A 57,671-nucleotide genomic window follows, 5' to 3' on the forward strand; every position below is an offset into this window, starting at 1 on the left:
TACAAGGCCGAACGCAACAGTGCCTACTTCACGTATATGGACTTCCCGGCTCAAGTGCAGAGGTGCATATATACGACCAACTGGATTGAAAGGCTCAACAGGAAGTACAGGAGAACCATCCAAATGAGAACATCCATGCCATCAGAGAAGTCTGTCATCTTCCTCCTGGCAGCCGTGGCGATGGAGGAAACAAAGAAAACATATGAAAGGAGAATATATCAATTCAAAAACTGGAAAGAAAAGAATAAAATAACAGCAGAGAAAGGAAAGTTGAATTACACACTTTTAAGGACACTACCTTCAGTTAATGACGTGTATATGATTGGCGACTACCGCTGCTTCGGGTGTGTAGCGCAGCCCTTCGAGTAGTCTCCCCCGATAGTTTTATTTAGAGAGGGCCCTTTAACCTAAATCGGTCATTAGTAGATTTCGTTTTCTTTTTGCACGAAAAAATCTCTAATGACCGATTTGCTTTTGGGTTAAGGGGACTTGCTTTTTGAAAAAGAAAGCTCGAAGTCCTATTATAAAGGGCTTCGAGCAAGATTAATATGTGATTTTGAGTTTTACCGGGCAGCAATAATATTTTCTTTTCTTCATCTTGCTGCCTTACCAACATTTGTTGTTTTTATTTAAAATCATCTTCAGACCACGCATACTTGTCGTCATCCTCGACGCTATCATCAAAGTCAAATTGTTTGGCGCCTGCAGCATCGTCTTCTCCAGATGCGTTCACTGTCTTCAAGAGATCTTTGGGATTTATGATCAATATATCGATGAGGGGCTGTTGATATTTCTTCTTCATTTGTTTGCTTATTTAATGATTTTCTTTCCGTTCTGAATGTAGATGCCTTTTGGTAAGTCTTGGAGATTTCCCGTTGGGCTAACCATGCGTCCGTCGATGGTGTAGATGGGTGCATGTGATGGTGTGTTATCTTTAACATCGATTTGCTCAATACCCGCTACCGATCCATCCCAAATCTTGAATTCGATACTCTTCGCCCTGCTGCCAGCAGATTGCTTGGAACGCAGGTAGGCGCGGAAAGGCTTAAACGAAGCACCTGTAGACTTCACGTAATTGAATTTCTGTGTATTGAAACCAAAGATGTAGTTCGTGTATTCTCCGTCTTTGGCGTTCAAATTACGATATTGGTAGGTTCCGATGAAGTCACCTGTAGCAATGTTGCTGGCAGGGATTTGCTTGTTGACAAACTCGATAGGCTTTTCATTGGCTGTGGTGATAGCTTCGCTCGGTTCTATCAGATAAGGTGTGTCTGCTATGGTAGAGGTCACCTCCTCGAATGTAGCCGTGTTGTCATTGGCGTTCACGAACTTGTAAGCCTTTGATATGTTGAACTTGGACAGCTCTGTTGCGTTCATTGCGAAAGGTAGGCAGATGGTAGACATGCTATGATAATTGCCGTTAGCATCTTTTCTACGGTCAAAGTTGCGGTCAAACCAAACCTTATCAGCCGTAAAGCCTTCCTTTACACCAAAGGTATAGCCGCTCTTCATGTATTTTTCCTTGTTTTTGTCTATCCATACGCCGGTGTTTGCTTTGAATGAGCCATTGTCGTGTGTCAGCACGCCACGGTCTGTAAGATAAAGCAGCGGCATATTTTTCCCTTCTACTAAGACGTTGCATGGGTGTTCGTGCCCTTTAAGTGCAAAGGTAGTGTTTGCATTAACCTTTACCACACGATTGAGATTGTCTCCTCGGTCAAAGAGGCTGAACTTTTTTTCTGCTGTCAGGTCAATGTAGGATGTATTCATATCGTAATCAACCATTTTATTGGGGTTGTAATTCGCAGATGTTTGGTAGTATCCAGGCTGGTTGGGACGCCACAGCATAAAAATGTCGCTCACTTCAAATTCCTGGTCAGAAGTGAGAATCATGTAGCCTCTCGATTCCATTTCTTGTCCTGGTTTGTTTTCAACCTGTTTCAGTCTAACTGGAAATTCCAATTTCAACCAACCACCATTAGCCTCACGTTTTAGATAGTCTACGCGACCATGTTTATTAACCGTGCCGTATGCAGTATTTTTTGTAAGATCGGGATTGTCGTCAATACCAACACCTGCTACAACAGCACCATCTGTTTCAGCGGATTTGTACACTCGATCTACATAGTCCCAAGCCTTGACACTCATTCTGACCTTAGCACCTTTTGGTGCACGTACAATGGCTTGGAACAGTGAATAGGCTAAACCGTCCTTTTGTTCTTCTACTGTAGCAATAGGTATGAGTGCATTTATGGTAAGACGATATTTTCCATCTGCGCCTTTGGGAGCTACTACAACCTTGTCGCTACCAACTTGTCCTGTCCACCCTAAAGCGTTTTGTTTGTATGTGTTTCTCGCATATTGATTTTTGTTTGCATCAGTGGCTTTGAATTCTTCCCATACAGGATCGAAAAGATATGTACCGTCGCCATTGTTCTTCACATACATCACGCCTTTGTTCATGTGCTGATTAAAACTATTATAGCGATTCAAAAGGTTGGTGCGATAGTGACGCACTAATAGTTTTTGATCAGTGAGCAGTGAGCCTTCGGTGGTACTGTAGCATTTAACTGTATTATCGATGGGGCGAGGGATGCGAACCGTTTCGAGAACTTTACCAGTGTAGTCTTGGAAGAATAATTTAATACTGCTTTGCACATCCATATCCCACCAGCCACCGCCTTGAACTACAAAATCATTAAATTCTACCAAGTCATTCTTATCTTCATTAATATTTGAGTTGTAATAATGAAAGTGACAATAATTTGATAAATTATACCGATTTCCATTGGCATCAGTTCCTACAACTTTAACATATCCAGACGTTTGATATGTTTTGCCATTCTCTTCAACGGTTCCTATGCGCATGTGAAAATCTTTCCAGTTGTCGTTAGCTTCACGATTCACACGCTCGTTGACAAATGAAAATGTAATTTCACCGTAGACGGTATAATTACCATAGGTATAATTTTTTGTCCTGTACGTGTACAACAATTCTTTCGAATTGTTCGGATTTACTGTCCATTCCCTGTTACCAGCCTTGGCTGTGACGGAGGCCAGCAGTGCGATGCACGTAATTAATAATGTGTAAAAATGTTTTCTTGGCATCATTGTTTGTTTGATATAATTTTTGTTTGATATAATTAATGCTGCGTTATGGGAGAAATGGCTGTGTTATGTGGCAATGCAGAGTGCATAGGTGCACCCTTGCTCGGATTGGAAAAGCAATCTGTCAGTATAGTCGTTCCCTCTTTCCTTAATTTAGTGCAAAGGTATGTATAAATCTTTTATAATAATTCACCCCCCCACAATTAACTAATATTAACACTACATAAAAATACCATCTTTGGATATAATAATAGGTTAGTGTCAGAGATTCTGTCTAAATCGGTCATCCGACCGCTCGTGCATAATTTAGATGATGTAAGCTATGCAATGCTGATAGAGAAGGAGCGTTTCGATGCGCTGTGGGACGTTGACGACCGTCGGAATTGGCAGCCTGTTTATCATGAATGAGCAATATTAAGCCCCTCGGAGCGTTATTATGACGTTATGCAATGGACTGATAGAATACGGCAGGTAAAGATTTTCCTCGTAGTGGCAGCAATATTGATTGCTGTTGCCTCCTTGGTGGCATCAAATATCCTCACGAAAGATTTGGCTCAACAGGAGCGCACTCGCATGGAAGTCTGGGCCGAGGCCATGCGGGTGCTAAGTCAGGCTGATGACAACACAGACTTGGCGTTAGTGCTGAAGGTGCTGAACGGGAATAATACGATTCCCGTGGTCGTCATTGACAGCAGCAACTCTGTGACGGATTTCCGCAATGTACGCATCAGAGGCAAGAACTATGAAGACAGCATCCGTCAGGTGACAGCTATGGCCAAGCGGCTGCAAGCCAGTGGACAGAGCATTCGTATTCCGTTGTCAGCCAATGGAAACGATTACATTGATGTCTGTTATGACGACTCGCTGATGCTTCGGCGTCTGGCACTCTATCCTTATGTTCAGTTGGGTGTGGTCATGCTGTTTGTCGTGGTAGCCATTTTTGCTCTGTTGACCTCCAAACGTGCCGAGCAGAATAAAGTCTGGGTGGGGCTGTCGAAGGAAACGGCCCACCAGTTGGGTACGCCCATCTCCTCGTTGATGGCCTGGACGACAATATTGAAAGAGTCGTATCCTGACGACAAGTTGCTGCCAGAGATGGACAAGGACGTCAGGCGTTTGCAACTCATCGCCGACCGTTTTTCCAAAATAGGCTCACTTCCAGAGCCTGTCCCAGCCAGCTTGAACGAGGTGCTCGACCATGTGATTGACTACATGGACCGGCGCACGTCGAAAAAGGTGGTGATGCAGAAGGAATTTCCCGACAACGACGTCATTGTGAAAATGAATGCGTCGCTCTTCGAGTGGGTAATTGAGAACCTTTGCAAGAATGCTGTCGATGCAATGGGCGGCGAGTCGGGACAAATCACTCTTCATGTGGAGGAGACCGACAACAAGGCTATTATAGAGGTGAGCGATACGGGTAAGGGAATCAAGAAGAAAGACATCGGAAACGTGTTCCGTCCCGGCTTCACCACCAAGAAACGCGGTTGGGGGTTGGGGCTAAGCCTCGCCAAACGCATAGTGGAGGAGTATCATCGTGGACGCATATTCGTGAAGTCGTCAGCGATAGGAAAGGGGACGACCTTCAGGATAGAACTTTCGAAACAGCAATAATCTCCGTCGAATTAGGCTTCGGAAATCGGGCGGTTTCCAATTTGTAAACGGGCAATCATCCTCGATAATTCAAAAGCTAAGCTTTCACCAAACGAAAGGTCAGCTTTTGCTCCCCGATAGGTGAGCTTCCGCATTGCGAAAGCTCACCTATTGTTTTTAGGTTTATAATTCGTTGATTGTCATTCGGTTATAGCTCTTGCTATGGCTCGCTACCGCCGAGTCTTCGCTCATGCGTTTTCCTCATCCCACTGACTATAATTCATGCCTTGGAACGTCCCGTATGATGCAATGAACAGTCGTGTACAAACAGTTGGTTTCCATGTCTCCCAAAGAAAATGAAATAGCAAGAATCATCCTTTTTTTCTATTTTCTATCTATAATTTGCTAATTATCAGAAAATATTCGTAACTTTGCAACCCGATTATGGACTTGGAAACCCTTAAAATCGATTTGAAAGGTCTGAATGAAGGCTTGAATAGCTTTGAGTTTGACCTGGATGATGCTTACTTTAAGGCTGTTGATGCTCCTGAGGTAAGTGAAGGTGCTGTGCATGTATCGCTTGATATCGTCCGCACCAGCGACGACTTCTTCACGTTGGAGTTCAGAGAGAAAGGAACGGTTGTCGTGCCGTGCAATCTCTGTCTCGACCCTATGGAGCAACCCATCGAGACCACTGAGCATCTTGGGGCTAAGTTCGGAAATGAATACTCAGAAGATGACGACTGTGTGACTGTGGCCGAGAACGAAGGAATACTCGATGTCTCATGGCTCATCTACGAATTTATAGCACTCGCAATCCCTATCAGGCATGTGCATGCACCTGGAAAATGCAACTCTGCTATGACACGGGCTCTCGAAGAGCACTCTGCCGCCCGAAGCGGTGAGGGAGAGGAGAAACCTATAGATCCGCGCTGGGCAGCTCTATTAAAATTAAAAGAATAAAATATTAAAAGTTTAAAAGAATTATGGCACATCCTAAAAGAAGACAGTCAAAGACTCGTACACTCAAGAGAAGAACTCACGATAAGGCAGTAGCTCCCACACTTGCAGTATGTCCTAACTGCGGTGCTTACTACGTTTATCACACAGTTTGTCCAACTTGTGGATACTATCGTGGCAAGGTTGCTATTGTTAAGGAGACTGTAGAGTAATAATAATGGAGAAGATAAACGCAATTATCACTGGTATAGGTGGCTATGTGCCCGACTATGTTCTTGGTAACGAGGAATTGTCACGCATAGTTGATACCAGCGATGAATGGATTATGGCCCGTGTGGGCATCAAAGAGCGACGCATTCTGACCGAAGAGGGACTCGGAACGAGCTATATGGCCCGCAAGGCTGCCAAGCAACTTCTGCAGAAAACAGGCGTTGATCCCACCAGTATCGATGCGCTTATCGTCACTACGACTACTCCTGACTACAAATTTCCTTCTACCGCTTCAATCGTTATCGGTAAGTTGGGACTGCAAAATGCGTTCGGATTCGACTTCTCCGCTGCATGTTGTGGCTTCCTTTACACACTCGATGTGGCTTCGACGATGATTCAGAGCGGGCGTTATAAGAAGATTATTGTCATAGCAGCCGACAAAATGTCGTCGGTGGTTGACTATACCGACCGTCAGACATGCGTGCTCTTCGGCGATGGTGCTGCCGCAGTGCTGGTAGAGGCTACCACAGAGCAGAACATTGGAGTGCAGAACTCCTTCCTCCGCACTGACGGTGACGGCCTTCCGTTCCTCCACATGAAAGCCGGCGGTTCAGTCTGCCCTCCCTCTCACTTCACAGTTGATCATCATTTGCACTATCTCTATCAGGAGGGACGCACCGTTTTCCGCTATGCGGTTACGAATATGAGTAGCGATGTGGCGCAAATCATGAAGATAAACAACTTGTCGGCAGCCGATGTCAATTGGGTCGTGCCCCACGAAGCCAACCTTCGCATCATCGAGGCTGTGGCAAAACGTGCCAATCTGCCGCTTGAGAAGGTGCTCATCAACATCGAACATTATGGCAACACCAGTGCGGCGACGATACCTCTTGCCCTTTGGGACTTCGAATCAAAGTTGAAGAAAGGTGATAATATGATCTTTACCGCATTCGGAGCTGGATTCGTACACGGCGCATCATACATCAAATGGGCATACGACGGAGCTTCTGCAGTGGCAAAGAAATAAACTCTAAGTAGTATAAACTTATCAACGCATCTTTCTTTTCGAATAAAGACAGGTGCGTTTTTTAGATTAAGGAACTTTTATTCTGAAGAAATGCATAAAGCTGGATTTGTAAACATTGTGGGAAATCCGAACGTCGGAAAAAGTACGCTGATGAACCAACTCGTCGGCGAGAAAATAAGTATCGCCACTTTCAAGGCGCAGACCACCCGACACCGCATCATGGGCATAGTCAATACCGATGACATGCAGATTGTCTTTTCAGACACGCCTGGTGTGTTGAAGCCTAACTACAAGATGCAGGAGATGATGTTGCATTTCTCTGAGTCAGCATTGGCCGACGCCGATATACTACTCTATGTGACGGATGTGGTCGAGAATCCAGAGAAGAACGTCGATTTCTTGGAGAAAGTGGGCAAAATGGACATCCCTGTCATACTGCTTATCAATAAAATTGACGAGAGCGACCAAAAAAAGCTGGTCGAACTCGTGGAGCGGTGGCACTCTCTACTACCCAAAGCTGAGATTCTGCCAATATCGGCTAAGAACAAGTTTGGCACCGATGTGCTCATGAAGCGCATTCAGGAACTATTGCCCGAAAGTCCGGCCTATTTCGATAAGAATCAGCTGACCGACAAGCCTGCGAAATTTTTCGTAACGGAGATAATTCGTGAGAAAATCTTGCGTTATTACGATAAGGAAATCCCCTATTCCGTTGAGGTGGTCGTGGAGCGTTTCAAAGAAGAGACAAAACAAATCAACATCAATGCCGTCATATACGTGGAGCGCGACAGTCAGAAAGGCATTATCATCGGCCATCAGGGAATGGCCCTGAAGAAGGTTTCCACCGAGGCACGCAAAAGCCTTGAGCGCTTCTTTGACAAGAAAATCTACCTTGAGACCTTTGTAAAGGTCGATAAAGACTGGCGCAACTCTCAGAAAGAATTGAATAATTTCGGATATAATCCAGAGTGAAATCATCTCTGCGGACCATCCGAAAGTAAGGGGTGAGTTGTCAGAACCACGACTCTATGGGGCTCGTGACAGACTGATGCCCATTCGAACAAACAAACAACCTGCCCTAACTGTTTAGTAGGGCACACTCTCGCACAAAGCGAGGGCTGGGAGATGGTCATTCCCGGCAATATGAAAGAAGGTGCGTGACCTCACCTTACCCCTCTTCTGTGAAGGAAATGAGGGAAAGACCTTTATAAAAATGGCAAATTTAGTAGCAATTGTTGGTCGTCCGAATGTGGGCAAATCAACACTTTTCAACCGATTAACCCAGAGCCGCCGCGCCATCGTGAGTGATACCGCAGGCACCACTCGTGACCGTCAGTATGGCAAATGTCAATGGAACGGACGCGAATTTTCAATCGTTGATACAGGAGGATGGGTCGTCAATTCCGATGATATCTTTGAGGATGCCATCCGCAAGCAAGTAATCGTGGCAACAGAAGAAGCCGACTTCGTGCTGTTCCTCGTTGACAACGAGACGGGAGTTACGGATTGGGATCAGGATGTTGCCCAAATACTCCGTCGTACCAAACTTCCCGTCATCCTTGTCGCAAACAAGGTTGACAATAGCGGAGAATATTACATGTCGGCGGAGTTCTATAGCCTCGGCTTGGGTGACCCAGTCTGCATCAGCGCACAGACAGGAAGTGGTACTGGCGAACTGCTCGACCTTATTTTATCGAAACTTCAGGATCTGCCTGAAGAGAATATTGAGGACGAAATACCCCGTTTCGCTGTTGTTGGCCGTCCTAATGCTGGCAAGTCGAGTCTCATCAATGCCTTTATAGGTGAGGACAGGAACATCGTCACAGAGATTGCGGGCACCACTCGTGACAGTATCTATACCCGTTATTCAAAGTTCGGCTTCGACTTCTATCTGGTTGATACTGCCGGTATTCGTCGAAAAAACAAGGTAACGGAAGATTTGGAGTTCTATTCTGTAATGCGTTCCATCCGCAGCATTGAGAACTCGGACGTGTGTATTTTGATGATTGATGCTACACGTGGCATCGAGGCGCAGGACATGAATATCTTCCAGCTCGTTCAACGCAACAACAAGAGTCTGGTAGTTGTGGTCAACAAGTGGGATCTCGTAAAGGATAAAGACCAGAAAGTTATCTCAACTTTCGAGGAAGCGATAAGAAAGCGTATGGCACCATTCGTCGATTTCCCCATCATCTTTGCATCTGCACTCACCAAACAGCGCATTTTCAAGGTGCTTGAGGTGGCCAAACAGGTGTACTTGAACCGTAAAATACACATAGGAACTACCAAACTCAACGAGGTGATGCTCCCAATTATTGAGGCCACACCTCCCCAGTCGGTGAAAGGAAAGTACATCAAGATAAAGTATTGCTCGCAATTGCCGAACACACAGATACCTTCTTTCGTGTTCTATGCTAATCTTCCGCAGTACGTGAAGGAGCAATACCGTCGTTTTCTTGAGAATAAGATTCGCGAGAACTGGGCTTTGACAGGCTGTCCCATCAATGTATTTATCCGTCAGAAGTAAGAACGTACAGGAATGACGGTAAGAAAAATCTCTCATCGCTTGTTGCTCGGCATCATTCTGATGGCTGCTTCGTGTGGGAAGTCTGAGAAAACCGACGACGGAATGATAGCAGCGCATGCTGCAAAGCTCTATTATGAGAACCTGATAAGGGGAAAGGGCGACCAGTTCCTTGACGGAACGGATATGCCCGATACGATTCCAGACGATTATCGCAGACAGTTGTTGAAGAATTTTGAGCAATTTTGTGTGCGACAGAAGGAAGAACACAAGGGCATAGACTCTGTATCCATCAACCATGCCGAGTTTTTTGAGAAGGATAGTACGGCAAGCGTGTTTCTGCTGCTACACTTTGGCGACAGCACGACAGAGCAAATCGTTGTCCCTATGCTCAAGAAAAAGGGCTTATGGATAATGAGATAGTAATAATAAGGCCGCCCATTTGATATAAATGAGCGGCTTTTTCGTATCTATTGACCAGTCTTTTTCCCTTGGTGGTTTTGCCGTTGCTGGGGCTTTGTTGGCTATGATGTCTATTTGTCTTCCATTTCGACTTCCTTTACCTTCTTGAACAAGTCGGAAGCAAACACAAGGTCGTTGAGTTTCTTATTGTGCGATGAGATGATGGTGTCCTTATTGCCCTGCCATTCCTTTCGTCCGTCGGCGATAAAGAGAATGTTCTCGCCTATTCCCATCACAGAGTTCATGTCGTGCGTATTGATGATTGTCGTGATGTTGAAATCCTTTGTAATGCCTGAAAGCAGCTCATCGATGATGAGTGAGGTCTTGGGATCGAGTCCGGAGTTGGGCTCATCGCAAAAGAGGTACTTTGGATTCATCACCACCGCCCTTGCTATGGCCACGCGTTTCTGCATACCTCCAGAAATCTCTCCTGGATACTTGTGCTCCGCTCCGTTAAGATTCACGCGCTCAATGCACTCCATAGCCTTCCGTTGCCTGTCGCGCAGCGTCATATTAGAGAACATATCAAGAGGAAACTGTACGTTTTCAAGTACGGTGAGTGAGTCGAAGAGTGCCGATCCCTGAAAAATCATTCCCATCTCACGACGCATCAGAATTTTATCTTTCTTCGACATGTTGACAAAGTTGCGGCTATCGTAGAGCACTTCGCCACTTGTCGGTTCGAGGAGTCCCACGAGATTTTGCATGAGCACTGTCTTTCCAGCACCACTTTGTCCGATGATGAAATTGATTTTCCCATCTTCGAAAACGGTGTTGATGTCGCGGAGCACTTCTTTTTCTCCGAATGATTTATAGAGATGTTTAACTGTAATCATTGTTATCTTCCTCCATTCCTCCCGAAGGAGAAGTGTCCCAGTCGTCAACGGTGGGATGTGTTGTGTTGTTGTTTTGAAATTCTGTTCCCGTTCCTGTCTTCTTCATGTGCTTTTGTTTTCCATTCAGCTGTTGCTGAACATCGTTTTTAGCTCAGCAACTGTGTCAGGAATACGTCGCTGAAGAGAATCAGAACGCTTGAGCTCACCACGGCATCGGTCGATGCTACACCCACGGCGACCGATCCGCCTTTCACCGAATAGCCAAAGTATGACGACACGCTGGCAATGATGAAGGCAAAGAAGACTCCTTTGATGATACTCATGTACATGAACCACGGGTTGAACGAGTGCTGAATGCCCGATGTGAGGTCGCCTGGAGTGATAATATGTCCTAAATAGGCTGTGGCGTAGGCTCCCGTCACACCCGTCGCCGCCGAGAAAATAACCAAAAAAGGCATGATGGTAATGAGACCGGCAATCTTCGGCAATATAAGATAACTCGCCGAGTTGATACCCATTATCTCCAGTGCGTCAATCTGTTGTGTGACACGCATTGTTCCCAGTTCGGAAGCAATGTTCGACCCGACCTTTCCGGCAAGAATCAGACACATGATACTCGATGAGAACTCAAGCAACATGATTTCTCTCGTTACATATCCCGACACCCAGTGTGGCATCCACGGGCTTTGCACGTTGAGTTTGATTTGGATGCAGATAACAGCTCCGATGAAAAACGATATAAGGAGGACAATGCCAATGGAATCGACACCGAGCTGAGACATCTCTTTGACATATTGTTTGAAGAACATGCGCATGCGTTCGGGTCTGCTGAATGTACGTTTCATGAGCAGCAGATACTTGCCGAAGGTGGTCAGCCAATTAATTATAAGCATGTTTGTTTCTTTATATTTTCAGATGCAAAAGTAACCAAAATCCACTAAAAACTGCAATATCTTCAATAAGTTTTAGCTTATATCAATGTAATTAGGGTTTATTTTACTACTTTTGCAGCATTGAAGTTCATTAGTTTGATAATTGGATAGAAGGAGAATGAACAACAGCAGCGTTCGTCGCCTGATTCCCATCTCTTTCTTTTGATATATTAACTCCTCAGAAAATGATGTCCGAAACAGAGAATATTATGGTCAGTCCTTCGGAAGAAAAGAACAGCATGCTGCGTACCGAAGGCCTTGTGAAGAGATACGGAAAGCGTACTGTTGCCAATGGTGTGAGCATCAACGTGCGACAGGGTGAGATTGTGGGCCTGCTCGGACCGAATGGAGCTGGAAAGACCACCTCTTTCTACATGACCACGGGGCTTATCGTGCCTAACGACGGCCATGTGTTCATCGACGATGAAGAAATCACCAAGTATCCTGTTTACAAGCGTGCCCAGGCAGGTATCGGTTATTTGCCACAGGAAGCCAGTGTCTTCAGGAAGATGAGTGTAGAGGACAACATCATGAGTGTGTTGGAGATGACAAAACAGACGAAAGAGCAACGGATAGAGAAGATGGAAGCCCTCATTCGTGAGTTTCGCCTTGAGAAAGTGCGCAAGAATCTCGGCGACCGTCTCTCTGGAGGTGAGCGTCGCCGCTGTGAGATAGCGCGTTGTCTGGCTATCGACCCGAAGTTCATCATGCTCGACGAACCGTTTGCCGGTGTCGATCCGATTGCCGTTGAGGACATCCAGCACATTGTATGGCGATTGAAGTTCCGCAACATCGGCATTCTCATTACCGACCATAACGTACATGAGACCCTCAACATCACCGACCGTGCCTATCTGCTCTTCGAGGGGCAAATCCTCTTCAAGGGAACACCAGAGGAACTGGCTGCCAACAAGGTGGTGAAGGAAAAGTATCTCGGTACTGATTTCGTGCTACAGAAGAAAGATTTCCAGCTGATTGACGAGCGTAAGCGGGAACAGGAAGCAAACGCTACGATCGAATGACAAGCCCATTGCGGCGATTTTTCATCTCAACGGGTGAGTTATGATCACGGAATATAAACGGAATTCCTAATTTCTACTGCCAAGTCGTTTGCAGATTGATGGCGAGATGCTGTAGGTAATTTTGTAAACGACAATACAAATCATCACACTTATGGTGGCATTGGTCAAATGAGCCAGGCCCAACCATCCATCTTGCGAATCGGTAATCCACACGGCAGTGACCTTTGTCAGTAGTCGGGCGATGATTCCGTGCAAGGCAAAGATGAAGAATAAGGACTTGTTCAGTAGGTTGTCGGCTTTGTATTGCCTTTTCTTGACGTATTTGCTCGCCAAGGCTATCATGACCACAAAGCCTGCGCAATGTTTGATAAACGCTGAAAGAAACTCAAGACTTGAAGGAATTTCAACCAACCGTTCCACTATGATGATGGTGACAAAAACCAACAATCCTTCATAAAGTTTATCGCAAAACCGGAGTATGTCAATCTTCCAAATTCCCAGATAGCAGCCTAATCCAAAGAATATTACCGAGGTGTAAACTGCGGTTGGTAGTGGGATAAGGCAGGCTAAGGCCAACAGTACGACACTATATTTATGGCTGCGGAGGACGAAATAGTAGATGGGGGTGCAGAATACAAGAACAATCAGATTGCGCAGGAACCACAATGGCCCATCTATAGGAGTTGACGACAGTCCTTCTCCGTAGGTTGAAAAGTAGATGTTGAAAACATCAGCAAGCCCCGTCTCGCCGATTGGCTTTATCTCGTTGTTCGAGAGTGAGGGAACGAAATAGCTCCCAGCCACATATAGAAACCAGACAAGGGTGTTCCACAGAAAGTAGGGTATTATAAGACTGTTGACTCTCCGCCCAATCTTGCTCCTGTAGCTTTCGTATGTGAAGTCGGTATTGGCGAAAAACAAGTAGCCCGATATGGCAAAGAACAGCGAATTGGAGAGCCATAATATTTCGGAGAGATAGGCATAGATGCGGCCGTATAAGGAATTCTCACAGTGCAGGTCAGCGACCAGATTCGTATGAATGAGAACTATGAATAATATCAGCACGCAGCGCAACAACTCTATTGTGTTTCTTTCTATTGCTCGGTTGATTGACATAGCACTTTCTGATAGTAGTGATTAAACCTTGATTCCTCGACTTTTCGTTGTTGAATGCGCAGTGGTGTGAAATTCACATGCCTTTGTGTTGCGATTAAAATAGCGAACTCAGCGGGCAGTGTGGCAAAAGTACGAAAAAAATCCAACAAACTCACTCCTTTGCGTGCGATATTCGTAATCGTTGGTAGATTTAATCCCAATCAATCATAGGCTGCACTTTCACTATTGGCTGATGAGGATATGTCTTCCTGACTGCTTTCATTCGCTTGTCAGCATCTTTTCTGCGGTCTGTCCATGCTGTAATCCACGATATTCCTAAAAGGACGGCACCCCTCCTTACAGACAACCAGTCAAAATTCGTACAGCTCCCATGGGTGAATGGTATCTGAGCATACATTCCGATACATGTTTTTGTTGAGCCGTTTTTAACTGTTTGATTTTCAGTAAGATAAGCTTTAATATTCAAAAGCTGACCTTTTGCTGGCCGATAGGTGACCTTTCGCAAGGTAATTGATGACCTTTTGAATTGCGATTGGTGGCATTGCATCGCTATTTCGTCTTTCTTACCCCAATCATCTATCAGACCGCGCGTTCGCTATCAGATGATGAGATGATAGCTTTTTGATTGTTCTCATTGGCTTGTCGGCATCTTTTCTGCTGTTTTTTTTCGTCGCAAGGTGATCGTCTTACATCCTATTTGTATTCCTTGTCATGCCATGATACGGTCGTATAGGAGGATTGGGACTGTTTAATTATATAAAAAAATGATTTAAAATGAAAATATCGTTATGTGGGCGGTATTGTTTTATTAAAAAAATAAAAAGAGGAGTGCTTTTGATATTTTTTCTTTCAGTAAACATTTGTTATAACTTAATTTTGTGGATGACAAACTGTTCTTAAATCCATTCTAAAGGTCGCAAATGTCAAAATAAACGTTTTGTTACATAATAAATATATTGAAATTGTTTGCAAATTATAAAATTGCATCATATTTGTTTTTGGATGGATTGAACAATTATTTGAGTTAACCGAATATTATCTTTATTTTTTTAAATATTCTATATTATGAGGAAAATTCTACTTTTAGGATTCATGTTACTGTCGCTTTTTGCAACGGCGCAGGAAACATTTGAAGTGAACCAAATCACCTATGCGGTGACGGGTGAAAGCACAGTTGAGACAAACAAGTACAGCGGTAAGGACGTGAATGTGACTGTGCCTGAACAAGTTCAGCACAATGGTAAGACCTATACGGTTACGGCCATTGGAGCAGAGTCTTTTTCGTGGACAAAGGTACAGTCGGTTGAGATGCCATCCACTATCTTGGCCATTAAAGACAAAGCCTTTCAGTTTGCTGAAATCAATAAGGTGACATTGCCCGCCAATCTCAAAACGATTGGAAAGTCAGCTTACTCGTCAGCAAAGATGGAAGAGCTGGAGATACCGGCGTCTGTTACGGAAATCGGCGAGAATGCCTTTCTTAGTTGCTCGAAACTCAAGACCATCAAATTCAATGAAGGTTTGAAGACTATTGGAAAAGGTGCTTTCTACCATGATGCCTTGGTGACGGAACTCGTTCTGCCGAATACATTGGAGGAGATAGGAGGTGCGGCTTTCAGCAGATGTACGGCATTGACTAATTTGACTTTGCCAAAGAGTCTCGTTTCCATTGGTGAGGCAGCTTTTCTTGAATGTGCCAATATCAAGAGTCTGACTCTTCCCGACAAACTCAAGAGTATTGGCGCAGAGGCTTTTCTTAGGTGTACAGGCATCACCTCTTTGAATATACCAGCCAGTGTCGAGAAACTCGGTGATAGCTTTGTTTCTATGACATCGATAAATTCTATCACGGTCGATCCTAATTCAGAGTTTTTCTATGTGAAAGATAACAATGCGCTCTATGGCAAGAAACAGAATGTACTCTATCTTGTCTTGATGAAAGGTCTCACCAATCTTGTGGTTCAAGACGGAACCATTGGTATTAGTGGAGGTGCTTGTTGGGGTAGCGAGGTGCAGGATGTCACACTTCCAAGCTCGTTAATCGCCATCAACGACTTTGCTTTCTTCGGTACGGCGATTTCGAAAATCAACCTTCCCACATCGCTTACCTTTATCGGCGAGCAGGCATTTGCAGAAACAAAACTTACGGATATTGTCATTCCTGAGAATGTAACCATGCTTTCAAAGGGAGTTTTCGCAAAGTGTAGCGAACTTGTTTCTGCCACTTTGCCCTCTTCTGTGACCATCATTGATAATCTTGCCTTTGGTTTTGACAGCAAATTGGCAAAGGTTGTTTATCTCGGCTCAAAGGTTCCGGAAATCGTTGATTACAGTGAGGATTATTATAGCCCGTTCTATCAGATTGCAGATGGTGCGAAACTCTATGTACCTAAGGGCTGTGTGCAGGCATTCAAGGACGAGCATTGGAACGACTTCTTTACAATCGTAGAGAGCGACCATAGCATTCTGCAGCCTGTCAGCTTCGATCCAGCCGACGGAACCAAAGTGAGCGGCTATAAGCCCATGACTTTCAAGATTGAGTTCAACGAACCTGTGACTGTTGTTAATGAAAATCCCGATGTCGCTCTAAGAAAGAAAGCGTTGTTCTACCCGAACAGCTTGCCTACTGATGGCAGTTGGGTGGTAACGCTGAACTCAGATAAAAAATCGGTAAATGTTTGGAATAATGATGGTGATGGTGGTGTGAACTATTACAATTTCAATGAAAAGATTGAATACTTTGTTGTTATCCCATCAGGAATTGTGCGAAATGCACAAGGCGATATGAACGAGCGGCTTGTAATTAAGCTCGTCAATACAGAGTCAGATGGAATTGACGCCTCTAAGTTAAATAAAGGTAATGCGCCTGTTGTTGGGTATTATAATCTCAACGGACAACGAAATAATGGACTTGTCAAGGGTATCAATATAGTCAAATATGCCGATGGAACAGCAAAGAAGATTATCGTGAAATGATAGCAATCATGCCTTTTGCTTGACAGGAAAGTGATGTGAGCAATAGGTGCTTGAATTGGGTAGGCGGTAAATGCCTTTTATGAATAACATTTACCTCCTACCCATTTTTCTTCTTGTCTGTGATATCTCTATGAGCGATGTGGAATCGGAACATGACAACCCTAAAAATTAATAACCTTGTCTTTTGTAACCTCAAGTAAACCATAAGAACTTAGCGAGAAGACTTGATTTTTTAAGATTTTCTTACCTCGAATTCGTATATGGATTATCCACTAAATTGAATCTGTTCAAATACGTGTTATTAGCTTGTCGCTTTCTCCCTCACGTTGCTATTTTGTGCCCATATCAACAGCTTTATCTCCCTCCGGAGAGACAGAGAAGAATATCGCCCTTCTCCATTTTAAGTTTTCCATTGGGTACGATGATTGACTTGCCACGCTTCACCATCATTACGAGCGTATTTTTAGGAATATTCATCTCTGAAAGCAAGTTGCCATTTTCAAGCATCTCATTCGTAAGGATGACTTCCTTTAGCTGAGAACCTAATTCTTCCGGTATTTCCACACCAAACTCATTGCCGGTTTTCTCCTCTGGCAAATCCAAATTGAGCTTGCGTGCAATAAAGGAAATGGTTGTTCCCTGTAAGAGAAGTGAGATGAGAGTGATGAAGAACACTATATTAAAGATGATGTCGGCACCTTCTATGTTGTTGATAAGAGGATAAGTGGCAAAAATAATCGGTACGGCACCACGAAGCCCAACCCAAGACAGAAAGGTTTTGGCACGCCAAGGAATCTTAGGATAAGGTAAAAGACAAATTATCACGCTTATAGGGCGGGAAACGAACATAATAAACAAACCAATTGCGAGTGCCATTAAGCTCACCCCAGCCATTTCCGATGGATTGACGAGCAGTCCAAGTGTCAGAAAGAGTACAATCTGAAGTAGCCATGTGAGTCCGTCAAGAAAAGTTGCCATTTCGCGACGGTAGGATAAACGACTGTTTCCCACTACGAGTCCCGCAATGTAAACAGCGAGATAGCCGTTGCCGTGCACGACATCCGTAAGCGTGAACGTAATAAAAACCATACACAGGAGAAGCACAGGGTAGAGAGCTGTATTGGGCAAATTAATATGATTAATTAACCAAACAGTTATGCGTCCTGCACAATAACCGATTGCTCCCCCTAACAGAAATTGTTCAAGTAGGTTGACGGCAAGCCCTTGGATAGAAAAATGCGTTCCGGAAAGTACCACGTCCATCAAAACTAAGGTGAGCATATAAGCCATGGGGTCATTACTTCCACTCTCCAGTTCCAAAATGGGTCGTAGCCTATGCTTGAGTCCCATTCGTTGGGAGCGTAAGAGGTTAAAGACAGAGGCTGAGTCCGTGGATGACATAGTTGCAGCCAACAGCATGGAAACCATGAGCGAAAGCTTTACATCTATTCCTCCCCATTGTGATAAACCAAAAATAAAAGAACCAGTAAGGACAGTTGTCAGCACCACACCAAGAGTTGAAAGGATTATGCCGGGGCCAATAATCGGTTTTATTTCTTTGTATTTTGTGTCCATTCCGCCTGAAAACAGAATGATGCTCAGGGCTATCATGCCTATAAACTGTGCATCTTTCGGACTGTCAAAGTGAAGTCCCAATCCTTCACTGCCGAATGCCATACCCGTGAAAAGAAAGAGTAGCAGCGTCGGAATGCCAAACCGATAACCTGTTTTGCTAATTAGGATGCTGATTAAAACAAGCAACGAACCAAGAAGGAATATATTTTCAGTAGTAAATGTCAGCATTCAAAATGTTGATTAAAAAACAATAAGTTCGCTCTCGTAAAATAATGTCAATATCATATAATGCTACAAAGATAGTAATAAAATTGGACTAGTTGGGCAGAATAGTGCATAAATCCTTAAAAATGAAACATGGGAAAGGGGAGTGTGAGAACGTTTGGTCGACATTGGGTAAATACGCACGATACAAAAGATACTAAAAAATAGGTATGTATATGCGGTTTTGTTATGCGTTTTGCTAACTGTGGATTGCATTCTTTGTTGTATTGTATATGCTTAATACCTAAATATAAGTATTGCGCTTTTTGGATTTGTCTGTTTCTGCACACATAAAAAGAGGTGTGCATCGAAAAATACCAAACTTTAAGTATTGTGGCAATTCCGCAAACATACTAATTTTGCACTGTCAAAAGTTAGAAACAATTCGCTAAATAATCAATGCTGCCCATGCGACAGTAATTTACTTAAACCAACAAATATAGTATGAGAAAAGAATGGAGAAGCTTCACCGGCACTAAATGGGTTGATGAGGTGAACATGCGAGAGTTTATTCAGAATAACTATACCTCCTACGAGGGCAATGAGGATTTCCTTGCAGGTCCAACTAAGGCTACCAAGCAACTCTGGGACAAACTGAAAGAACTTCAGAAAGAAGAGCGTGCTAAGGGTGGTGTCCTTGATATGGAAACCGAAGTGGTTTCAAGTATGACAGCATACGGTGCTGGTTACATCGATGAGAGCATCAAGGACTTGGAGAAAGTTGTAGGGCTGCAGACCGACAAGCCTCTCAAGCGTGCTTTCATGCCTTACGGTGGCATCAAGATGGCTGAGCAGGCATGCACCACTTATGGCTACCAGCCATCAGAGAAGTTGCACGAAATCTTTACGAAATATTGCAAGACACACAACGACGGTGTGTTCGATGCTTACACAGATGAGATGAAGCTCGTACGCCACAACCACATTCTCACTGGTTTGCCTGACACATACGGCCGTGGTCGTATCGTGGGCGACTATCGTCGTGTGGCTCTTTATGGTATCGACTTCCTTATTGAGGAAAAAAAGAAAGACCTTAAGAACTGCGGTGACGGGACAATGACCGATTACACCATCCGTCTGCGTGAGGAGATTTCAATGCAGATCAAGGCATTGAACGAAATGAAGGAGATGGCCAAGATATACGGTTATGACATCTCGCAGCCAGCAAATAACGCTCGTGAGGCCGTACAATGGCTCTACTTCGGCTATCTTTCAGCCATCAAGACTCAAAACGGCGCAGCCATGTCAGTGGGTCGAGTATCCACTTTCCTTGATATCTACATCACACGTGATATGCAAGAAGGTACATTGACCGAGGAAGAGGCACAGGAATTGATCGACCATTTGGTTATGAAATTCCGCATGGTGAAGTTCGCTCGTATTCCTTCTTACAACCAACTCTTCTCTGGCGACCCAGTTTGGGCAACTTTGGAGATGGCAGGTCTGGGCATGGACGGGCGATCGATGGTCACAAAGAACGACTTCCGTTTCCTCCACACCTTGGAAAACATGGGTCCATCGCCAGAACCTAACCTGACGGTGCTCTATTCGCCAGCCCTTCCTGAGGGATTCAAGAAATATGCTGCCAAGATTTCGGTTAAGACAAGTTCCATTCAGTATGAGAACGACGAGGTGATGCGTCCAGTATGGGGCGACGATTACTCCATCTGCTGTTGTGTTTCGGCAACACAGACAGGTAAGGAGATGCAGTTCTTCGGTGCGCGTGCCAACCTCGCAAAGTGTTTGACCTATGCTATCAGCGGCGGTGTCGATGCCAAGACTCGCGAACAGTGCGGTCCGGCTCTCCGTCCTATTGAGGGCGACGTTGTGACATACGAGGAATTCATGCCGAAGTTTATGGATATGATGGAGTGGCTTGCAGGAATTTACGTTAACACCCTGAACCTCATCCACTACATGCACGACAAATATTTCTACGAAGCTGCAGAATTGGCCCTCATTGATACCAATGTCCGCCGTACTTTCGCAACTGGTATTGCTGGCTTCAGCCATGTGGTTGACTCCATTTCGGCCATCAAGTATGCGAAGGTGAACATCATTCGCGATGAGACGGGTTTCCCACTTGAGTTCAAGACCGAAGGCGAGTTCCCACGTTATGGTAACGACGACGATCGTGCGGACAACATCGCTGTATGGTTGCTCAAGACATTTGTGGGCATGATTAAGAAACACCACACCTACCGTGATTCAGAGCCGACCACAAGTATCCTGACCATTACGTCGAATGTGGTTTACGGTAAATATACCAGTAGCATGCCTGACGGTCGTCCGGCAGGTGCTCCGCTTGCTCCAGGTGCCAATCCTTCATACGGAGCTGAGAAGAACGGACTTCTGGCCTCACTCAACTCTGTTGCGAAGTTGCCTTACGAGTATGCGCTTGATGGCATTTCCAATACCCAGACGATTGCTCCGAGCACATTAGGGCACAACGAGGAGGAACAGGCCAACACGCTTGTTGGTGTCATGGACGGCTACTTCGGTCGTGGGGCTCACCATCTGAACGTTAATGTGTTCGGTGTCGAGAAGCTCATCGACTGCATGGAGCATCCAGAGAAGGAAGAATATGCCAACTTTACCATCCGCGTGAGTGGATATGCGGTTAAGTTCATCGACCTGACCCGTGAGCAACAGGAGGACGTTATCGCACGTCAGTCGCACAACAGAATGTAATATCCTCTCCCAACCCCTCCAAATAGGAGGGGATGAGGGAGATTGTCTTTATTGTCGAAGCGAGGCTATCGACCATTGATGTCATCATGACCGTCGATTGCTGCTGACGATTGTGGTCCCTCACAATGAAGATAGCAAGGACAAACTTACACCGAAACAATATATGATGATATCGAACGATAACGAGACGAATCAGTCAGAGCCCAAGGTTTTCTATCAGACTGGCGAACTGGAAAGGGTGGATGCTGATACGAGGGCGCGCGTTCATTCTACAGAGTCCTTTGGTTCTGTCGATGGACCGGGCATCCGTTTCATTGTCTTTCTGAAGGGTTGCGCCATGCGTTGTCGCTATTGTCATAATCCAGACACATGGAATCCAGAGACCGATAAACTCATGACGCCCGACGAACTCCTTGCGCAGGCGGTGCGATACCGCAGCTACTGGGGAAAGAACGGCGGCATTACGGTCAGTGGCGGTGAGGCTTTGCTGCAGATTGATTTCCTCATCGATTTCTTTCGCAAAGCCAAAGCACAGGGCATTCACACCTGTCTCGACACATCGGCACAGCCATTCCGCCGTACTGGTTCATTCTTTGTCAAGTTTCAGGAACTCATGCGCTACACCGACTTGCTCCTGTTCGACATCAAGCATATTGATTCAGCCGAGCATAAGAAATTGACCGGATATTCCAATGAGAACATTCTCGACTGCATCCGTTATCTTTCGGAAATCAAAAAGCCCGTCTGGATTCGCCATGTGCTGGTTCCCACCATCACCGATAAGGAAGAGTATCTCTACCAGTTGCGCGATTTTATCGCAACACTCACGAACGTTGAGCGGATAGAGGTGTTGCCTTATCACACATTAGGGGTTTATAAATGGGAAAATCTCAATATGTCTTACGAACTGAAAGATATTCCAGAGCCGACACAAGAGAGTGTAGAGCATGCGCAGAAGCTCCTAAGTGGAGACCTGTGAATAGTATAGCTTATGTTAGATTGAATTATTTTTTTTGCAAATAACTTATGCCTGCCAATAGATTGCGAAACCTATGGCAGGCTTTTTTCTGTTGTTTATATTCGTGTTCTTGGTGAAATTTCGTGACGCCCGTATCGAAAATGGTATTGGCTGTTGAGATGCCGCCAAACGGTTCTACGTCGAGGAAGGCACAGTTGACACCTTCTTTGAAAGTGGTGGTGTGCCTTTTCTCGCCAGCGAATATTTTTGGTTTGTCCGTCAGTATGATATGCTTGGCCTTTACGTTAATCTTGATGGCTCTTCCGCCGGCCATCAAATCTGCTCCGATACCTCCTTTCACCTTAGCCACAGGGCTTTCCATGGCAGCTAATCTGTCGTTGGGCGCGATGGCAGCGCTGGCTCTTCTGATTACAGTGTTTCCGATTTGCATTTCGGGTATCTTGCAGAATGAGACTTTTCCCAGATTGCCGTTGTAATCTAATGCCTCTCCCCATCCGTCAGGAACGATGCCGGGCTCCTGTGCATCGAAAAGTATCGTGTTGGAACAACCTGTGTCGAATAGAAAAGTGGCAGTCTTGTTGCCAATGCACACATCAAGCAAGATACGGTGTCCCTCAAATCTGATGGGAATCGTATCGACGAAGTTCTTTCTGGTTATCTGCATGGATTCGTTGCGACGTGCGGCGCAGATGGTCGTCGCCCTGAGAAGAACCATTAATACTGATATGTTGAAAAATTATCTTGCCATTTGCGATTAACGGAAATCCGTCCGAAATGTTGTATCTGTCCGACGGAGATGGCAGAAGGGTGAATTATAGTCCTCCTTCTACACCAAATCCTATTGCCCGGCATTGATAACGTGGCCTCGCACATGAGTCAGTCGCTTAACTCAGCACATCCGCTCATGACTGGTAGGGGATGAAATGTAAAAGGTGCACAACTGCAAATTTCTTCGCTTGTTGTGCACCTCTTGGCTATCCTCAGACAGCCTTCGGTGTCTCTCCTGAAAATAATCAATCTATTTACCTTTAAACCAAAACCTAATCTCTAAAAACAATCTCTATTTACCTATTCAACCAAGACCTACTGTCTTATACTAACTTAAACAATTCTATTAATCCGCTTTATCTTTTGCAAAGATATATACAAGTCATCGATTACACAAGAAAAATGAACGTAAAGAATTGAAAATCACTCCTTTTTTTGATTTATATCAACAAAAAGTGCCTTTGAGGGGTCAAAATGGGCTTTCTGGGTGTGATTTTTAGACAAACTATCATCCTTTTTTTTGTCTCTGACAAGTCATCCACACCCGCCGAATCTCATTTCTCTCGGATTTAGCTTGTTGTTATTCTGAAAAATCATTACTTTTGCCGTGCGGGAGACAAACAATACTCGCTAAAGGAAAGGACGGTGGGCAGCATGAATAAATTGTTTTATTGTTTTTTGTTGACAACACTTCTTTGCGGTTGCAAGGAGCGGAAAGAGCTACAGGCACCCGTTCGGCAACCTGTCACGACCGAATATGTGGAGAAAGGCAACCAGCGTGTCAGATCTTTGAACCAGCGGAATGCTGGTTTCGTATCGACTGCCATGCAGACGGTCGAGGTCAGTGAGCAATGCTTCGGTGTCAAAGAACCATCGCTGTTGGACAGGCTGCCGAGGGTCGATGAGGCATCGCGAAAAGACTCTGCGCTTATCAGCCAATTGAACGAAGGAGATGTGTTCTTGTTGCAGCCTGGCGAGAAGGGAGTGGTGCAGATGGAAGATGCGACCAAGATGCTCGTGCGCTTTCAGGTGGCCGAATTGTGGATTTGGAAATCGAATGTCATCCAGCGGCAGCGTTGAGAGATTGGGAGACGTTACCACTTCCAGAGTGTTCTTTTTATCATTTTGTCAAAAAAGTTTACTCAAAAACAGTGTTGGCTATCCGTCGGTTCTGGAAAAACAGAACTTATTGTTTCAGTCATCGGCAAACGTTTTTTGAGTTTTCGAGCCACGATCAACGGTAACCCTCATGCGATAGCTGACCTTTCATCAGCCAAAGGCACAGCGTTGGCGATAGGGTGGCAGACGTTTGGTCTCGCAAAAGGTCAGCTATGGGCAACAAAAAGACGGACGAAATTGTGTTTTTATCTTAGCGAATCATGTGTAAATTCTTAATTGTCTGATTATCATTTGTTTATATTCACGCTCATTTTTCGCTTATTTGCAACGAGGGGAGGAGTGGTTTTGAAATACGCAAGATATGGAAGGCTGTGTGTAAAGATTTTTGACAGTTCTGAAAGAGATTGCTCACAATTTTCAAAATGAGCATAAATATCCTTTTTATGACATTTTATCATTTAAAAGTTTGCGCATCTAAAATTTATGATTACATTTGAGCCTATTATCAAATAACATTTTAAAATCAGTAAAATAAATATGAAATCGGATTTTGAGATCGCCCATGAGGCAACGTTGGAACCCATTGAGGACATAGCGAAAAAAGTAAATATTCCAGTTGGTGAATTAGATCTCTATGGCAAGTACATCGCCAAAGTTCCTTACAGACAGATTGATGAGGAGAAAGTGAAAAAGTCGAAACTGATTCTTATCACCGCCATCACACCGACAAAGGCCGGTATCGGTAAGACTACTGTCAGCGTGGGACTTGCACTCGGTATGAACCGCATTGGCAAAAAAGCCATTACGGCGCTCCGTGAGCCGTCGCTCGGTCCATGCTTCGGCATGAAGGGCGGTGCAGCTGGAGGTGGTTATGCACAGGTGCTGCCAATGGAGAAAATCAATCTCCACTTCACTGGCGACTTTCATGCTATCACATCGGCCAACAACATGATTTCAGCTTTGCTTGATAACTACATCTACCAGCATCAGGACGAAGGATTTGGCATGCGAGAGGTGTGGTGGCGTAGAGTGCTCGACGTCAATGACCGCAATTTGCGTACTGTTGTGACCGGCCTTGGCTCCCGTACGGATGGTGTGGTGATGGAGAACGGATTCAATATTACCCCTGCTTCTGAGATTATGGCTATCCTTTGCCTGGCGCAGAACGAGGAGGATCTTTATCAACGCATAGATAACATCATTCTGGGAATCACTCTTGAGGGAAAACCACTGCGTGTAGGCGACTTGAAGATTACAGGCTCGATAGTGGCTTTGCTGAAAGATGCCTTCAACCCAAACCTCGTTCAGACAATTGAGAACACGCCAGCATTTATTCATGGTGGTCCGTTCGCCAATATTGCACACGGTTGCAGCAGTATCATTGCCACCAAAATGGCAATGACTTACGGTGACTATTGCATCACAGAGGCTGGTTTCGGTGCTGACTTGGGTGCTGAGAAATTCCTCGATATCAAGTGTCGCAAGGCTGGAATCTCCCCAGTACTGACTGTACTTGTGGCCACAGCTCAGGCGTTGAAGATGCATGGAGGGGTTGATGAGAAGGAAATCAGCAAGCCCAACGTTAATGGAGTAAGAGCGGGATTGGCCAACATGGATAAGCATATTGCCAATCTGCAAGCTTTCGGACAGTCGGTGGTAGTCTGCCTGAACCGCTTTGCCTCCGATACCGACGAAGAACTGGAAATCGTTGAGCAGCATTGCAAGGAACTGGGCATAGGCTTCGCTCTGAATACGGCCTTCACCGATGGTGGGAAGGGTGCCGAGAATTTGGCCCGGCTGGTGGTTGAGACGATTGAAAAGAATCCTTCAAAACCACTGAAACTTGCCTACTATGAGACGGATAGCATTGAGACCAAGGTGAATAAAGTGGCGAAGAACATCTACGGCGCAAAGGAAGTCATTATCCTTTCGAGGGCAAAGAAACAGTTGGCGCTCATCAAGCAATTGGGATTCGACAAATATCCAGTCTGCATTGCCAAGACACAGTATTCCTTCTCTGAGGACCCCAAGGCTTACGGTATGCCCAAGGACTTTGAGATGACCATCCGTGAGTTCGTCATCAACTCAGGTGCAGAGATGATTGTTGCCATAGCTGGAAATATTATGCGTATGCCAGGATTACCGAAGAGCCCGCAGGCAGAGCGCATAGAGGTCGTTAACGGTGTCATCGAGGGTCTGTCGTAAAGCCAAGAGAGTTATATTTGCCTAATTTCTATAAAGATTACGCTCTTCATCGATGCTTTCGGTTGAGCAAATCCAATTTCATGAGGAAAGAACGGCAAATCAAAACTCAAATATAAAAGAAGGATTTAGACAGTCCTTCTTGCAAAGACAATAAAAGAGTCATATCATCTTTCACTATCAGAGACTGATATGACTCTTTTTGTTTTGTGATTGACTATCGGTAATTCCCTTGGGTGTTCATTTGGGAGGCTTGACCACTCAGATAAAGTTATAATGGAATTGCTTGAGCAGAACAGTTGTTTTTTACTCCAATCGCTCATTAGAGCCTGTGCTGATTTTATTTGATAGTCGGGCCGCTTGTTTGTCATTCTTTTGAAGACGTAGCGGACTACGGCGATAGAGAATGGCAGGAACGTTGGCGACACACGAATGCAATCGGTCAGGATGCCTCATCCTCGTCATCTCATGGTGAAACCACAGTCAAATGACCGATTCGGATTTAATGTATCGTCATACAGAAAGCGATTTGGCATCCGGCAGCTAATGCCACGGAAAGGCACCATACATACCATTTGTTTTTCAAATAGCAGATCAAACCACCCACAATGGCGACAAGGTCAATTAAATCGAGCCATAGGATATTCCAACTACTTTTGAAGCCGAACAGCAACCAGTTGATATCTCCAATATACCGTGCTACTAAAATGCCGAGTAATATAGTGCTGCAAGCTACCGTCTCTGATTGATACCGTTTTAGCAGATACCATGTAAGGAGTAACAGAAAAATGCTGTCAAGTATTTGCAGAATATGGGATGTTTCTACCAACTTCGCTGAAAAAAACATCAACAACAAATAGGAAAGCGTAATCGCAAAAGCTTTCAATGCGGCAAAAAGGTTCGTTTTATTCATAACAAGATAAAAAATATAGTGTGAGTTTGACGAAAAATTTAGTCCGGAAAGGGCTCATGATAAATTATTTATCTCTTTCTATTTATGAGCACAAATATAATAAAAATAAATAGTTAAAAAAAAAAGACTTCTATAAATTAAGGATGTTTAACGCATATGCTTCTTGATGTTTTCCTTTGTTATCCTGTTTCTTATGGCATGATGAAATTTTGCCATTGGTTCTTAACAATATGGAAATCCAGAGTTTCTAAAGAGATATCACACTTGCTTTTCCATAGGAGAAATATGCATTTTACTCGGACTTTGCGTTTGCTCGTAAATAGTAGAAGCAGTGGAAGCTCTGTTTAAAAATATTTTTTTTCTCCTTATTATTATGTTGTTATGCAAAAAATGAGTACCTTTGCGCCTCAAAGTCGTTAAGGAGTTTCACTGAAAGTGGAAGCCGAACATTATGGACAAAATATAAAACAAACATACATAAAACTTCAGAGATGAAAATTTCATTTGAAAATCCAGACAAAGTCAATGGCCTTATGACCTTGACAGTCGAAGAAGCAGACTATAAGGAAGATGTTGAGAAGACACTGAAAGACTATCGCAAACGTGCCAACATTCCAGGTTTCAGACCAGGTCAGGTGCCAATGGGAATGATTAAGCGTCAGGTTGGGCCACAGGTCAAGATGGATGCCATCAACAAACTCTTAGGCGAAAATCTTCAGAAATATATCACCGACAACAAGATACAGATGCTCGGTCAGCCAATGTCTGCTGAAGGGCAGGAAGCTGTTGACTTGGAGAAGCCCGCTCCTTACACTTTCAAGTTCGATATCGCTGTCGCACCAGAATTCAAGGTTGAATTGACAGAGAAGGATACAATTGAATATTACGAAATCAAGGTTGATGACAAACTCATCGACCAGCAGGTGGAGATGTTCGCAAGTCGCGCAGGCCACTACGACAAGGTGGAGGAATATGATGGCGACAAGCGTGATATGCTTAAGGGTGACCTTCGTGAGCTTGATGAAAACGGCAACACACTTGAGGGTGGCGTGACTGTTGAGGCTGCCGTTTTGATGCCACAGTACATCAAGGTGGAAGATCAGAAGAAGCTCTTCGATGGAGCAAAACTCGGCGATATTATCACATTCAACCCACGCAAGGCATACCCAGACAACGATGCGGAGGTAGCGTCTTTGCTGAAGATCGACAGTGCAGAGGTGGCAAACCACACTGGCGACTTCTCTTATCAGATAACAGAAATCTCGCGTTTCGTGAATGCAGAGAACAATAAAGAACTCTGGGACAATGTGTATGGTAAGGAGGCTGACATCAAAGATGAGAAACAATTCCGCGAAACCATAGCTACTGGCCTGAAAGGACAGCTTGAGGGCGACTCAGACTATAAGTTCGTTCAGGATGTCCGTGCTTACGCAGAGAAGAAAGTGGGAAAACTCCAGTTCCCAGATGCCATCTTGAAGCGAATCATGTTGGCCAATAATCAGGACAAGGGACAGGAGTTTGTTGACAAGAACTACGACATGAGCGTCAAGGAGCTGAAATGGCATCTTATCAAGGAGCAGCTGGCAGTGGCAAACGGTGTGAAAGTCGAGGATGCTGACGTACGTGAGAGCGCCATTCAGATGGCTCGTGTACAGTTCGCCCAGTATGGTATGAACAATGTTCCTGACGAATACCTGAAGAATTACGCAGACGAGGTGTTGAAAAAGCGCGAGAATATCGACCAATTCGTTGAGGCTGCGCTTGACCGTAAGCTATCTGCTACCTTGAAGAAGGTCGTGAAGCTGAAGAAAAAGAAGGTGACTCTCGATGAGTTCAATAAGCTCGCAGCTCCGGCAGAAAATGCATAAGTAAAGATTTCTTTACTATTACATAAGGAAGAGGTTGGATTTTTACCCGCATTCTCTTGAGAAACGAAATGCGAAGGGTAAGAATTCAACCTCTTTTCAATGATGTACGGAGATGTAAATTATGAATTCTCATCATCGAAGAGAAAAAAAGTTTCCATTTTGTTGATAGTTTCTCTTTTTTTTGATTATCTTTGTGTTATAATACATAGAAGCCTATTGTTCAGAACGGCATAATCTTTGTAAACAAGACAAATATAATAAGGAGGCGAAGGCTTCTGTTTTATCTAATTTTTATTTAACGAAAGAAAACTAATGAATGACTTTAGAAAGTTTGCTACCAAGCATTTGGGGATGAATGGGATGGCGCTTGACGACGTGCTGAGCGTGCAGCAGCAATACTTGAACCCATATATTCTGGAGGAACGCCAGTTGAACGTGACGCAGATGGACGTGTTCTCGCGATTGATGATGGACCGTATCATCTTCCTTGGTACACAGATTGACGACTATACTGCCAACACTCTACAGGCGCAACTTTTGTATTTAGACTCCGTTGACCCAGGGAAGGACATTTCAATCTACATCAATTCCCCTGGCGGAAGTGTGACGGCAGGTCTTGGTATCTACGACACCATGCAGTTTATCTCCAGCGATGTGGCAACCATCTGTACGGGAATGGCCGCCTCTATGGCCGCTGTACTGTTGGTTTCAGGACAGGAGGGCAAACGTTCAGCGCTCCCACACAGCCGGGTGATGATTCATCAGCCGTTAGGTGGCGTGCAGGGACAGGCTTCCGACATAGAAATCGAGGCAAAGGAAATCCTGAAATTCAAGAAAGAACTTTATACAATCATCAGCCATCATTCACACCAGACGTACGAAAAGGTTTACAAAGACAGTGACCGCAACTACTGGATGGATGCCGAAGAGGCGAAAGCATACGGAATGATCGATGCTGTATTAAAAAGAAAGCAAGACGATGCCTCAAAATAAATGTAGCTTTTGTGGTAGGAGCGAAAAGGATGTAAATCTCCTGATAACAGGCTTGAATGGTTATATCTGCGATGACTGCGCCCAACAGGCCTACAATATTGTGATGCAGGCGGGGATTCTGGCTGGTAAAAAGCCTGAGTCGAGCGGCAATTTCAAGTTGAAGAAGGTGCCGAAGCCCAAGGAAATCAAGGAGTATCTCGACGAATACATCATCGGACAGGACGAGGCGAAACGCTATCTCGCGGTATCGGTTTATAATCACTACAAGAGGTTGCAGCAACCGAAGCAAGATGACGGAGTGGAAATTGAGAAAAGCAACATCATTATGGTAGGTTCCACAGGCACGGGAAAGACCCTTTTGGCCCGGACCATTGCCAAATTGCTGCAAGTTCCATTTACCATTGTTGACGCAACCGTATTCACGGAGGCCGGTTATGTAGGCGAAGACGTGGAAAGCATCCTCTCCCGTCTCCTGCAGGTGGCCGATTACGATGTGGAAGCTGCAGAACGCGGCATCGTCTTTATCGATGAGATAGACAAGATAGCCCGAAAGAGCGACAATCCCAGCATAACGCGTGACGTTAGTGGAGAAGGCGTTCAACAAGGCTTGTTGAAGCTGCTCGAAGGCACAATGGTCAACGTGCCACCCAAGGGCGGCCGCAAACATCCGGACCAGGATTACATCCACGTTGATACCAAAAATATCTTGTTTATTTGTGGAGGGGCTTTCGATGGCATAGAGCGCAAGATCGCCCAGCGATTAAACACCCACGTTGTCGGGTATAACTCGGTGCAGAACGTGGCCAAAATAGACAAGAACGACCTGATGAAATACGTGCTTCCTCAAGATTTGAAGTCGTTTGGTCTGATACCAGAAATCATCGGTCGTCTTCCAGTGCTCACCTATCTGAATCCGTTGGACCGTGCGGCCTTGAGAAAGATACTTGTCGAACCTAAGAACTCCATTGTCAAGCAATATGTGAAGCTCTTTGAAATGGATGGAATCGCCCTTACCTTCACCGATGAGGCACTGGATTACATCGTTGATAAGGCAGTTGAATACAAACTTGGTGCTCGCGGACTGCGTTCTATCGTCGAGGCGGTAATGATAGACACCATGTTTGACATGCCTTCACGCAGAATAAAGAAGTACGAGGTGACGGCTGATTATGCTCGGCAGCAGCTTGACAAAGCTCACCTTCAGAAACTCGATACTGCCTGACTCTCAAACCACAAGCATCCGTAGGCTGAAAGGCCGACGGTTGCAGTGGATAAATCCTAAAAATACCATACAGAAGACTGGAATACACAAACTATTAACATGACGAAGACGGTTAATCTGACAGAAAAACTTAAGCATTATTTCGGCTTTGACAAATTCAAGGGCGAACAGGAGGCCATTATCCGTAACGTGCTTGAAGGTAATGACACCTTTGTGTTGATGCCGACAGGTGGTGGAAAGAGTCTTTGTTACCAACTTCCATCGCTCATCATGGATGGGACAGCCATTGTTATCTCGCCTTTGATAGCACTGATGAAGAATCAAGTAGATGTCATCAATGGTATCAGCGAGAATGATGGAGTGGCTCATTACCTGAATTCCTCACTGAAAAGGGGGGAAATTGATAAAGTGAAGGCCGACATCACTTCAGGCAAGACCAAACTCTTGTACGTTGCTCCCGAATCGTTGAACAAGGAGGAGAGTGTGGAATTCTTCAAATCTGTCAAGATTAGCTTCTATGCCATCGATGAGGCCCATTGTATTTCGGAATGGGGACACGACTTCCGTCCCGAATACCGAAAGATACGAATAGCCATCGACCAGATAGGAAAAGCCCCCATCATCGCATTGACGGCTACTGCCACAGACAAGGTGCGTACGGACATCATCAAAAGCCTGGACATTGAGGATTGTACTGAATTCAAAAGCTCCTTTAACCGTCCAAATCTCTATTATGAGGTAAGGGCGAAAAAGAACGAGGACGACACGAACAAACAGATTATCAAGTTCATCAGGCAACATTCCGGCAAGAGTGGAATCATCTACTGTTTGTCGCGAAAGAAGGTCGAAGAACTTGCGGCTGTGCTGTTGGCCAACGACATTAAGGCAGCGCCTTACCATGCTGGACTCGACTCAGAGACACGCTCTAAGACGCAGGATGATTTCCTCATGGAAGAAATCGATGTTATCGTGGCAACGATAGCCTTTGGAATGGGAATCGACAAGCCCGACGTGCGCTTCGTCATCCATTACGACATCCCTAAGAGTCTTGAGGGTTACTATCAGGAGACTGGTCGTGCGGGAAGAGACGGCGAGGAGGGTATCTGTATCGTATTCTACTCGAAGAACGACCTGTTGAAACTTGAGAAATTCATGGAGGGAAAGCCCGTAGCCGAGCAGGACATAGGCCGTCAGCTTCTGCAGGAGACAGAGGCTTACGCCGAATCCTCCGTCTGCCGCCGCAAACTACTCCTGCATTATTTTGGTGAAGACTACCCGAAGGATAATTGCGAGATGTGCGACAACTGCTTGCATCCGAAGAAAAAGATTGAGGGCGAGAAACCTCTGTTGATTGTCTTGCAAGCTGTGAAGGCGCTGAAGGAGAATTTCAGGCAGGAGTATGTCATCGATTTCGTGAAAGGACGCGGAACCGACGACCTCAAAGAACACAAGCACGACGAACTGGAAGAGTTCGGTTCGGGCGAAGACGAGGATCCGAAGATATGGAATCCGGTAGTGAGACAAGCTCTGCTGGAAGGCTTCCTGAAAAAGGACGTTGAAAACTACGGAATTCTGAAACTGACTTCAGCCGGAAAGCGGTTCATGAAAAAACCAACGTCATTCATGATTGTCATGGATGCGGAGTTCAAATCGGAGGAGGAAGAAGAGGATATCATAGGCGGAACGGCCGTTCTCGACCCTGAACTCTTTGCCATGCTGAAAGATTTGCGCAAGAACATGGCGCGCAAACAAGACATTCCGCCTTATGTAATTTTCCAAGACCCGTCGTTAGAGCAAATGTCGATGATGTACCCCATCACCGAACAGGAGTTGCTGAACATCCAAGGTGTGGGCGCAGGCAAGGCAAAGCGCTACGGAGCTGAGTTTTGTAAACTCATTAAGAAGTATTGCGAGGAAAAAGGCATCGAGCGTCCGGAGGAGTTGAGGGTGCGAACGGTGGCCAAGAAGTCCATGAAGAAGGTGAAAATCATACAAGGCATTGACCGCAAGTTGCCACTTGACGATATTGCGATAGCAGAAGGCATGGAATTTGAGGAGTTGCTGTCTGCAATCGAGGAGATTGTCTATAGTGGCACAAAGTTGAACATCGACTATTTCCTCGAAGATGTCTATGACGAGGATAAGATTGATGACATCTACGACTATTTCATGAACAGCAAGACCGATAGCCTCGACGAAGCCATCAGGGAACTGGAGGACGACTATACTGAAGAGGAGATACGGCTGGTGCGCATCAAATTCATTTCGGAGATGGCGAACTAAATTGGAATGCCGTTAAATTGAAATAAAAAACGGCTGATGCACGGCGATGTGGCAACAGTCGTTTTTTTTGTGTCAAGTCAGCGAATGCAATCTCATTGGTGACCTATTGAGAGACGAAAGGTCACCTTCCACACGGTAAAAGGTGATCTTTTGAAAGGCGGTTGTTATAGTGTTGGTTTACAGGATGTTGCAAGACTGTTGCCGAACATTGGCTTTCCCCCCATTTTTTAGTTGTTCAGATCAATCATCACAAGTGAACAGACGGTCAGTATTCGCTTGTTTCAGAGCAATACAGACCTACGGAGTTAAATACCTTTAATTAAGGTGTAGAAATTCAGTAAAATAGCGGCGGATGTGATTTATTATTGTTAATTTTGCACGCAATAAATTTCTAAATACACTATGTCATCATTTGTTGCAGATAAAATTGTCATGGACGGATTGACCTACGATGACGTCCTTTTAATCCCAGCTTATTCAGAGGTACTGCCCAAGGGGGTAGAGTTGAAAACCAAGTTCTCGCGAAACATCGAGCTGAATATCCCATTCGTTACAGCAGCCATGGATACCGTTACCGAAAGCTCAATGGCCATTGCTATTGCTCGCGAAGGTGGAATCGGTGTGATGCACAAGAATATGACCATTGAAGAGCAGGCACGTCAGGTGGCAATCGTAAAGCGTGCGGAGAATGGCATGATTTACGATCCAGTGACCATCCGCAAGGGACGCACCGTCAGGGAAGCCTTGGCAATGATGGCTGAATATCATATTGGCGGTATTCCCGTTGTCGATGAGGGCAATCATCTTGTAGGTATCGTAACGAACCGCGACTTGCGTTTCGAGCGTCGCTTCGACAAGACAATCGACGAAGTGATGACAAAGGAGAATCTTGTCACGACTCATGCTCAGACCGATTTGTCGGCCGCAGCTCAAATCCTTCAGGAAAACAAAATCGAGAAGCTGCCGGTTGTCGATAATGAAAATCATTTGATAGGTCTGATTACCTATAAAGACATTACGAAGGCAAAGGACAAACCTATGGCCTGCAAGGACGAGAAGGGCCGTTTGCGCGTAGCAGCTGGAGTCGGTGTCACTATCGACACCATGGAACGTGCACAGGCGCTGGTCGATGCGGGCGTTGATGCTATTGTTATCGATACAGCACACGGACATTCGCAAGGTGTGATTGGCAAATTGCACGATGTAAAGTCGGCTTTCCCCAATCTCGACGTAGTGGTGGGCAACATTGCAACAGGTGAAGCGGCCAAATTCTTGGTTGAGAACGGCGCTGACGCTGTGAAAGTTGGCATCGGTCCTGGCTCAATCTGTACGACCCGTGTCGTTGCTGGTGTGGGCGTTCCGCAGCTGAGTGCCATCTACGACGTATGTTCAGCGTTGAAAGGTACAGACGTACCATTGATAGCAGATGGCGGACTGCGCTATTCGGGCGACATTGTGAAGGCATTGGCAGCCGGTGGCAACTGTGTGATGATAGGCTCGCTTGTTGCAGGTACTGAAGAATCGCCAGGCGACACCATCATTTTCAACGGTCGTAAGTTCAAGAGCTATCGGGGTATGGGCTCGCTTGAGGCCATGGAGCAGAAGAACGGTTCGCGCGACCGCTATTTCCAGAGCGATGTGAGCGACAACAAGAAACTGGTTCCAGAAGGAATCGCAGGCCGTGTTCCTTACAAAGGCACAGTACAGGAGGTTATCTACCAGCTCGTAGGTGGCTTACGCTCAGGCATGGGCTACTGTGGCGCCGCATCGATTGAACAGTTGCACAATGCCAAGTTTACCCGAATCACCAATGCCGGTGTCATGGAGAGTCATCCACACGATATCACCATCACAAGCGAGGCTCCCAACTATTCCCGTCCGGAATAATCGGTGGAAGAGGTGTATCGGAAGAATGCGGAAAAATTCTATACGATTAATATTAAAATCCCTTATAGAAGGGAATAATAAAGAGAAATCTTAATGATGAGACTAAAGGCACTATTTGCAGCTCTCATGCTGTTCAGTACATGGGGTTGGGCACAGAACGACCCGGCGATAATGACCATCAACGGCCAGCCTGTCAGCCGTTCGGAATTTGAGTATTCCTATAATAAGAATAATGCTGATGGAGTGATTGACAAGAAGAGTGTCGAAGAATACGTTGACTTGTTTGTCAACTATAAGTTGAAGGTTCAGGCGGCCTTGGATGCCAAGCTCGATACGTTGAAATCTTTCAAGCAGGAGTTTCTCACTTACCGCAATCAGCAAATCCGTCCAGCGATGATTGACGATTCGGACGTGGAGGCCGAGGCTCAAAAAATCTATAGAGAAACAAAGCTGCGCTTCGACAGTAACGGTGGCTTGTTTCGATGTGCGCATATTCTGCTCTCGTTGAACCAGCGGGCTGGGAGTGCCGAGCAGGAGACGATTAAGAACCGTGCCGACTCTGTTTACAATGCGATCATGAAAGGGGCGAGCTTTTCCGAAATGGCAAGAAAATATTCCGGAGACAAAGCTTCGGCTGTCAATGGTGGCAATCTGCCATTGCTTTCCAAAGGACAGACGGTAGCAGAGTTTGAGAATGCCTTGCTGCAGTTGAAGCCTGGTGAGGTGAGCCGTCCGGTTCTCTCACCTTTCGGCTATCACATTATCAAATTGATAGGCAAGGAAAGTCTTCAGCCATACGATTCGTTGAAGGCTGACATCCATCAGTTTATTGAAGTTCGCAACCTTCGTGAACAGATTATAGACCAAAAGCTGCAAGAACTTTCCTCCAAGGCTGGAGAAGGAATTACGCCCGAACAGTTGTTGGATCAGAAACTTGCAGAGATGGAGGCCAAGGACCCTGACTTGAAGAACTTGGTCCGCGAATATCACGACGGGTTGCTGTTGTTTGAGATTAGCAACCGCACTGTCTGGGCGAAAGCAGCCAAGGATGAGGCTGGTTTGCAAGCCTTTTTCAAAAAGAATAAGAAGAATTACAAATGGGATAAGCCCCGTTTCAAGGGCATTGCTTACCATGTGAAGGACAAAGCCGACGTGAATGCGGTGAAGAAAAGCGTCAAAGGCCTGCCGTTTGACCAGTGGGCTGACAAGTTGCGTACAACTTTCAACAACGACAGCATCATTCGTATCCGCGTGGAAAAAGGCATCTTCAAGGAAGGCGACAACTCGTTGGTTGACCGCGAGGTGTTCAAGAAAAATGTGGAAGTTAAGCCCACAAAGGATTATCCTATTGATGCCGTTTTCGGTACGAAGCTGAAAGCTCCGAAGGAAATGAGTGATGTTCGCGGACTGGTCACCTCCGACTATCAGGAAGCATTGGAGAAGGAATGGGTGGCTGAGCTGAGGAAGAAATATAATGTAGTGATCAATCGTGATGTGTTGGCTACGGTCAACAAGCATTGATAAAATAAGATTCTTATGAGAATTAAAAAGTATAGCATAGCACTTTTTCTGGCGGCCGTGGCCCTGTCTGTGACGGCGCTGCCATCCAGAATGGTTTCAGCTCTGTCGCCGATGGCACAGCAAGACACGCTCTTGTCCGAGGCAATCAATCCTGCCAGTGTCGTTGACGAGGTGGTTTGGGTGGTAGGCGATGAGCCTATTCTTAAGTCAGAAGTTGAAATGATGCGTCTTCAAGGTGAGGCTGAGGGTGTGAAATGGAAGGGCGATCCAGAGTGTAAGATTCTTGAGCAGATCGCTGTTCAAAAATTGTTTCTCCATCAGGCAGCCCTCGACAGTATCAAGGTGACTGAAGGCGAGATTGCGCAAGGTGTTGACCAGCAGATTAATTATTGGATATCTTTGCCGCAGATTGGTTCCAAGGAGAAGCTGGAACAATATCAGCGAAAGAGCATTACACAAATTCGGCAAGACCTGCACGACGATTTTAAGAATCGTCAGTTGGTTCAGAGAATGCAAGAACAGTTAGTGAGCAATGTCAAGGTATCGCCGGCAGAAGTGCGTGAGTATTTCAACAAAATGCCACAGGACAGTATCCCCATGATACCCACAACCGTAGAGGTGGAGATTCTGACACAGAAGCCGAAGGTGGAGCAGGAAGAAGTCAACAGAATCAAGAACCAACTCCGCGACTATACCGACCGAGTTACAAAGGGTGAGACTTCGTTTGAGACGCTCGCACGCTTGTATTCAGAGGACCCAGGGTCGGCTCGTCAGGGAGGTGAGTTGGGCTACATGGGACGTGGTATGCTTGATCCTGCATTTGCCTCTGCTGCTTTCAATCTGACCGATCCTAAGAAACTCTCAAAGGTTGTTGAGAGCGAGTTTGGATACCACATTATCCAGTTGATTGACCGTCGGGGTGATAAAATCAATTGCCGTCACATTTTGCTCAAACCCCATGTTTCGATGGCATCTATCGATGCCGCAAAGCAACGTCTCGACTCCATTTCCACGGATATTAAGAATGGAAAGTTCACCTTTGAGAATGCAACGGCTTATATATCTGATGACAAGGACACTCGGAACAATCACGGTCTGATGGTCAACTCGTCAGCCAATGCCCGTACGTCGCGTTTCGCAATGAAGGACCTTCCTACAGAAATAGCACGTGTGGTTGAGAACTTGAAAGTAGATGAGATGTCGAAACCATTTGAGATGGTGGATGCAAAGGGTAAGACTGTTTGCGCCATTGTAAAGCTCAAGAGCCGCATTAACGAGCATAGGGCAACGATAACGGAGGACTTCCAGGCAATGAAGGATATTGTGACGGCCAAGCGCCGACAGGAAATTATTCATGAATGGGTGGTCAAGAAAGTCAAGGACACATATGTGAAAATGAACCCTCGCTACAGGAATTGTAATTTTGAATATGAAGGTTGGAATCGATGATCCTGAATAACGGAAGAAAAAGAAATAACTGCGGGCATAGAATCACAACTTACTTGATTCTATGCCTGTTTGGACTATGTGTCTCACTTTCGACATCTGCCCAGACAAAGCAAAAAAAAGGCAACAAGGTGTATATCGACCAGGCTGACAATCTACGGCATAACCAGTTCGAATTGCCTGATGTTCAGATAGCAAAAGGGCACGTGAAGTTCAGATATAAAGGTATGACACTGCTTTGCGATAGTGCCTATCTGAATGAAACGCAAAACAGCTTTCAGGCTTTCGGACATGTGGATCTAAAGAGAAACGACGGAACACATCTGACTTGTTCTCGGGCAACCTACGATGGATTCTCGCAAATGATGAAAGCAAGGGGAAAGGTGCATGTCAGACAAGGCGGCCGTTCTTTGCGCTGCGATAGCCTTGATTATGATATGGTATCAAGCATAGGAAGTTTCTTTGGGGGAAGGGGAACAGTTGTTTATAATGGAAATACCGTGATTGCTGATCGTGGGGATTACAATACGGATTCGCACGATGCCAACTTCTATGGCAATGTCGTAATCCATACACCCAAGTACAGAATAAACACTCCTACCGCTCACGGCAATACGGAGACTGGACTGATGCATGTCGTTGGAAAGTCCGTCATTCGCACGAGAAAGGGTGAGGTGGTACATACCAATGACGGGACTTATAATAGTAAGACCGACAACATGGAACTAAGGGGATTCTCGACCATTAAATCGCCTGAACGGGATGTTGAGGGTGACAATATTACCTATAATAGTACTACGGGCGATGCTGAAGGACACGGCAATGTGAAGATTGTGGATAAAATCAACAAACGTATCATGACAGGCAACGAAGTCATCTATAATAGCAAGACAGGACATACTGAAGGCTATGGAAATGTGAAAATCATTGACAACAAGGAGCATCGTACGATTGTTGGTGAGAATGTTGTTTATAACTCGCAGACGGGTCATAGCGAAGGACATGGAAATGTGAAGATTGTTGACGCAGTGAAGCAGAGAACCATCACTGGCGATAATCTGATTTACAACAGCAAGACGCACGAAGGAGAGGGAACGGGCAATGTGCATTACATAGACCACAAGAGCAAGCATGCTTTTCTGGGTGACTTTGTGCATTACACCGACTCGGCAGCAATAGCCTATGGTGGTAATCCTGGGCCCGTGGCCAAGGAATTTTCAAAGGGTGACACGCTATTCGTTCATGCCGACACCATCAGCATGAAGGGATTTCACATGAATACTCCGGAAATGTATCGCGAATTGTATGGGGTGAATAATGTACGGGCTTATCGTACAGACATTCAGGCTATTTGCGGCTTTCTTGTTGCCAATTCAAAAGACTCATGCATGACCATGTACCAAAGTCCTATTGCTTGGAGTGGCAGTCGGCAGTTGTTGGGCGATTCTATCAAGGTTTTTATGAATGACTCTACGATTCGTGAAGCTTATGTGTTCGGGAATGCGTCCCTGATAGAAGAAATGAAAGACAAGATTCATTATAATCAAGTGTACTCCAAGCGGATGAATGCCTTTTTTGAGGGGGGAGAACTCCAATGGGGGGAGGCTATCGGCAGTGTCATGACGGTTTATTATCCGATTGATGAAAAGGATAGTACGCTGATGGCACTCAATTATCTGGAGACAGACACCATGCGCGTCTATATGATGCCTGAAAGACAACTTAGAAAAATATGGACTTGTAAGTTCAACGCTGTCGCCTATCCAATGACGCAATTGCCGGCAGATAAGATGAAACTTCGGAATTTTAGGTGGTATATTGACATGCGACCACGTGATAAGTATGATATTTTTAGGCGAGTAGGCCGTCAGGATGATACGGAGATTGCTCCAAAGCCTGTTGCCGAACCACCTCATCAAACAATTCTAAAGTAATATATAATAAGGTATGAACTTTTTCAATCAACCAAAACCAAGGAAATTTCACCATGAGTTCATCTACGTGGATGAGAGAAGGGAGCGTTTGGAGCGATTGAAGGAAAATGCTGAATATGAGCTGGGTCGAATTGAGTCTGAGAAAATAGGTTCGAAGGTTGAAGGCGGAACCCGTGGAAGGGTAGTCCGCTTCAGAAGGATTAAAAGAAGTGCCGGTAATGAACGAATGTTGATAAGCGTCGGAGCAAGTGTTTTCCTTATTGTCTTGTTGGTATTTCTCTTGTTGAGTTTAATGGAGGTATAATATGAATGATGTGATACAACTCTTGCCCGATAGCGTCGCCAACCAAATAGCTGCAGGCGAGGTGATTCAGCGTCCAGCTTCCGTCGTGAAGGAGCTGATGGAAAATGCCGTTGATGCAGGTGCTACGACTGTCAATGTTTTGGTTGTTGACGCAGGCAGGACATCCATTCAGGTCGTTGATGATGGTAAGGGCATGTCTGAGACTGATGCCCGACTGGCTTTTGAGCGGCATGCCACTTCCAAGATTAAGAAGGCCGAGGACCTGTTCTCTTTGCACACAATGGGATTCCGTGGAGAAGCATTGGCTTCCATCGCTGCCGTTGCACAAATAGAGTTGAGAACCCGACAGCAAGGGGAGGAAATAGGAACGTTGCTAACGATGGCTGGAAGCCGGTTCACAGGACAAGAGGCTTGTTCATGTCCGGTAGGAAGTAATTTTAAAATAGAGAATCTCTTTTTCAACATTCCAGCCCGCCGGAAGTTCCTGAAGTCAAATACGACGGAATTGAACAATATCATCACTGCTTTCGAACGTATTGTATTGGTCTATCCGCAATTATCGTTCACCCTGCATAGCAACGGAGTTGAGATAATGTCATTGAAGGCAAGCAATTTTCGTCAGCGTATTGTGGATGTGTTTGGAAAACGGGTCAATCAGGATTTACTATCTGTTGAGGTTGACACGACACTCTGCAAGATTCATGGATTTGTTGGGAAGCCGGAGTCTTCTAAGAAAAAAGGTGCTCTACAGTATTTCTTTGTAAATGACAGGTATATGAAGCATCCTTATTTCAATAAGGCTGTTGCCAATGCGTTCGAACGACTATTGCCTGCCGGTGAGCAGATTCCTTATTTCCTTTATTTTAATGTTCCAGCAGAGAATATTGATGTCAATATACATCCAACGAAGACAGAGATAAAGTTTGAAAATGAGCAAGCCATTTGGCAGATACTCATGGCAGGAGTGAAAGAAGCCCTGGGGAAGTTCAATGATATTCCATCCATAGATTTTGACACAGAGGGCAAACCTGATATTCCTGTGTTCAATCCAACCGCTGGTGCATTAGCGCCCAAACTGAACTATAATCCACAGTATAATCCTTTTAAAGAGGCAAACAACTCTTCCCTAACAACCAATGAATGGGAAAAGCTCTATTCGGGGCTGACTGAGGGCGGCATTTCGCCAGACATAGTGGACACTGTTCCAAAGGAGGAACAGATATTTTCCAGTAATGAAAGATTTGGAAACGTCACATCCACCATCATTGAGGATAAATCCCCCGTGCATTATCAGTACAAAGGCTGTTATATAATGACTGCGGTTAAGTCAGGGTTGATGGTCATAGACCAGCACCGTGCGCATATACGGGTTCTCTACGAGGCATATCTCTGTCAGATAAAGGAGCATAAGGCGCATACTCAGAAACTTCTTTTCCCAGAGATGATAAATTTATCAGCTAACGACTCTATATTATTGGAGGAAGTACTTCCTGAGATGCAGATGATGGGCTTCGACTTAAACGATATGGGTGGTGGCAGTTATGTTGTCAATGGCATTCCCTCCGGTATCGAGGGACTTGGTATCGAGAGTTTGATTACGGACATGTTGTCATCAGTGAAAGAGAACAATTTGCACGTTGGTGAAGATATGAATAAATCACTTGCTCTTAGTTTGGCGCGAAATGCAGCAATTCCGCAAGGACAAGTGTTGAATAACGAGGAAATGGAGAATTTGGTAAATGAACTATTTCTTTGTAGTAATGTCAATTACACACCAGATGGGAAACTTGTAATAGCTATAATTCAGCAGTCGGAAATCGAACATTTATTCAACAAAAACTGATTTATGTCATTGTATTCCTAATTTTTAGCAAACGTGTCATAAATATTTTTTCGGAAACTCACGAAACATCGTATAAATCATAAGACTTAACGTGTTTTCTTTCTAATCGTATATGGCAAATACCTACCCAATTCGTATTCAGATGGGGGTAAACAGACGCTTGATAGTGAACATTCGACCTGACCGATACCATGGAATTACATTACAAAAACCGTGTTGGGAGAAAATATTGTAACTTGCTGATAGTCAAAGCTATATTAGTTGAGGCTTGAAAGCTTAGCTTTTGTGTTCCGTTACATGACCTTTTGCAGTGCAAAAGATAAGCTTTTAGAAAGTGAGAGCTAAGTTTTGGTGTGGATGAATGAAGACATATTTCGGACACTATTAAATTCGTCGCTAAAAAATGACTTTTTTTTTCTGAAATTTTATGTCATTTAAAATTAATTATTATCTTTGCCAATGATTTAAAGAATGAACTTACTAATTACTAGTATTTATTTTTGATTGTTTAATAAATAAAGGTTATGAAAAAATTATTAATGGTTTTGGCATTTGCTGGCGCATCAGTGGCTGGCTTTGCACAGAACGACGTACCTACTGAGAAGTACAGTGTCGCTACAAACTCATTCTGGAGCAATTGGTTTATTCAGGTTGGTGCTGAATGGAATGCTTGGTATTCCGGCCAGGAGCATGGTCTTGATTTGGACAGAAGTCCATTAAAGAGCTTCCGCGCAAAACCAGGTGTTGGTGTAGCTTTAGGAAAATGGTTTACTCCTGGAATCGGTCTTCGTACAAAATTCCAAGGTGTTTGGGGTAAACGTGTTGGCGATGTGAATACAAAAGCGTATGATATCGACAACAAGTATTGGTTGCTCCAAGAGCAGATTATGTTCAATCTCAGCAACATGATTTGTGGTTATAACGAAAGCCGTGTTTGGAACATTATTCCTTTCATTGGTGGTGGCGTCGGCCGTTCCATGAGTCGTGATTTCTACGGTATGGGTCTTAGTGCGGGTGTTCAGTCTTCATGGCGTTTGAGCAAGGCACTCCGTGTATATCTTGAGGCTGGCTGGAACCGCTTTGAAGGCGATGTTGATGGCTATGATCAATATTTTGGTAACCGTGGTTGGGATTCTCACGACAACAACGTGTATGCTGAAATCGGTTTGAACTTCAACCTTGGCAAGGCTACATGGGATAAGGTGCCAGACATCGAGGCTATCAATGCACAGCATCAGTCAGCTCTTGACGCTTTGAATGCACGTCTCCGTGATGCAGAAGCTGAAAATGCTCGCCTCCGTGATGAACTTGCAAATCAGAAGCCAGTTGAGACTATAAACGAGTCTGTGAAGGAATTGATCAACACTCCTATTTCTGTGTTCTTCAACCTCAACAAGACAAACATTGCTTCTCGGAAGGACCTCGTAAATGTGCAGGCTCTTGCTAAGTATGCTGTTGACAATAACAACAATCTTCTTGTAACTGGTTATGCAGATAGCGCAACTGGTAAGGCAGACCACAACCAGTGGTTGTCTGAAGAGCGTGCTAAGACCGTAGCAGGTGAACTTGAAAAGATGGGTGTTCAGTCAAGCAAGATTACAACCGTTGGCAAGGGTGGTGTTGACATATTGTCACCAATCTCTTTCAACCGTCGTGCAACTGTTCAGATTACAGACTAATCTCAGAATTGTACAGAGTTAGTATATTCTCAGGGTGCTTATCCAAAAGGGTAAGCACCTCCTTTTTTATTTGAAAAAAGTAAAGGAAAATTTGGAGGATAAATAAAATATATCTATCTTTGCACTCGCTTACTAAAAGTAAGGGCGTTTAGCTCAGCTGGTTTAGAGCATCTGCCTTACAAGCAGAGGGTCGGCGGTTCGAATCCGTCAACGCCCACCAAGGGGTGTTTCCCTGTACTCTTTCGAGGGATGCAGGGATTTTTTTAGAGGGCGTTTAGCTCAGCTGGTTTAGAGCATCTGCCTTACAAGCAGAGGGTCGGCGGTTCGAATCCGTCAACGCCCACGGCCTACAGATAGAGGAACTTGCAACTAATTGTTGTGAGTTTTTTTATTTGTAGTCTCTATTAGTTATATTTACGAAATATTATCTGAATAATTGCGATGCTTTGGATATAAATTCTTAAATTTGCAACCTTATATATTATTTATAATATGCTATTGTTATGATTCTTGATGAATTGACAGCTGTGTCGCCAGTTGATGGCCGCTATAGAGGAAAAACTGAGAAGTTGGCAAGCTATTTTTCCGAATTTGCACTTATTCGTTATCGAGTACGTGTAGAGATTGAGTATTTTATTAGCCTTTGTGAATTACCTTTACCGCAATTAAAGGGGATTGATCCGTCTCTGTTCAACAAATTGCGTAAGATTTATGAGGACTTCTCTGAATCTCAAGCTCAGCGTGTCAAGGATATTGAGAAAGTGACCAACCACGATGTAAAAGCCGTTGAATATTTTATTAAGGAAGAATTGGATAAACTGGGCTCCTTCGATGCCTATAAGGAATTTATCCATTTTGGGCTGACCTCACAGGATATCAATAATACCAGTGTGCCATTGTCAGTCAAAGAAGCGCTTAGCGAGGTGTTCGTACCTCAGGTGGAAGAACTCATTGCTCAACTGGAAAAGTATGCTTCCGAATGGAAAGATGTCCCAATGTTGGCCAAAACACATGGACAGCCTGCATCTCCGACTCGTTTGGGCAAAGAAATAAAAGTTTTTGCTTATCGTTTGAGAGAGCAACTTCACTTGTTGAACAATTGTAAGCATACAGCGAAATTTGGCGGTGCCACAGGAAACTACAATGCTCATCATGTAGCTTATCCTCAATACGATTGGAAGGCATTTGGCGATAAGTTCGTCAGCGAAAAGCTTGGATTGGAACGCGAGCAGTGGACAACACAAATCAGCAATTACGATCATTTAGGTTCCATTTTTGATGCTATCCGCCGTATCAACACGATTATCATTGATTTGGATCGCGACATTTGGATGTATATATCAATGGACTATTTCAAGCAAAAAATCAAAGCTGGCGAGGTTGGATCGAGTGCCATGCCACATAAAGTCAATCCGATAGATTTCGAGAATAGCGAGGGCAACTTAGGCATCGCCAACGCTCTCTTGCAATTCCTCGCACAGAAACTTCCCGTCAGCCGTTTGCAACGCGATTTGACCGACTCTACTGTCTTGCGAAATGTGGGAATGCCGATAGGGCACAGCATCATCGCCATGCAGAGTACGTTGAAAGGACTGGGAAAATTGATATTGAATCCCAGTAAGTTGAACCAGGACTTGGAAAACATCTGGGCAGTTGTGGCCGAAGCCATACAGACCATTCTTCGTCGTGAGGCTTATCCAAACCCTTATGAGGCTCTGAAAGCACTGACGCGAACCAACGAGCGCATGACGGAGGAGAGCATTCATCAGTTCATTCAAGGTTTGAACGTGAATGAGGAGGTGAAGAAAGAACTCTTGGCCATCACACCGCAAAATTACACTGGACTATAATTAAAAAATAGACACCAAAATATTGAATGTTGAGAAGAAAAACCATAAAGATAAAATTTAAAAACAAGATCAATTAAACAGATATTAAAGAACAGCCGTGAGGCTAAGTGTAAAATTTAAAGAATTAACAACTATGGCAGATTTATTAGAAAACAATGAGAGCCAGTCGAATCAAACTGAAGCAAACCGCGAAGGCTATTCATCTGAAGAACAGACAGGTTTCGAGAGAGAGTATCGGAGTGTAGGACATTCTCCGCGTCCTCGAATCCATACACAACGTGCTTATGGAAGCGAGCAAAACAACAATGAAGAAGGCGGTTTCCGTCCTGAGGGCTTTGGAGTTAACTTAGGAAGCAACGCTGGTGGCGAACGCCAAGGTGGATATCGTCCACGCACCAACAAAAACTATAATAGTGGTGGCTATCAGCCTCGTCAAGGTGGCTATCAGAGTCGTCCACAACAAGGTGGCTACCGCCCACGCTATAACAATAACGGAGAAGGAGGCGGTTATCAGCCCCGTCAAGGTGGTTATCAGAACAATGCTTACCAAAACCGTTCGCAGCAAGGTGGTTATCGTCCACGCTATAATCAAATGGGTGAGGGCGAAGAATACCAGTCAACAGGCTATCAGAATCGTGGCGGCTACGAAAACCGAGGAGGCTACAACTACAACCGTGGCGGTTATCAGGGCCGTGGCGGTTACAACAATAATCGCGGCGGTTACAACAACAATCGTGGTGGCTACAATAACAATCGAGGTGGCTACAACAATAACCGTGGCGGATATAACAACAATCGTGGCGGTTACAATAATAACCGTGGTGGTTACGGACAGCCAGGTGGCTATCGTCAGCGCAGTGCTGATTACGATCCAAATGCAAAATATTCGTTCAAGAAACGTATTGAATACAAGGAAGAGAATATCGATCCTAACGAGCCATTGCGCTTGAACAAATATTTAGCAAATGCAGGTGTGTGTTCACGTCGCGAGGCCGATGAGTTCATCCAGGCTGGTGCAGTAACCGTCAATGGCGAAGTTGTGACAGAATTGGGATCCAAGGTTTTGCGCGCCGATGAGGTTAAGTTCAAGGGTGAAGTCGTGTCTTTGGAGAAGAAAGTCTATGTTCTTTTGAACAAACCAAAGGACTACGTGACGACAAGCGATGATCCTCAACAGCGCAAGACGGTCATGGACCTCGTGAAGGGGGCTTGCCCTGAGCGCATCTATCCTGTAGGTCGTCTTGACCGCAATACGACGGGTGTACTTCTCTTTACTAACGATGGTGACCTTGCCAGCAAGCTCACTCACCCCAAGTTCTTGAAAAAGAAAGTCTATCATGTTTTCCTCGACAAGCCTGTTGCTCCTCAAACCCTTCAGCAGATTTCAGATGGTATCGAGTTGGAGGATGGCGAAGTGAAAGCCGATGCTATCGAATATGCTGACGAGCGCGACCAAAGTCAGGTGGGAATCGAAATCCACAGCGGTAAGAATCGTATCGTTCGCCGTATTTTCGAGAGCTTAGGCTATCGTGTTGTCAAACTCGATCGAGTACAGTTTGCTGGTCTTACAAAGAAAAATCTCCGTCGTGGCGATTGGCGTTTCCTCACCGAGCAGGAAGTCGAGATGCTTCGTATGGGAGCTTTCGAGTAAGTTAGATTTCCCCGCCTCTTAAACGAGTGGGGGAACACTCTTTAGACGTACAATTATAGCCCAACCTGATTTAGTCCCTTATCGAGGGGTGTGGTGGGTTCATTAAATATTTAAGAATGAAAAGAACAAAAGTCGTCGATGCATTGAGTTGCACCGACTATGGAAAAGATATCAATGTAAAAGGTTGGGTACGTTCCCACCGTAGTAGTAAGGCTGTCGATTTCATTGCTTTGAACGACGGTTCTACGATTAAAAATATTCAGGTGGTTGTCAATCCATCATCAATGGATGCCGAGCAGCTGAAGAGCATCACGACGGGTGCTTGTATTAGCGTGACGGGAGTTTTGGTAGAGAGTCAGGGCAAGGGTCAGACGTCTGAAGTTCAGTGCAAGGAAATAGTAATCTACGGACTGTGTCCGAGCGACTACCCTATGCAGAAGAAAGGCCAGAGCTTCGAGTATATGCGTAAGTACGGGCATATGCGTCTGCGCACCAATACTTTCGGTGCTGTGTTCCGCATTCGCCACAATATGGCAATAGCCATCCATCGCTATTTCCACGAACACGGATTCTACTACTTCCACAGTCCGTTGATTACGGGTAGCGACTGTGAAGGTGCCGGCAACATGTTCCAGGTAACCACTCTTGACTTGGATAGAGTAGCCAAATCGGGCGAGGTTGACTACAGCAGCGACTTCTTCGGTAAGAAGACCCATCTCACCGTCTCTGGTCAGTTGGAGGGCGAGTTGGGTGCTACTTCTCTTGGAGCGATTTACACATTTGGCCCTACTTTCCGTGCCGAGAACTCCAACACTCCCCGCCACTTGGCAGAGTTTTGGATGATTGAACCTGAGGTGGCATTCATCGACCAGCAAGAGTTGATGGACTTGGAAGAAGATTTCATCAAATATTGTGTTCGCTGGGCTTTGGAGAATTGCAAGGACGACCTTGAATTCCTCAATCAGATGATTGACAAGGAACTCATTTCACGTCTGGAGGGTGTGCTGAAGGAAACGTTCGTTCGTCTGACATACACCGAAGGTTTCGAGATTCTCAAGAAAGCGCAAGAAGATGGTGTCAAGTTCGAGTTCCCCGTGTCAGAATGGGGTATGGACCTCAGCAGCGAACACGAGCGTTATCTTGTTGAGCAACACTTCAAGCGTCCAGTCATCATGACCGACTATCCAAAGGAAATCAAGTCATTCTACATGAAGAAGAATGCCGACGACAAGACAATGCAGGGAACCGACGTGCTCTTCCCACGCATTGGTGAAATCATTGGCGGATCGGTTCGTGAGGAAAGCTATGAGAAACTGCTCGACGAGATTCATGCGCGTGGCATGAAAGAGGAGGTTTATGATTGGTATCTAGATACCCGCAAGTATGGAACGTGTCCTCATGGCGGTTTCGGTCTTGGCTTCGAGCGTCTGATTCTCTTCGTTACGGGTATGCAGAACATTCGCGATGTGATACCATTTGCGCGCACACCGAAGAACGCAGAGTTCTAACTGACGTGCAAACAATGCATCAAAACAAATATAAAAAGGCTGCAAATAATATAGATTTGCAGCCTTTTTCCGTATCTTTCTTTATAAAGGCAATGCGATATTCATCGGAAAATAATGTTTCCTGTAGAATCTAATTGACAGATTTGTCTTCAAGCTGTGTTGATGCCATCTGCCCCACGTTAGTTTTACTTGCCCGACTTCGTACGATTGCATTTCATGCAAAGCATCTGACAATTCTCCTTTTCGGTCTTTCCGCCTTTATGCCAGGGTATTATGTGGTCGGCTTCCATGTCTTTTATATCGAAATGTTTACCACAAATAGGACAAATTCCTTCTTGTTCTTCATATACTTCTCGGCTGATGCGGTTGTCGAAGGCTCGAATATTCAAATACTTTTCGTTGCGCGTCAGCACATATTCGTAAATGCCTTTTTTGTTTTGCACCTCATCGTCTGTCATGAGTTGAGCCACCTCTGCCTCCAGCTTTTTAGTGTCTAACGCTTGTTTTCCAAACTCGTTGTAAAGCAATCCCCATGGCAATCCTTTCATCTCACGGCGATAGGTGGGAAAGATGGTTTCCACCCAGTTGATGACCTGTGTGAAATAGAGCCACAATTCGTTGGCGTTGCTATCGTGTTGGTGGTCTGCCATGTATTGACGTACCTTTTCATCGGTTGTTCCTTTGGCATCATTGTTTATCCACGATAGGGCCAGTTCCAGTATTTCTTGCCGTATGGCGATACCCTTTACATACTTCTCGCCCAACCCCATTGCCGGGCAACCCGTTTTGGAGAAGTGGCGTTTGGCGTCGGTGAGCCATTCGCCTGTATAGACAGCATTGCGCAATTCCTGATCGAATAGCTTTTCGCCGGCAATATTAATGGTTTTAAACCACTCCAACTTTTCACTATCGCTGCCCTCACAGAAATAAACCATCAGCTCGTAGTTCAGGATTTGTGCTTGCTGGTCGTCGGTTAGAGAGTGAAAATATTGTTCCTTTATGGAGAAATCGCCAATCAGGTATTGACAAATGCTGAGTGTTCGTTGCTGTCCGTCTAACACTTCAAAACCTCCATCGTCCTTTTTCACCCAATACATCACGTTTAATGGGAATCCTTTCCTCACCGTATCTATTACGGCATTGCGCTGTTCGTCCTTGTAAACAAACTCTCGCTGATATTTGGGGCGCACGTCAAGTAGTCCTCCGTATGCCACTACACCCTCTTCGGCATCGTCTTTATATCCTTGAAAAAGGTCTTTCAGCTTGATAGGTTTTAATTCTATTTTCATAATTACTTACTATATAAAGCTTTCTATATATACTCTAATATTTCATATCCTTCGTTGGTCAACAACAATAGTTATAGAGTCTTCTTTTTAATTAATATTCTGAAGTATGGTTGTACTTTCTTCCCATCTAAATCAGTATAAACCAAATCTCTCTCATCGTTACCTTTCCTAAATTTAATTATTTCAAACTGCTTAGGGTTGTACTTATCCATAAAAGTTATTGGAACGCCCATTACTCCTTCATAATCCACCGGAATTTCCTTTACCTTATCCACGTTGATGGCATCGTAATTATCATATTTCGGATAATCTTCGGGTGTATAACGCTTATACAAAATCAGTTCTTCATGACGCTTTTGAATATCAAGATTAGTAAACCAACAAACATTCCCAAGGCTTCTCCATTTCTGTCCTGTGTCATCAATCCAAAACCTCGTTGCTCTCGGTTCAAAATAGTCGGGTACTTTAAATCCCATATCTCCGAAACCATAGCCTATCCACATTTCATTGCACTTAAGATATGGAAAAATCTCTTTGTAGGTAATGGCATTCTGGTTGCCAATGATAACAAACTTCTTTTCATATTCCATTAGCTGCGCCACATAGTCACGGAACAAAGAAAAGGGAGGATTGGTCACGACGATGTCGGCTTGTTTTAATAATTCAATGCACTCCTTGCTTCGGAAATCTCCGTCGCCTTTTAAGGGCATCACTTCTATTTCCATATCGTCAACAATGCGATTGCCGTTTTTATCGCCCTCGTAAATGATATATACTGCCTGTTCAGACTTGTTTTGTGAGAAAAGATTAGGTTCTTGATTCTTGTAACAAGTAGCTATCACACGTTTCAACTCCAATTGCTCGAAGTTCAGAGCAAAGTATTTAAAGAAGTTGCTCACTCGTGGGTCGTCGCAATTACAAAGCACGGTTTTTCCTTTGAAGTGTTCTTTGTAGTGTTTCAACTCCCGTTCTATGTCGCCTAATTGCGTGTAGAACTCATCGTTCTTAGCCTTTTTTGCTAAGGTTAAGGTTTTATTCGCCATAGTAAAAGTTACTTTGAACGAATACTGAATTATTACAACAAAACGAGGAACGACCAAATACGAAAGAACGTGGACGCTAACTCATCCACGTTCTGAGGTACTTGGCCGAACCCACAATCACAGATAAGTCAAACGCCCACGCATATTGCGCAGACATTTGCAACTTATTCTCGTGATTGTTCTTTCTACGGCCAAGTTTCCAGAACGTTTATAGAATAAACAGCAAACGCTTTTTATTTATTACCAACAAAAATCTGAGTATTGGCGAACGTTTGGATTACTCTTCGGTTGCTTCTACTCATTTGCAAACTTACATATTTTATTTCAAATCGTAAAACGTTTTCCGAATAAAAACATCGTTGTTGCCGGCTAATGCCTACATTAGGCTAACTTACAACCTGTTTATCAACCGCAAAATCGCTCTTGGTTGATATCATGGAGAAATCGATTGCAGACAGTTTTCTTAGTTATCGCAACGTGATAGCTGACCTTTCGGCGGGCGTTTGGTGACCTTTCGAGAGGTAAAAGCTGACCTTTTGAAAGCCTATTAGTATTATGTTGATTATCAATAGCTTACAAAGCTATTAAACAATCCTGAAAAAAAGAATATACTTTTTCACCAAAACGATTATACTTTTTTACTAAAACGATTATACTTTTTTATCGAAACGGTTATTCGTTTTGCCGAAACGGTTATATGTTTATGGTGTGTTTTGCCATTATCTGGTTGTGAAAATGCAGTCTATTTGAAAGATTTGGAATCAAGACAGAATCCTGCAAAATGGCACATTAGGGCAGGGCTCTTGGTGTAGAACATCGATTTGGCTTAAAAAAACTTGGTGTTTTGTAATAATTGCACTATCTTTGCAGCCATAAAGCGCCTGTGGCGGAATTGGTAGACGCGCTAGACTTAGGATCTAGTGTTTATGACGTGCAGGTTCGATTCCTGTCAGGCGCACTTTTATTCCTGTGAAAGTACTCCACTTCTGATTAACAAGAGCAAAACCAAGGATGGGCCATCAACCTTGGAATGACGGTCGAGTACAGGCCGAACGACCTGTTGTCAGCATTCTACAACCACAATATCTATCTGCCGGGATTCCTTAACCAGTCAGAGACGTTGCCCGAAACCAACATGTTTGGAAAGGTGACGACGCTCAATGCTATCAACTTCGGATTGATGAACCACTTTGATATTATCGCCAAGCACGAGTCATCTCAAAGCATTGGCAGCACCGTCGGGCAGCGTTATTCGTCGTCGTCAGGGTCAGCCCACACCACCTGTACACCCGACGCAAAGTCCTGTTTGCTCTTTCGTGTGGCGGGATCGCGACGACTCGCAGGAAGGAACTTGCATTTGATGCCCGTAATATTTTTTTTGATGTCGAAATCCTCCTTGTTCTCCACGGGCTCACTCTCGACAGTTAAGTGAAAGCGTCCCAAACCATCCAACACCACCGTGTTGCCCAAGCTAAGGCTGTAGCTGATCTCATCTACCAAGGCCATGATGATGCCTGTCACCTCGCCGCGCGTGAAGGTCGTGTTCTCCTGAATGGACTCTGCCAGATCGTTGGTCGATGTGACGCCGTTGCTAACCACCCGTGCGTGCCATTTTCCACCACGGTTTTTCTCTTTGAACTTGCTCTGTTGCAAGCGAATGCTGAGTGCCATATTTTAAAATATTAATGTTCGACTTTCTTTTTCTATTGCAAATATACATATTTATATGATATTTTCAAACCATAATATAATTTATTTTATATTATTATTTAATCTATATCAAACAAAATCAACTCGAAATGCAAAATGTTCGGTCGTCAATATATAAAAATACAAAATAGTTTGACTCTGCTTTTCACCGACCGAGTCAGTCAAAATGTGGCGAACGGCACACGAGGGGGTTACTCACCACTCGGTTTCGGCTGGGGAAAGCAGCTGCGTAGGGTAGGCACCTTCCAGCCTTAGCAATGCGATTTTCCTGTCGATGCCGCCAGCATAGCCCGTCAGACTTCCGTTGCTGCCCACGACCCGATGACAGGGAATTATCAGCGATATGGGATTGTGTCCCACTGCGCCCCCGATGGCCTGTGCCGACATGTGGTTCAGTCCGTGAGAGAGGGCATATTGCCTGCCGATGGCACGATAAGTGAGTGTGGTGCCATAAGGAATCTGCAAAAGAATGTTCCAGACCTCGCGACGGAAAGTCGTGCCGCAAGGGTTCAGTTTTGGTGTGAAGTCGGGCTTTCGGCCTTGAAAATAGATTTCCAACCATCGTTTCGCCTCATCGAAAATCGGCAGTCGCCGTTCCTGTAACTGTGTTCCCAATGTCGATGCAAAGTATTTCTGCCCGGCAAACCACAGTCCAGTCAGCGCTTCGCCGTCGCTGGCCATCGTAATGCTGCCCAAAGGAGAGTCAGTCTGTTGCGTGTATTGTATCTTTTCCATCATTCTTTCTTCCTGTTATGGAAAGGTTCTATAAATTAGTCCTATCGGATTTTGACCTTGTTTTCAGATGACTGATTGTCAGTAGGTGAGGGTGCACGGCGGAATTTACAGCAGAACGCACTTGCATTTTGAAGCGGAGGGAAAATAACGGGTGATAAGGCGCAATCCGTTTCCGATGCGCTATCATTTCGGTGGTGATTTTTGAAACCCGCTCTCTTCTGTCTTCAGCCTATGGTCGCTGGTCAAGAATACCGTAATCGCTGCAACAAATATATAGATTCTTCCATGAATAAGCGGTTATTACATATTAAAAAAATCAAAAACATCGGCTGTTTCGTTATTCTTTTGCTATCTTTGACGACTAAAATTGTAACTTAGAAAGAACGAAAAACAATGATGATGCGAAAGATAGCACTGTTGACATCTGTCGTTTTCATGGCTGCTGGCATGTGTTTTGCAGCTGTGGGAAAAGGAAAGGTGATGGTTAAGAAGTCCGACGGTACGTATGTGGTCAATACAACTACCCTTGCCCCGTCAGTTCGTGGGTTTAGGGGCGCCACTCCGCTGGAGGTGTCCATCAGAAACAATAAGGTCGTGGGTGTGAAGGCCTTGCCCAATAGCGAGACGCCCAAGTATTTCTCGTTGGTCAATACCAAGCTTATGCCCAAGTTCGTTGGCTTACGGTTGAACAAGGTGGCATCGGTCGATGGTGTTTCGGGGGCCACATTCTCCTCAAAGGCTGTCAAGGCCAATGTTGAGGCTGCCGTGAAATACTATAAGACCCACCGATAGGGCTGGAGAACGAAAAGGCAAATTGGAGTTGGCAGTGAGCGAATAGTAATCTCCCCTTGAGTATTCAGGGTGCGGCTTCTGCACTTCTGACGTGAAATCTGTCAGCCAAACAAAAAAAACTCGCACCCCAAGGGATTGCGAGTTCTTCAGTTTAAGCCTTTCGGTATTGAAAGACCGTTATTTCTTCACTTTGATAAGGTATTCCGCAATCTGAACAGCGTTCAGCGCAGCGCCCTTGCGAATCTGGTCGCCGGTGAGCCAGAGCGTGTTGCTGTTGTCGTCTGCCAAATCCTTGCGTACACGTCCGACGTAGATGTCGTCGTGTCCTGCGCTTTCAAGAGGCATCGGATAGACGTAATTTTGCGGGTCGTCAACGAGCGTTATGCCAGGCGCAGTCGCCAATGCCTTGCGGATGGCCTCGACAGAGATGGGCTCCTCGGTCTCGAACCACACCGACTCCGAATGACTGCGGAGCGACGACACGCGGACGCATGTAGCACTGGTGCGTACATCTGAGTGCATGATCTTCTGAGTCTCATGAAACATCTTCATTTCCTCCTTCGTATAGTCAGTCTCGGTCATCTTGTCGATTTGCGGAATGACATTGTAAGCCAGCTGATGGGGGAATTTCTCAATGGTCCTCACTTCGCCGTATTCCACCAATTCCTTGTATTGCTGTTGGAGTTCCATCATCGCTGCCGCACCCGCACCAGAGGCGCTCTGATAGCTGCTCACGTGTATTTTCTTGATGTGACTGAGCTTTTCAATCGGATTCAACACCACTACCATCATAATAGTCGTACAGTTGGGGTTGGCAATAATGCCCCGCGGATGGTTCAAAGCATCCTCAGGATTGATTTCTGGAACAACCAACGGCACGTCCTTGTCCATGCGGAACTGGCTGGAATTGTCGATCATCACGCATCCATGCTTGGTAATCGTCTCTGCAAACTCGGCCGATGTGCCACCGCCAGCACTGGTAAAAGCGATATCTACGTCCTTGAAGTCGTCGTTGTGCTGGAGAAGTCGTACTTCGTATTCTTTTCCTTTGAATGTATATTTTCTGCCAGCCGAGCGGCTTGAACCAAAGAGTACAAGCTCGTCGAGTGGAAATTTTCTCTCTTCCAATATGCGGAGGAACTCTTGTCCCACAGCTCCGCTTGCTCCAACTATTGCTACTTTCATTATCCTAATTCTTTTTTATTAAACCTTTTCTGGTGCAAATTTACAAAATTCTGTCAACTATCAATCCTCAACCCACATCTTTTTGCTATCTTTGCAAATAATTATCATTAATAGAGATGTTCAGCATAGCGCAGTATTTCCCCATCACCGATCCAACGCTCATCTTCTTTGTCGTACTTTTGGTGATACTTCTGTCGCCCATCATTATGGGACGGCTGCGCATTCCGCATATCATCGGCATGGTATTGGCAGGCGTCTTGGTGGGAGAGTATGGCCTCGACATCCTGAAGCGTGATGCCTCATTTGAGCTTTTCGGAAGTGTGGGACTCTATTACATCATGTTCCTCGCCGGATTGGAGATGGATATGGAGGGATTGAAGAAGAACAAGGGGCGGGTTTCGATATTTGGGCTGCTCACATTCATCATTCCGTTCTTTCTGACCTATCTGATGGGGATTTATTTGCTGGGGTATTCTGAAATGTCCTCATTGCTACTGGGGTGCATTATGTCGTCGAACACCCTTGTTGCCTATCCCATTGTCGGCCGTTACGGACTGACGCAGCACCAAAGCTCAACGCTCAGCGTCGGAGCCACAATGATCTCGCTTCTTTTGGCACTCATCGGGATGGCCACTATTGTCAATTCGTACAACGGTGGCAGCGGAGGGGCGTTCTGGATATGGTTTATCCTGAAGTTTGCACTCTATATTTCCGGCCTGATATGGGGCATTCCAAGGATGGCTCGTTGGTTCTTGCGCCGTTATTCCGACAATGTCATGCAGTTTATCTTCGTGTTAGCCGTGATGTTTCTTTCGGCAGCGTTGTCCAATGCAATCGGTTTGGAAGGCATTTTCGGAGCATTCTTTTCCGGATTGATACTCAACCGCTTCATTCCGCGGTTCTCTCCGTTGATGAATCATATCGAATTTACGGGTAATGCGTTGTTTATTCCTTATTTTTTGATAGGCGTGGGTATGCTCATCAACGTGAGATTGCTCTTCACAGGACCACATATCATCTGGGTAGTGCTCTGCTTTGTCGTGTTCGGAACTGTCGGAAAAGGACTGGCAGCTTATCTTTCGGGATTACTTTTCCGATTGCCGAAGGTGGTTTGCAACATGCTTTTTGGGCTCACCAGTGCCCATGCAGCCGGTGCTATCGCAATGGTGATGGTCGGTCGCAAATTGGAGATTGCCCCAGGGCTGTTCCTTTTCAATGACGAAGTGCTCAATGGCATCGTCATGATGATTCTCTTTACTTGCGTTTTTTCAACGATGATGACCGAAAAGGCAGCTCAGCGCATCCGGTTGATGAAGAAAGAAGAGCCGGAAATGGTGCGAACGGACAACGATGAGCGGATTCTCATCCCTGTAAAGTATCCCGATTATGCCGACAACTTGCTGTCGCTGGCCATGATGATGCGCAATCCAAAGCATCGACGCGGACTTGTGGCATTGAATGTGGTGTACGATGATGTGAATGCGGCCAAGAATCAAGAGGAGGGACGCCAGCTTCTGGATCATCTCCGACGAGAAGCCAGCGCCGTTAACGTTCCTCTTGAGACGCAAGTGCGCATCGCTGCCAACATAGCCAATGGCATTAAGCATGCGTTCAAAGAGTTTCAGGCTTCCGAAATCGTAATGGGCCTGCA

45 protein-coding genes, 3 tRNA genes and 1 pseudogene (1 of these 49 running past the window's edge) are annotated in these 57,671 nt (G+C 45.0%); 34 read left to right on the forward strand and 15 right to left on the reverse strand.

Translation table 11 applies throughout. From position 1 onward, the window contains the following. Window positions 1-240 (forward strand): annotated as a pseudogene (locus H515_RS12710) (transposase); the annotation flags it as partial. A gap of 385 nt (window positions 241-625) precedes the next feature. On the opposite strand, the gene H515_RS14315 reads toward H515_RS12710, so the two are convergent. After that, entirely contained in the window at window positions 626-802 is a 177-nt protein-coding gene (locus H515_RS14315; protein WP_154653594.1) for a hypothetical protein, read from the reverse strand. Between the two features lie 8 nt (window positions 803-810). After that, the gene (locus H515_RS0100020) at window positions 811-3,111 is read right to left on the reverse strand and encodes a hypothetical protein (protein WP_028901406.1); all 2,301 of its coding nucleotides are present in this window, start codon (window positions 3,109-3,111) and stop codon (window positions 811-813) included. 255 nt (window positions 3,112-3,366) lie between these two features. Here H515_RS0100020 and H515_RS14320 point away from each other — a divergent pair, with 255 nt between their 5' ends. From H515_RS14320 to H515_RS0100050, 8 genes are all read left to right on the forward strand, one after another. Then, window positions 3,367-3,516, forward strand: coding sequence for a hypothetical protein (locus tag H515_RS14320; RefSeq protein WP_154653595.1), 150 nt, complete (start codon window positions 3,367-3,369; stop codon window positions 3,514-3,516). Between the two features lie 36 nt (window positions 3,517-3,552). Beyond that, window positions 3,553-4,722, forward strand: coding sequence for a sensor histidine kinase (locus H515_RS0100025; RefSeq protein ID WP_025875259.1), 1,170 nt, complete (start codon window positions 3,553-3,555; stop codon window positions 4,720-4,722). Between the two features lie 423 nt (window positions 4,723-5,145). Then, complete coding sequence (locus H515_RS0100030; RefSeq protein ID WP_025875257.1) at window positions 5,146-5,664, forward strand: YceD family protein; 519 nt, start codon at window positions 5,146-5,148, stop codon at window positions 5,662-5,664. Window positions 5,665-5,687: 23 nt separating this feature from the next. Beyond that, window positions 5,688-5,873, forward strand: coding sequence for a 50S ribosomal protein L32 (gene rpmF, locus H515_RS13840; RefSeq protein WP_081410088.1), 186 nt, complete (start codon window positions 5,688-5,690; stop codon window positions 5,871-5,873). A 5-nt stretch (window positions 5,874-5,878) separates the two neighbouring features. Continuing rightward, on the forward strand, window positions 5,879-6,898 hold the full coding sequence (locus H515_RS0100035) for a beta-ketoacyl-ACP synthase III (RefSeq protein WP_028901407.1): 1,020 nt from the start codon (window positions 5,879-5,881) through the stop codon (window positions 6,896-6,898). 90 nt (window positions 6,899-6,988) lie between these two features. Further along, window positions 6,989-7,870 (forward strand): GTPase Era, encoded by an 882-nt coding sequence (gene era, locus H515_RS0100040; protein WP_025875255.1) that lies wholly within the window; start codon window positions 6,989-6,991, stop codon window positions 7,868-7,870. A gap of 241 nt (window positions 7,871-8,111) precedes the next feature. Continuing rightward, entirely contained in the window at window positions 8,112-9,425 is a 1,314-nt protein-coding gene (gene der / locus H515_RS0100045; RefSeq protein WP_028901408.1) for a ribosome biogenesis GTPase Der, read from the forward strand. Between the two features lie 12 nt (window positions 9,426-9,437). Beyond that, window positions 9,438-9,845 (forward strand): hypothetical protein, encoded by a 408-nt coding sequence (locus tag H515_RS0100050; RefSeq protein WP_025875253.1) that lies wholly within the window; start codon window positions 9,438-9,440, stop codon window positions 9,843-9,845. A gap of 110 nt (window positions 9,846-9,955) precedes the next feature. On the opposite strand, the gene H515_RS0100055 is transcribed toward H515_RS0100050, so the two are convergent. Then, complete coding sequence (locus H515_RS0100055) at window positions 9,956-10,720, reverse strand: ABC transporter ATP-binding protein (RefSeq protein ID WP_025875251.1); 765 nt, start codon at window positions 10,718-10,720, stop codon at window positions 9,956-9,958. Between the two features lie 146 nt (window positions 10,721-10,866). Next, entirely contained in the window at window positions 10,867-11,613 is a 747-nt protein-coding gene (locus H515_RS0100065) for an MlaE family ABC transporter permease (protein ID WP_028901410.1), read from the reverse strand. A 227-nt stretch (window positions 11,614-11,840) separates the two neighbouring features. Between H515_RS0100065 and lptB the strand changes: the two genes are divergently transcribed. After that, window positions 11,841-12,674 carry an LPS export ABC transporter ATP-binding protein gene (gene lptB / locus H515_RS0100070; protein WP_028901411.1) on the forward strand — a complete coding sequence of 278 codons (834 nt, stop codon included), beginning with the start codon at window positions 11,841-11,843 and terminating at the stop codon, window positions 12,672-12,674. A 66-nt stretch (window positions 12,675-12,740) separates the two neighbouring features. Here lptB and H515_RS0100075 read toward each other — a convergent pair whose 3' ends face one another. Together H515_RS0100075 and H515_RS14325 are read right to left on the reverse strand one after the other, a co-directional pair. After that, window positions 12,741-13,790 (reverse strand): acyltransferase family protein, encoded by a 1,050-nt coding sequence (locus H515_RS0100075; protein ID WP_025875249.1) that lies wholly within the window; start codon window positions 13,788-13,790, stop codon window positions 12,741-12,743. A gap of 190 nt (window positions 13,791-13,980) precedes the next feature. Continuing rightward, a complete protein-coding gene (locus H515_RS14325; protein ID WP_154653596.1) occupies window positions 13,981-14,187 on the reverse strand; it encodes a hypothetical protein in 207 nt (68 codons plus the stop codon). A gap of 668 nt (window positions 14,188-14,855) precedes the next feature. On the opposite strand from H515_RS14325, the gene H515_RS0100085 reads away from it, so the two are divergent. Beyond that, the gene (locus tag H515_RS0100085) at window positions 14,856-16,766 is read left to right on the forward strand and encodes a leucine-rich repeat domain-containing protein (protein ID WP_025875245.1); all 1,911 of its coding nucleotides are present in this window, start codon (window positions 14,856-14,858) and stop codon (window positions 16,764-16,766) included. 354 nt (window positions 16,767-17,120) lie between these two features. Here the strand turns inward: H515_RS0100085 and H515_RS0100090 are convergent, their stop codons facing one another. Then, complete coding sequence (locus H515_RS0100090; RefSeq protein WP_211231987.1) at window positions 17,121-18,569, reverse strand: potassium/proton antiporter; 1,449 nt, start codon at window positions 18,567-18,569, stop codon at window positions 17,121-17,123. Between the two features lie 480 nt (window positions 18,570-19,049). On the opposite strand from H515_RS0100090, the gene pflB reads away from it, so the two are divergent. Continuing rightward, the gene (pflB, locus tag H515_RS0100095; protein ID WP_028901413.1) at window positions 19,050-21,296 is read left to right on the forward strand and encodes a formate C-acetyltransferase; all 2,247 of its coding nucleotides are present in this window, start codon (window positions 19,050-19,052) and stop codon (window positions 21,294-21,296) included. Window positions 21,297-21,459: 163 nt separating this feature from the next. Then, a complete protein-coding gene (pflA, locus tag H515_RS0100100) occupies window positions 21,460-22,275 on the forward strand; it encodes a pyruvate formate-lyase-activating protein (protein WP_238300077.1) in 816 nt (271 codons plus the stop codon). Between the two features lie 25 nt (window positions 22,276-22,300). Here pflA and H515_RS0100105 read toward each other — a convergent pair whose 3' ends face one another. Beyond that, window positions 22,301-22,990 (reverse strand): retropepsin-like aspartic protease, encoded by a 690-nt coding sequence (locus H515_RS0100105; RefSeq protein ID WP_025875242.1) that lies wholly within the window; start codon window positions 22,988-22,990, stop codon window positions 22,301-22,303. A 707-nt stretch (window positions 22,991-23,697) separates the two neighbouring features. On the opposite strand from H515_RS0100105, the gene H515_RS12715 reads away from it, so the two are divergent. Both H515_RS12715 and H515_RS0100115 read left to right on the forward strand, forming a co-directional pair. Then, window positions 23,698-24,123 carry a hypothetical protein gene (locus H515_RS12715; RefSeq protein WP_025875240.1) on the forward strand — a complete coding sequence of 142 codons (426 nt, stop codon included), beginning with the start codon at window positions 23,698-23,700 and terminating at the stop codon, window positions 24,121-24,123. A gap of 576 nt (window positions 24,124-24,699) precedes the next feature. Beyond that, on the forward strand, window positions 24,700-26,367 hold the full coding sequence (locus H515_RS0100115) for a formate--tetrahydrofolate ligase (RefSeq protein WP_028901414.1): 1,668 nt from the start codon (window positions 24,700-24,702) through the stop codon (window positions 26,365-26,367). Between the two features lie 303 nt (window positions 26,368-26,670). Here the strand turns inward: H515_RS0100115 and H515_RS14330 are convergent, their stop codons facing one another. Together H515_RS14330 and H515_RS0100120 are read right to left on the reverse strand one after the other, a co-directional pair. After that, window positions 26,671-26,820: a hypothetical protein gene (locus H515_RS14330; RefSeq protein WP_154653597.1), complete on the reverse strand. Its 150-nt coding sequence runs from the start codon at window positions 26,818-26,820 to the stop codon at window positions 26,671-26,673. Window positions 26,821-26,866: 46 nt separating this feature from the next. Further along, on the reverse strand, window positions 26,867-27,277 hold the full coding sequence (locus tag H515_RS0100120; RefSeq protein WP_025875238.1) for a hypothetical protein: 411 nt from the start codon (window positions 27,275-27,277) through the stop codon (window positions 26,867-26,869). Window positions 27,278-27,768: 491 nt separating this feature from the next. Here H515_RS0100120 and tig point away from each other — a divergent pair, with 491 nt between their 5' ends. The 16 genes from tig (at window position 27,769) to asnS (ending at window position 49,266) form a co-directional block, all read left to right on the forward strand. After that, window positions 27,769-29,145, forward strand: a complete 1,377-nt coding sequence (tig, locus tag H515_RS0100125) for a trigger factor (RefSeq protein ID WP_025875236.1) — start codon at window positions 27,769-27,771, stop codon at window positions 29,143-29,145. A 312-nt stretch (window positions 29,146-29,457) separates the two neighbouring features. After that, the gene (clpP, locus tag H515_RS0100130) at window positions 29,458-30,138 is read left to right on the forward strand and encodes an ATP-dependent Clp endopeptidase proteolytic subunit ClpP (protein WP_025875234.1); all 681 of its coding nucleotides are present in this window, start codon (window positions 29,458-29,460) and stop codon (window positions 30,136-30,138) included. Continuing rightward, window positions 30,125-31,360 carry an ATP-dependent Clp protease ATP-binding subunit ClpX gene (gene clpX / locus H515_RS0100135; RefSeq protein WP_025875232.1) on the forward strand — a complete coding sequence of 412 codons (1,236 nt, stop codon included), beginning with the start codon at window positions 30,125-30,127 and terminating at the stop codon, window positions 31,358-31,360. Before clpP ends, clpX begins: the two co-directional genes overlap by 14 nt. 99 nt (window positions 31,361-31,459) lie before the next feature. Further along, window positions 31,460-33,643, forward strand: a complete 2,184-nt coding sequence (gene recQ, locus H515_RS0100140; RefSeq protein WP_025875230.1) for a DNA helicase RecQ — start codon at window positions 31,460-31,462, stop codon at window positions 33,641-33,643. Window positions 33,644-34,045: 402 nt separating this feature from the next. After that, window positions 34,046-35,530 (forward strand): IMP dehydrogenase, encoded by a 1,485-nt coding sequence (guaB, locus tag H515_RS0100145; RefSeq protein ID WP_025875228.1) that lies wholly within the window; start codon window positions 34,046-34,048, stop codon window positions 35,528-35,530. A gap of 96 nt (window positions 35,531-35,626) precedes the next feature. Continuing rightward, complete coding sequence (locus H515_RS0100150; RefSeq protein WP_025875226.1) at window positions 35,627-37,051, forward strand: foldase protein PrsA; 1,425 nt, start codon at window positions 35,627-35,629, stop codon at window positions 37,049-37,051. A 111-nt stretch (window positions 37,052-37,162) separates the two neighbouring features. Further along, window positions 37,163-38,500, forward strand: coding sequence for a peptidylprolyl isomerase (locus H515_RS0100155; protein WP_394364866.1), 1,338 nt, complete (start codon window positions 37,163-37,165; stop codon window positions 38,498-38,500). After that, a complete protein-coding gene (locus tag H515_RS0100160) occupies window positions 38,497-40,431 on the forward strand; it encodes an OstA-like protein (RefSeq protein ID WP_025875222.1) in 1,935 nt (644 codons plus the stop codon). The genes H515_RS0100155 and H515_RS0100160 overlap by 4 nt, the downstream gene beginning before the upstream one ends. A 13-nt stretch (window positions 40,432-40,444) precedes the next feature. After that, entirely contained in the window at window positions 40,445-40,735 is a 291-nt protein-coding gene (locus H515_RS0100165) for a hypothetical protein (RefSeq protein ID WP_025875220.1), read from the forward strand. Between the two features lies 1 nt (window position 40,736). Then, a complete protein-coding gene (gene mutL, locus H515_RS0100170; RefSeq protein ID WP_025875218.1) occupies window positions 40,737-42,578 on the forward strand; it encodes a DNA mismatch repair endonuclease MutL in 1,842 nt (613 codons plus the stop codon). A 524-nt stretch (window positions 42,579-43,102) separates the two neighbouring features. Further along, on the forward strand, window positions 43,103-44,257 hold the full coding sequence (locus H515_RS0100175; protein WP_025875216.1) for an OmpA family protein: 1,155 nt from the start codon (window positions 43,103-43,105) through the stop codon (window positions 44,255-44,257). Between the two features lie 142 nt (window positions 44,258-44,399). Continuing rightward, window positions 44,400-44,477, forward strand: a tRNA-Val gene (locus tag H515_RS0100180). A gap of 48 nt (window positions 44,478-44,525) precedes the next feature. After that, window positions 44,526-44,600, forward strand: a tRNA-Val gene (locus H515_RS0100185). 160 nt (window positions 44,601-44,760) lie between these two features. After that, entirely contained in the window at window positions 44,761-46,107 is a 1,347-nt protein-coding gene (gene purB / locus H515_RS0100190) for an adenylosuccinate lyase (RefSeq protein ID WP_025875214.1), read from the forward strand. Between the two features lie 133 nt (window positions 46,108-46,240). After that, window positions 46,241-47,758 (forward strand): pseudouridine synthase, encoded by a 1,518-nt coding sequence (locus H515_RS0100195; protein WP_028901415.1) that lies wholly within the window; start codon window positions 46,241-46,243, stop codon window positions 47,756-47,758. Window positions 47,759-47,874: 116 nt separating this feature from the next. After that, on the forward strand, window positions 47,875-49,266 hold the full coding sequence (asnS, locus tag H515_RS0100200) for an asparagine--tRNA ligase (RefSeq protein ID WP_025875209.1): 1,392 nt from the start codon (window positions 47,875-47,877) through the stop codon (window positions 49,264-49,266). 185 nt (window positions 49,267-49,451) lie between these two features. Here asnS and H515_RS0100205 read toward each other — a convergent pair whose 3' ends face one another. Further along, window positions 49,452-50,555: an HNH endonuclease family protein gene (locus H515_RS0100205; protein ID WP_025875208.1), complete on the reverse strand. Its 1,104-nt coding sequence runs from the start codon at window positions 50,553-50,555 to the stop codon at window positions 49,452-49,454. A 71-nt stretch (window positions 50,556-50,626) separates the two neighbouring features. Further along, window positions 50,627-51,598, reverse strand: a complete 972-nt coding sequence (locus H515_RS0100210; RefSeq protein ID WP_028901416.1) for an adenine-specific methyltransferase EcoRI family protein — start codon at window positions 51,596-51,598, stop codon at window positions 50,627-50,629. An 877-nt stretch (window positions 51,599-52,475) separates the two neighbouring features. Between H515_RS0100210 and H515_RS0100215 the strand changes: the two genes are divergently transcribed. Next, window positions 52,476-52,556, forward strand: a tRNA-Leu gene (locus tag H515_RS0100215). A 290-nt stretch (window positions 52,557-52,846) separates the two neighbouring features. On the opposite strand, the gene H515_RS0100220 is transcribed toward H515_RS0100215, so the two are convergent. Next, window positions 52,847-53,269, reverse strand: coding sequence for an HU family DNA-binding protein (locus H515_RS0100220; protein ID WP_025875207.1), 423 nt, complete (start codon window positions 53,267-53,269; stop codon window positions 52,847-52,849). Between the two features lie 234 nt (window positions 53,270-53,503). Further along, complete coding sequence (locus H515_RS0100225) at window positions 53,504-54,034, reverse strand: methylated-DNA--[protein]-cysteine S-methyltransferase (protein ID WP_025875205.1); 531 nt, start codon at window positions 54,032-54,034, stop codon at window positions 53,504-53,506. 402 nt (window positions 54,035-54,436) lie between these two features. On the opposite strand from H515_RS0100225, the gene H515_RS0100230 reads away from it, so the two are divergent. Further along, window positions 54,437-54,835, forward strand: coding sequence for an FMN-binding protein (locus H515_RS0100230; protein WP_025875204.1), 399 nt, complete (start codon window positions 54,437-54,439; stop codon window positions 54,833-54,835). A 177-nt stretch (window positions 54,836-55,012) separates the two neighbouring features. Here the strand turns inward: H515_RS0100230 and H515_RS0100235 are convergent, their stop codons facing one another. After that, window positions 55,013-56,020 (reverse strand): aspartate-semialdehyde dehydrogenase, encoded by a 1,008-nt coding sequence (locus H515_RS0100235; protein ID WP_025875203.1) that lies wholly within the window; start codon window positions 56,018-56,020, stop codon window positions 55,013-55,015. A 116-nt stretch (window positions 56,021-56,136) separates the two neighbouring features. On the opposite strand from H515_RS0100235, the gene H515_RS0100240 reads away from it, so the two are divergent. Then, window positions 56,137-57,671: the 5' portion of a cation:proton antiporter gene (locus H515_RS0100240; RefSeq protein ID WP_025875202.1), read on the forward strand. Its footprint extends 592 nt past the window's final position; 1,535 of the gene's 2,127 nt are visible here — the first part of the coding sequence; it begins with the start codon at window positions 56,137-56,139; the stop codon falls past the right edge of the window.

It is taken from the genome of Prevotella corporis DSM 18810 = JCM 8529 (assembly GCF_000430525.1).
GTDB lineage: Bacteria > Bacteroidota > Bacteroidia > Bacteroidales > Bacteroidaceae > Prevotella > Prevotella corporis.

Bases quoted from the DNA above. Each gene is read 5' to 3' on its own strand.
- H515_RS14315 (WP_154653594.1), bottom strand. From the start codon at position 802: ATGAAGAAGAAATATCAACAGCCCCTCATCGATATATTGATCATAAAT.
- H515_RS0100020 (WP_028901406.1), bottom strand. From the start codon at position 3,111: ATGATGCCAAGAAAACATTTTTACACATTATTAATTACGTGCATCGCA.
- H515_RS0100025 (WP_025875259.1), top strand. From the start codon at position 3,553: ATGCAATGGACTGATAGAATACGGCAGGTAAAGATTTTCCTCGTAGTG.
- H515_RS0100030 (WP_025875257.1), top strand. From the start codon at position 5,146: ATGGACTTGGAAACCCTTAAAATCGATTTGAAAGGTCTGAATGAAGGC.
- rpmF (WP_081410088.1), top strand. From the start codon at position 5,688: ATGGCACATCCTAAAAGAAGACAGTCAAAGACTCGTACACTCAAGAGA.
- H515_RS0100035 (WP_028901407.1), top strand. From the start codon at position 5,879: ATGGAGAAGATAAACGCAATTATCACTGGTATAGGTGGCTATGTGCCC.
- era (WP_025875255.1), top strand. From the start codon at position 6,989: ATGCATAAAGCTGGATTTGTAAACATTGTGGGAAATCCGAACGTCGGA.
- der (WP_028901408.1), top strand. From the start codon at position 8,112: ATGGCAAATTTAGTAGCAATTGTTGGTCGTCCGAATGTGGGCAAATCA.
- H515_RS0100050 (WP_025875253.1), top strand. From the start codon at position 9,438: ATGACGGTAAGAAAAATCTCTCATCGCTTGTTGCTCGGCATCATTCTG.
- H515_RS0100055 (WP_025875251.1), bottom strand. From the start codon at position 10,720: ATGATTACAGTTAAACATCTCTATAAATCATTCGGAGAAAAAGAAGTG.
- H515_RS0100065 (WP_028901410.1), bottom strand. From the start codon at position 11,613: ATGCTTATAATTAATTGGCTGACCACCTTCGGCAAGTATCTGCTGCTC.
- lptB (WP_028901411.1), top strand. From the start codon at position 11,841: ATGTCCGAAACAGAGAATATTATGGTCAGTCCTTCGGAAGAAAAGAAC.
- H515_RS0100075 (WP_025875249.1), bottom strand. From the start codon at position 13,790: ATGTCAATCAACCGAGCAATAGAAAGAAACACAATAGAGTTGTTGCGC.
- H515_RS14325 (WP_154653596.1), bottom strand. From the start codon at position 14,187: ATGTATGCTCAGATACCATTCACCCATGGGAGCTGTACGAATTTTGAC.
- H515_RS0100085 (WP_025875245.1), top strand. From the start codon at position 14,856: ATGAGGAAAATTCTACTTTTAGGATTCATGTTACTGTCGCTTTTTGCA.
- H515_RS0100090 (WP_211231987.1), bottom strand. From the start codon at position 18,569: ATGCTGACATTTACTACTGAAAATATATTCCTTCTTGGTTCGTTGCTT.
- pflB (WP_028901413.1), top strand. From the start codon at position 19,050: ATGAGAAAAGAATGGAGAAGCTTCACCGGCACTAAATGGGTTGATGAG.
- pflA (WP_238300077.1), top strand. From the start codon at position 21,460: ATGATGATATCGAACGATAACGAGACGAATCAGTCAGAGCCCAAGGTT.
- H515_RS0100105 (WP_025875242.1), bottom strand. From the start codon at position 22,990: ATGGTTCTTCTCAGGGCGACGACCATCTGCGCCGCACGTCGCAACGAA.
- H515_RS12715 (WP_025875240.1), top strand. From the start codon at position 23,698: ATGAATAAATTGTTTTATTGTTTTTTGTTGACAACACTTCTTTGCGGT.
- H515_RS0100115 (WP_028901414.1), top strand. From the start codon at position 24,700: ATGAAATCGGATTTTGAGATCGCCCATGAGGCAACGTTGGAACCCATT.
- H515_RS14330 (WP_154653597.1), bottom strand. From the start codon at position 26,820: ATGAGGCATCCTGACCGATTGCATTCGTGTGTCGCCAACGTTCCTGCC.
- H515_RS0100120 (WP_025875238.1), bottom strand. From the start codon at position 27,277: ATGAATAAAACGAACCTTTTTGCCGCATTGAAAGCTTTTGCGATTACG.
- tig (WP_025875236.1), top strand. From the start codon at position 27,769: ATGAAAATTTCATTTGAAAATCCAGACAAAGTCAATGGCCTTATGACC.
- clpP (WP_025875234.1), top strand. From the start codon at position 29,458: ATGAATGACTTTAGAAAGTTTGCTACCAAGCATTTGGGGATGAATGGG.
- clpX (WP_025875232.1), top strand. From the start codon at position 30,125: ATGCCTCAAAATAAATGTAGCTTTTGTGGTAGGAGCGAAAAGGATGTA.
- recQ (WP_025875230.1), top strand. From the start codon at position 31,460: ATGACGAAGACGGTTAATCTGACAGAAAAACTTAAGCATTATTTCGGC.
- guaB (WP_025875228.1), top strand. From the start codon at position 34,046: ATGTCATCATTTGTTGCAGATAAAATTGTCATGGACGGATTGACCTAC.
- H515_RS0100150 (WP_025875226.1), top strand. From the start codon at position 35,627: ATGAGACTAAAGGCACTATTTGCAGCTCTCATGCTGTTCAGTACATGG.
- H515_RS0100155 (WP_394364866.1), top strand. From the start codon at position 37,163: ATGGCACAGCAAGACACGCTCTTGTCCGAGGCAATCAATCCTGCCAGT.
- H515_RS0100160 (WP_025875222.1), top strand. From the start codon at position 38,497: ATGATCCTGAATAACGGAAGAAAAAGAAATAACTGCGGGCATAGAATC.
- H515_RS0100165 (WP_025875220.1), top strand. From the start codon at position 40,445: ATGAACTTTTTCAATCAACCAAAACCAAGGAAATTTCACCATGAGTTC.
- mutL (WP_025875218.1), top strand. From the start codon at position 40,737: ATGAATGATGTGATACAACTCTTGCCCGATAGCGTCGCCAACCAAATA.
- H515_RS0100175 (WP_025875216.1), top strand. From the start codon at position 43,103: ATGAAAAAATTATTAATGGTTTTGGCATTTGCTGGCGCATCAGTGGCT.
- purB (WP_025875214.1), top strand. From the start codon at position 44,761: ATGATTCTTGATGAATTGACAGCTGTGTCGCCAGTTGATGGCCGCTAT.
- H515_RS0100195 (WP_028901415.1), top strand. From the start codon at position 46,241: ATGGCAGATTTATTAGAAAACAATGAGAGCCAGTCGAATCAAACTGAA.
- asnS (WP_025875209.1), top strand. From the start codon at position 47,875: ATGAAAAGAACAAAAGTCGTCGATGCATTGAGTTGCACCGACTATGGA.
- H515_RS0100205 (WP_025875208.1), bottom strand. From the start codon at position 50,555: ATGAAAATAGAATTAAAACCTATCAAGCTGAAAGACCTTTTTCAAGGA.
- H515_RS0100210 (WP_028901416.1), bottom strand. From the start codon at position 51,598: ATGGCGAATAAAACCTTAACCTTAGCAAAAAAGGCTAAGAACGATGAG.
- H515_RS0100220 (WP_025875207.1), bottom strand. From the start codon at position 53,269: ATGGCACTCAGCATTCGCTTGCAACAGAGCAAGTTCAAAGAGAAAAAC.
- H515_RS0100230 (WP_025875204.1), top strand. From the start codon at position 54,437: ATGATGATGCGAAAGATAGCACTGTTGACATCTGTCGTTTTCATGGCT.
- H515_RS0100235 (WP_025875203.1), bottom strand. From the start codon at position 56,020: ATGAAAGTAGCAATAGTTGGAGCAAGCGGAGCTGTGGGACAAGAGTTC.